65 protein-coding genes and 1 other RNA gene (2 of these 66 only partly in view) are annotated in these 56,962 nt (G+C 32.8%); 38 read left to right on the forward strand and 28 right to left on the reverse strand.

The genetic code is table 11. The annotated features are described in order from the left end of the window. Positions 1-736 carry the 3' portion of a S41 family peptidase gene (locus O5633_RS00560; protein ID WP_269610060.1) on the forward strand. 569 nt of this gene lie to the left of the window's left edge, so 736 of the gene's 1,305 nt are visible here — the last part of the coding sequence; its start codon lies off the left edge, out of view; its stop codon occupies positions 734-736. On the opposite strand, the gene O5633_RS00565 is transcribed toward O5633_RS00560, so the two are convergent. Further along, positions 737-1,291 carry a DUF1543 domain-containing protein gene (locus O5633_RS00565; protein ID WP_269610061.1) on the reverse strand — a complete coding sequence of 185 codons (555 nt, stop codon included), beginning with the start codon at positions 1,289-1,291 and terminating at the stop codon, positions 737-739. A 9-nt stretch (positions 1,292-1,300) separates the two neighbouring features. Then, the gene (nadA, locus tag O5633_RS00570; protein WP_420063640.1) at positions 1,301-2,242 is read right to left on the reverse strand and encodes a quinolinate synthase NadA; all 942 of its coding nucleotides are present in this window, start codon (positions 2,240-2,242) and stop codon (positions 1,301-1,303) included. Between the two features lie 92 nt (positions 2,243-2,334). Here nadA and O5633_RS00575 point away from each other — a divergent pair, with 92 nt between their 5' ends. Further along, positions 2,335-3,177, forward strand: a complete 843-nt coding sequence (locus tag O5633_RS00575; RefSeq protein WP_269611371.1) for a TIGR04168 family protein — start codon at positions 2,335-2,337, stop codon at positions 3,175-3,177. Between the two features lie 39 nt (positions 3,178-3,216). Here O5633_RS00575 and O5633_RS00580 read toward each other — a convergent pair whose 3' ends face one another. Then, on the reverse strand, positions 3,217-3,966 hold the full coding sequence (locus O5633_RS00580; RefSeq protein ID WP_269611372.1) for a TPM domain-containing protein: 750 nt from the start codon (positions 3,964-3,966) through the stop codon (positions 3,217-3,219). 86 nt (positions 3,967-4,052) lie between these two features. Here O5633_RS00580 and O5633_RS00585 point away from each other — a divergent pair, with 86 nt between their 5' ends. Beyond that, complete coding sequence (locus O5633_RS00585) at positions 4,053-5,255, forward strand: class I SAM-dependent methyltransferase (RefSeq protein WP_269610062.1); 1,203 nt, start codon at positions 4,053-4,055, stop codon at positions 5,253-5,255. Here the strand turns inward: O5633_RS00585 and aroB are convergent. Then, a complete protein-coding gene (aroB, locus tag O5633_RS00590; protein WP_269610064.1) occupies positions 5,248-6,354 on the reverse strand; it encodes a 3-dehydroquinate synthase in 1,107 nt (368 codons plus the stop codon). The two genes, O5633_RS00585 and aroB, sit on opposite strands and share 8 nt — an antisense overlap. Positions 6,355-6,640: 286 nt before the next feature. On the opposite strand from aroB, the gene O5633_RS00595 reads away from it, so the two are divergent. From O5633_RS00595 to O5633_RS00620, 6 genes are all read left to right on the forward strand, one after another. After that, positions 6,641-7,786, forward strand: coding sequence for a 5-(carboxyamino)imidazole ribonucleotide synthase (locus O5633_RS00595; RefSeq protein ID WP_269610066.1), 1,146 nt, complete (start codon positions 6,641-6,643; stop codon positions 7,784-7,786). Positions 7,787-7,807: 21 nt separating this feature from the next. Then, positions 7,808-7,990: non-coding RNA, 6S RNA (gene ssrS / locus O5633_RS00600), on the forward strand. Between the two features lie 749 nt (positions 7,991-8,739). Then, positions 8,740-8,988 carry a DUF2997 domain-containing protein gene (locus tag O5633_RS00605; RefSeq protein ID WP_269610067.1) on the forward strand — a complete coding sequence of 83 codons (249 nt, stop codon included), beginning with the start codon at positions 8,740-8,742 and terminating at the stop codon, positions 8,986-8,988. Between the two features lie 785 nt (positions 8,989-9,773). Further along, the gene (locus O5633_RS00610; protein ID WP_269610068.1) at positions 9,774-10,064 is read left to right on the forward strand and encodes a DUF2811 domain-containing protein; all 291 of its coding nucleotides are present in this window, start codon (positions 9,774-9,776) and stop codon (positions 10,062-10,064) included. Next, positions 10,061-10,255 carry a DUF2811 domain-containing protein gene (locus tag O5633_RS00615; protein ID WP_269610070.1) on the forward strand — a complete coding sequence of 65 codons (195 nt, stop codon included), beginning with the start codon at positions 10,061-10,063 and terminating at the stop codon, positions 10,253-10,255. The genes O5633_RS00610 and O5633_RS00615 overlap by 4 nt, the downstream gene beginning before the upstream one ends. A 1,081-nt stretch (positions 10,256-11,336) precedes the next feature. Next, positions 11,337-11,618, forward strand: coding sequence for a hypothetical protein (locus O5633_RS00620; protein ID WP_269610071.1), 282 nt, complete (start codon positions 11,337-11,339; stop codon positions 11,616-11,618). Between the two features lie 190 nt (positions 11,619-11,808). Here the strand turns inward: O5633_RS00620 and O5633_RS00625 are convergent, their stop codons facing one another. Beyond that, positions 11,809-12,159, reverse strand: coding sequence for a hypothetical protein (locus O5633_RS00625; protein ID WP_269610072.1), 351 nt, complete (start codon positions 12,157-12,159; stop codon positions 11,809-11,811). 1,593 nt (positions 12,160-13,752) lie between these two features. Here O5633_RS00625 and O5633_RS00630 point away from each other — a divergent pair. From O5633_RS00630 to O5633_RS00640, 3 genes are all read left to right on the forward strand, one after another. Then, a complete protein-coding gene (locus O5633_RS00630) occupies positions 13,753-13,932 on the forward strand; it encodes a hypothetical protein (protein ID WP_269610073.1) in 180 nt (59 codons plus the stop codon). A gap of 88 nt (positions 13,933-14,020) precedes the next feature. Then, positions 14,021-14,167 (forward strand): hypothetical protein, encoded by a 147-nt coding sequence (locus O5633_RS00635; RefSeq protein ID WP_269610074.1) that lies wholly within the window; start codon positions 14,021-14,023, stop codon positions 14,165-14,167. A 195-nt stretch (positions 14,168-14,362) separates the two neighbouring features. Then, complete coding sequence (locus O5633_RS00640; protein ID WP_269610076.1) at positions 14,363-14,521, forward strand: hypothetical protein; 159 nt, start codon at positions 14,363-14,365, stop codon at positions 14,519-14,521. A gap of 147 nt (positions 14,522-14,668) precedes the next feature. Here O5633_RS00640 and O5633_RS00645 read toward each other — a convergent pair whose 3' ends face one another. From O5633_RS00645 to O5633_RS00660, 4 genes are all read right to left on the reverse strand, one after another. Next, positions 14,669-14,845, reverse strand: a complete 177-nt coding sequence (locus O5633_RS00645) for a hypothetical protein (RefSeq protein ID WP_269610077.1) — start codon at positions 14,843-14,845, stop codon at positions 14,669-14,671. Between the two features lie 722 nt (positions 14,846-15,567). Continuing rightward, positions 15,568-15,975: a hypothetical protein gene (locus O5633_RS00650; protein WP_269610078.1), complete on the reverse strand. Its 408-nt coding sequence runs from the start codon at positions 15,973-15,975 to the stop codon at positions 15,568-15,570. A 237-nt stretch (positions 15,976-16,212) separates the two neighbouring features. After that, positions 16,213-16,614 (reverse strand): DUF1824 family protein, encoded by a 402-nt coding sequence (locus O5633_RS00655; RefSeq protein WP_269610079.1) that lies wholly within the window; start codon positions 16,612-16,614, stop codon positions 16,213-16,215. Between the two features lie 252 nt (positions 16,615-16,866). Beyond that, positions 16,867-17,058 carry a hypothetical protein gene (locus tag O5633_RS00660; protein WP_269610080.1) on the reverse strand — a complete coding sequence of 64 codons (192 nt, stop codon included), beginning with the start codon at positions 17,056-17,058 and terminating at the stop codon, positions 16,867-16,869. Positions 17,059-17,497: 439 nt separating this feature from the next. Here O5633_RS00660 and O5633_RS00665 point away from each other — a divergent pair, with 439 nt between their 5' ends. The 4 genes from O5633_RS00665 to O5633_RS00680 all read left to right on the forward strand — a co-directional run bounded on the left by O5633_RS00665 (position 17,498) and on the right by O5633_RS00680 (position 19,578). After that, a complete protein-coding gene (locus O5633_RS00665) occupies positions 17,498-17,767 on the forward strand; it encodes a DUF1651 domain-containing protein (protein ID WP_269610082.1) in 270 nt (89 codons plus the stop codon). A 183-nt stretch (positions 17,768-17,950) separates the two neighbouring features. Further along, entirely contained in the window at positions 17,951-18,148 is a 198-nt protein-coding gene (locus O5633_RS00670; protein ID WP_269610083.1) for a hypothetical protein, read from the forward strand. Positions 18,149-18,207: 59 nt separating this feature from the next. Next, positions 18,208-18,678: a nucleoside 2-deoxyribosyltransferase gene (locus O5633_RS00675; RefSeq protein WP_269610084.1), complete on the forward strand. Its 471-nt coding sequence runs from the start codon at positions 18,208-18,210 to the stop codon at positions 18,676-18,678. 54 nt (positions 18,679-18,732) lie between these two features. Further along, positions 18,733-19,578, forward strand: a complete 846-nt coding sequence (locus tag O5633_RS00680; protein ID WP_269610085.1) for a hypothetical protein — start codon at positions 18,733-18,735, stop codon at positions 19,576-19,578. A 694-nt stretch (positions 19,579-20,272) separates the two neighbouring features. Here O5633_RS00680 and O5633_RS00685 read toward each other — a convergent pair. After that, a complete protein-coding gene (locus O5633_RS00685) occupies positions 20,273-20,422 on the reverse strand; it encodes a hypothetical protein (protein ID WP_269610086.1) in 150 nt (49 codons plus the stop codon). Between the two features lie 147 nt (positions 20,423-20,569). Here O5633_RS00685 and O5633_RS00690 point away from each other — a divergent pair, with 147 nt between their 5' ends. Continuing rightward, positions 20,570-20,905 carry a hypothetical protein gene (locus O5633_RS00690; RefSeq protein WP_269610087.1) on the forward strand — a complete coding sequence of 112 codons (336 nt, stop codon included), beginning with the start codon at positions 20,570-20,572 and terminating at the stop codon, positions 20,903-20,905. A gap of 43 nt (positions 20,906-20,948) precedes the next feature. Here O5633_RS00690 and O5633_RS00695 read toward each other — a convergent pair whose 3' ends face one another. The 4 genes from O5633_RS00695 to O5633_RS00710 all read right to left on the reverse strand — a co-directional run bounded on the left by O5633_RS00695 (position 20,949) and on the right by O5633_RS00710 (position 22,408). Further along, positions 20,949-21,215, reverse strand: coding sequence for a hypothetical protein (locus O5633_RS00695; protein WP_269610088.1), 267 nt, complete (start codon positions 21,213-21,215; stop codon positions 20,949-20,951). 151 nt (positions 21,216-21,366) lie between these two features. Then, on the reverse strand, positions 21,367-21,765 hold the full coding sequence (locus O5633_RS00700) for a hypothetical protein (protein WP_269610089.1): 399 nt from the start codon (positions 21,763-21,765) through the stop codon (positions 21,367-21,369). 85 nt (positions 21,766-21,850) lie between these two features. Beyond that, positions 21,851-22,027: a hypothetical protein gene (locus tag O5633_RS00705; protein ID WP_269610090.1), complete on the reverse strand. Its 177-nt coding sequence runs from the start codon at positions 22,025-22,027 to the stop codon at positions 21,851-21,853. Positions 22,028-22,192: 165 nt separating this feature from the next. Beyond that, entirely contained in the window at positions 22,193-22,408 is a 216-nt protein-coding gene (locus tag O5633_RS00710) for a hypothetical protein (RefSeq protein ID WP_269610091.1), read from the reverse strand. 231 nt (positions 22,409-22,639) lie between these two features. On the opposite strand from O5633_RS00710, the gene O5633_RS00715 reads away from it, so the two are divergent. Next, complete coding sequence (locus O5633_RS00715; protein ID WP_269610092.1) at positions 22,640-23,872, forward strand: NAD(P)/FAD-dependent oxidoreductase; 1,233 nt, start codon at positions 22,640-22,642, stop codon at positions 23,870-23,872. Positions 23,873-24,328: 456 nt separating this feature from the next. Next, positions 24,329-24,886: a DoxX family protein gene (locus O5633_RS00720; RefSeq protein WP_269610093.1), complete on the forward strand. Its 558-nt coding sequence runs from the start codon at positions 24,329-24,331 to the stop codon at positions 24,884-24,886. Between the two features lie 11 nt (positions 24,887-24,897). Here the strand turns inward: O5633_RS00720 and O5633_RS00725 are convergent, their stop codons facing one another. Continuing rightward, a complete protein-coding gene (locus O5633_RS00725; RefSeq protein WP_269610094.1) occupies positions 24,898-25,194 on the reverse strand; it encodes a hypothetical protein in 297 nt (98 codons plus the stop codon). A gap of 288 nt (positions 25,195-25,482) precedes the next feature. On the opposite strand from O5633_RS00725, the gene O5633_RS00730 reads away from it, so the two are divergent. Together O5633_RS00730 and O5633_RS00735 are read left to right on the forward strand one after the other, a co-directional pair. Next, complete coding sequence (locus O5633_RS00730) at positions 25,483-25,686, forward strand: hypothetical protein (RefSeq protein WP_011293667.1); 204 nt, start codon at positions 25,483-25,485, stop codon at positions 25,684-25,686. Positions 25,687-25,831: 145 nt separating this feature from the next. After that, on the forward strand, positions 25,832-26,041 hold the full coding sequence (locus O5633_RS00735) for a hypothetical protein (RefSeq protein ID WP_269610095.1): 210 nt from the start codon (positions 25,832-25,834) through the stop codon (positions 26,039-26,041). Between the two features lie 24 nt (positions 26,042-26,065). Here the strand turns inward: O5633_RS00735 and O5633_RS00740 are convergent, their stop codons facing one another. From O5633_RS00740 to mnmH, 3 genes are read right to left on the reverse strand one after another with little or no spacing between them, the layout of a single operon-like run. After that, positions 26,066-27,142 (reverse strand): AI-2E family transporter, encoded by a 1,077-nt coding sequence (locus tag O5633_RS00740; RefSeq protein ID WP_269610096.1) that lies wholly within the window; start codon positions 27,140-27,142, stop codon positions 26,066-26,068. A 9-nt stretch (positions 27,143-27,151) separates the two neighbouring features. Further along, positions 27,152-27,511, reverse strand: a complete 360-nt coding sequence (psb28, locus tag O5633_RS00745; protein WP_269610097.1) for a photosystem II reaction center protein Psb28 — start codon at positions 27,509-27,511, stop codon at positions 27,152-27,154. A gap of 23 nt (positions 27,512-27,534) precedes the next feature. Next, positions 27,535-28,587, reverse strand: a complete 1,053-nt coding sequence (gene mnmH, locus O5633_RS00750; protein WP_269610098.1) for a tRNA 2-selenouridine(34) synthase MnmH — start codon at positions 28,585-28,587, stop codon at positions 27,535-27,537. Between the two features lie 39 nt (positions 28,588-28,626). On the opposite strand from mnmH, the gene O5633_RS00755 reads away from it, so the two are divergent. Both O5633_RS00755 and O5633_RS00760 read left to right on the forward strand, forming a co-directional pair. Continuing rightward, positions 28,627-29,343 carry a GUN4 domain-containing protein gene (locus O5633_RS00755; protein WP_269610099.1) on the forward strand — a complete coding sequence of 239 codons (717 nt, stop codon included), beginning with the start codon at positions 28,627-28,629 and terminating at the stop codon, positions 29,341-29,343. A gap of 126 nt (positions 29,344-29,469) precedes the next feature. Then, on the forward strand, positions 29,470-29,862 hold the full coding sequence (locus O5633_RS00760) for an ATP-binding protein (RefSeq protein WP_269610100.1): 393 nt from the start codon (positions 29,470-29,472) through the stop codon (positions 29,860-29,862). A gap of 4 nt (positions 29,863-29,866) precedes the next feature. On the opposite strand, the gene O5633_RS00765 is transcribed toward O5633_RS00760, so the two are convergent. The 3 genes from O5633_RS00765 to glnA all read right to left on the reverse strand — a co-directional run bounded on the left by O5633_RS00765 (position 29,867) and on the right by glnA (position 32,795). Beyond that, the gene (locus tag O5633_RS00765; RefSeq protein ID WP_269610101.1) at positions 29,867-30,127 is read right to left on the reverse strand and encodes a DUF6439 family protein; all 261 of its coding nucleotides are present in this window, start codon (positions 30,125-30,127) and stop codon (positions 29,867-29,869) included. 47 nt (positions 30,128-30,174) lie between these two features. After that, the gene (locus O5633_RS00770) at positions 30,175-31,236 is read right to left on the reverse strand and encodes a class I SAM-dependent methyltransferase (protein WP_269610102.1); all 1,062 of its coding nucleotides are present in this window, start codon (positions 31,234-31,236) and stop codon (positions 30,175-30,177) included. Positions 31,237-31,373: 137 nt separating this feature from the next. After that, positions 31,374-32,795 (reverse strand): type I glutamate--ammonia ligase, encoded by a 1,422-nt coding sequence (glnA, locus tag O5633_RS00775; RefSeq protein WP_269610104.1) that lies wholly within the window; start codon positions 32,793-32,795, stop codon positions 31,374-31,376. Positions 32,796-33,002: 207 nt separating this feature from the next. Between glnA and O5633_RS00780 the strand changes: the two genes are divergently transcribed. Beyond that, positions 33,003-34,181: a pyridoxal-phosphate-dependent aminotransferase family protein gene (locus O5633_RS00780; protein WP_269611284.1), complete on the forward strand. Its 1,179-nt coding sequence runs from the start codon at positions 33,003-33,005 to the stop codon at positions 34,179-34,181. On the opposite strand, the gene O5633_RS00785 is transcribed toward O5633_RS00780, so the two are convergent. Continuing rightward, entirely contained in the window at positions 34,174-34,632 is a 459-nt protein-coding gene (locus O5633_RS00785; RefSeq protein WP_269611285.1) for a nucleoside deaminase, read from the reverse strand. The genes O5633_RS00780 and O5633_RS00785 overlap by 8 nt on opposite strands. A gap of 154 nt (positions 34,633-34,786) precedes the next feature. On the opposite strand from O5633_RS00785, the gene O5633_RS00790 reads away from it, so the two are divergent. Next, the gene (locus O5633_RS00790) at positions 34,787-36,157 is read left to right on the forward strand and encodes a pyridoxal phosphate-dependent decarboxylase family protein (protein ID WP_269610105.1); all 1,371 of its coding nucleotides are present in this window, start codon (positions 34,787-34,789) and stop codon (positions 36,155-36,157) included. A 113-nt stretch (positions 36,158-36,270) separates the two neighbouring features. Here the strand turns inward: O5633_RS00790 and O5633_RS00795 are convergent, their stop codons facing one another. From O5633_RS00795 to O5633_RS00805, 3 genes are read right to left on the reverse strand one after another with little or no spacing between them, the layout of a single operon-like run. After that, positions 36,271-37,824 (reverse strand): DUF697 domain-containing protein, encoded by a 1,554-nt coding sequence (locus tag O5633_RS00795; protein WP_269610107.1) that lies wholly within the window; start codon positions 37,822-37,824, stop codon positions 36,271-36,273. 18 nt (positions 37,825-37,842) lie between these two features. Continuing rightward, positions 37,843-38,325, reverse strand: coding sequence for a signal peptidase II (gene lspA, locus O5633_RS00800; protein ID WP_269610108.1), 483 nt, complete (start codon positions 38,323-38,325; stop codon positions 37,843-37,845). Beyond that, positions 38,322-38,831, reverse strand: coding sequence for a biotin transporter BioY (locus O5633_RS00805; protein WP_269610109.1), 510 nt, complete (start codon positions 38,829-38,831; stop codon positions 38,322-38,324). The genes lspA and O5633_RS00805 overlap by 4 nt, the downstream gene beginning before the upstream one ends. Positions 38,832-38,978: 147 nt before the next feature. Between O5633_RS00805 and O5633_RS00810 the strand changes: the two genes are divergently transcribed. Further along, a complete protein-coding gene (locus tag O5633_RS00810) occupies positions 38,979-39,200 on the forward strand; it encodes an NAD(P)H dehydrogenase assembly family protein (protein ID WP_269610110.1) in 222 nt (73 codons plus the stop codon). 18 nt (positions 39,201-39,218) lie between these two features. Here the strand turns inward: O5633_RS00810 and O5633_RS00815 are convergent, their stop codons facing one another. Both O5633_RS00815 and O5633_RS00820 read right to left on the reverse strand, forming a co-directional pair. Further along, positions 39,219-40,466: a M16 family metallopeptidase gene (locus O5633_RS00815; RefSeq protein WP_269610111.1), complete on the reverse strand. Its 1,248-nt coding sequence runs from the start codon at positions 40,464-40,466 to the stop codon at positions 39,219-39,221. Positions 40,467-40,468: 2 nt separating this feature from the next. Beyond that, a complete protein-coding gene (locus O5633_RS00820; RefSeq protein ID WP_269610113.1) occupies positions 40,469-41,701 on the reverse strand; it encodes a M16 family metallopeptidase in 1,233 nt (410 codons plus the stop codon). Between the two features lie 367 nt (positions 41,702-42,068). On the opposite strand from O5633_RS00820, the gene O5633_RS00825 reads away from it, so the two are divergent. The 11 genes from O5633_RS00825 to O5633_RS00875 all read left to right on the forward strand — a co-directional run bounded on the left by O5633_RS00825 (position 42,069) and on the right by O5633_RS00875 (position 52,947). Then, the gene (locus O5633_RS00825; RefSeq protein WP_269610115.1) at positions 42,069-42,794 is read left to right on the forward strand and encodes a phycocyanobilin:ferredoxin oxidoreductase; all 726 of its coding nucleotides are present in this window, start codon (positions 42,069-42,071) and stop codon (positions 42,792-42,794) included. Further along, positions 42,788-43,705, forward strand: a complete 918-nt coding sequence (locus O5633_RS00830) for an efflux RND transporter periplasmic adaptor subunit (protein WP_420063618.1) — start codon at positions 42,788-42,790, stop codon at positions 43,703-43,705. Before O5633_RS00825 ends, O5633_RS00830 begins: the two co-directional genes overlap by 7 nt. Beyond that, positions 43,705-44,880, forward strand: coding sequence for an ABC transporter permease DevC (devC, locus tag O5633_RS00835; RefSeq protein WP_269610118.1), 1,176 nt, complete (start codon positions 43,705-43,707; stop codon positions 44,878-44,880). The genes O5633_RS00830 and devC overlap by 1 nt, the downstream gene beginning before the upstream one ends. Before the next feature lie 35 nt (positions 44,881-44,915). Further along, positions 44,916-45,608 carry a DevA family ABC transporter ATP-binding protein gene (locus O5633_RS00840; protein ID WP_269610119.1) on the forward strand — a complete coding sequence of 231 codons (693 nt, stop codon included), beginning with the start codon at positions 44,916-44,918 and terminating at the stop codon, positions 45,606-45,608. A 36-nt stretch (positions 45,609-45,644) separates the two neighbouring features. Then, positions 45,645-45,800 (forward strand): hypothetical protein, encoded by a 156-nt coding sequence (locus tag O5633_RS00845; protein ID WP_011293689.1) that lies wholly within the window; start codon positions 45,645-45,647, stop codon positions 45,798-45,800. 91 nt (positions 45,801-45,891) lie between these two features. Further along, entirely contained in the window at positions 45,892-46,824 is a 933-nt protein-coding gene (locus tag O5633_RS00850; protein ID WP_269610120.1) for a glycosyltransferase family 2 protein, read from the forward strand. A 140-nt stretch (positions 46,825-46,964) separates the two neighbouring features. After that, positions 46,965-47,657 (forward strand): 30S ribosomal protein S2, encoded by a 693-nt coding sequence (gene rpsB / locus O5633_RS00855; RefSeq protein WP_011293691.1) that lies wholly within the window; start codon positions 46,965-46,967, stop codon positions 47,655-47,657. A gap of 59 nt (positions 47,658-47,716) precedes the next feature. After that, complete coding sequence (gene tsf / locus O5633_RS00860) at positions 47,717-48,373, forward strand: translation elongation factor Ts (protein WP_269610121.1); 657 nt, start codon at positions 47,717-47,719, stop codon at positions 48,371-48,373. A gap of 2 nt (positions 48,374-48,375) precedes the next feature. Then, positions 48,376-49,575: an adenylate cyclase gene (locus tag O5633_RS00865; protein ID WP_269610122.1), complete on the forward strand. Its 1,200-nt coding sequence runs from the start codon at positions 48,376-48,378 to the stop codon at positions 49,573-49,575. Then, positions 49,548-52,088: an ATP-dependent DNA helicase RecG gene (gene recG, locus O5633_RS00870; protein WP_269610123.1), complete on the forward strand. Its 2,541-nt coding sequence runs from the start codon at positions 49,548-49,550 to the stop codon at positions 52,086-52,088. The genes O5633_RS00865 and recG overlap by 28 nt, the downstream gene beginning before the upstream one ends. A 103-nt stretch (positions 52,089-52,191) precedes the next feature. Next, positions 52,192-52,947: a M15 family metallopeptidase gene (locus O5633_RS00875; RefSeq protein WP_269611286.1), complete on the forward strand. Its 756-nt coding sequence runs from the start codon at positions 52,192-52,194 to the stop codon at positions 52,945-52,947. Here the strand turns inward: O5633_RS00875 and O5633_RS00880 are convergent. After that, on the reverse strand, positions 52,884-54,689 hold the full coding sequence (locus O5633_RS00880; protein WP_269611287.1) for an NADPH-dependent assimilatory sulfite reductase hemoprotein subunit: 1,806 nt from the start codon (positions 54,687-54,689) through the stop codon (positions 52,884-52,886). The genes O5633_RS00875 and O5633_RS00880 overlap by 64 nt on opposite strands. Positions 54,690-55,209: 520 nt before the next feature. Here O5633_RS00880 and glyS point away from each other — a divergent pair. Beyond that, a protein-coding gene (gene glyS, locus O5633_RS00885; RefSeq protein WP_269610124.1) for a glycine--tRNA ligase subunit beta crosses the window boundary here: on the forward strand, positions 55,210-56,962 show its 5' portion. Its footprint extends 413 nt past the window's final position; the window shows 1,753 of its 2,166 coding nt (coding positions 1-1,753); its start codon is at positions 55,210-55,212; its stop codon lies off the right edge, out of view.

Here is a 56,962-nt window from a genome sequence, read left to right on the forward strand (position 1 = left end):
ATTTAATGTCACATTAATACGAGATAGAATTGAAATTAATGTGGTTGATAGTCGAATAAATAATACGGTTTCAGGGGCGAAAATTGGTTATCTAAGGTTAAAACAATTCAATGCAAAATCTCCAAAAGAGATGAGTTTATCGATTAATAAATTAGAACAACAACAACCTTTTGGTTATGTATTAGACCTTAGAAGTAATCCTGGTGGGTTGCTTGAAGCAAGCATTGAAATAGCAAGACAATGGTTAAATACAGGTATTATTGTTAGTACTAAAACAAAAGATGGTATTACTGATACTAGGAAAGCAAAAAGCAGAGCCTTAACCAACAGACCAGTAGTAGTTTTAATCAATGAAGGATCTGCTAGTGCTAGCGAGATTCTCTCTGGAGCAATTAAAGATAATAAAAGAGGAGTATTGGTTGGGAAAAAGACTTTTGGTAAAGGACTAGTTCAGTCTGTAAGATCACTTTCTGATGGATCAGGTCTAACAGTTACTGTCGCTAAATATTTAACACCAAGTGGTAAAGATATTAATAAAAATGGTATAGAGCCTGACATTAGAGCAGAGCTTGTGTTAAATGATAAAAATATATTAACAAATTCTGATTTAGGAACTTTAAAAGATAGTCAATATGTAGCGGCTGAAAATATATTACTTAAAAAGTTTAGAGTTGAAAGTAATCAAAAATCTTATGACCCCTTAAATTCTAATTTATTCTACGCCCTGAAGAAATAGCTATAAATTGTCAATTCTTCTATATCCGTACCAGTCAGGAATAATTTTTTCACTTCTTTTTTCAGGATCAGGTATGAGACTTATTTCCCAATTCTTTATTTTAATAGGGTGCATATCTTCAACTTTTTCCAAATAATTTATACCTGAACAGTCATCATTATGTTTATTCTTTAAATTTGTTTCCCAATCTTTTTTTGCTTTTTTCTTTGCCTCAATAGCTTTTTTTGCGACAATTAGATTGAAGTCGTGTTCTTCATACATCTTTTTTGGATTGTATCCCCCTAAATTAACAAACCAAAGTGATAAATCTTCTATTTTTGGACTAATTAAACTATCTTTACTGGATTTAGATAGGACTATTTCATATCCATCAACATATTTAATACACTTATAACTATCAATGTGAAGACCACTTTTCTTCCCTATCCATTGTTTTCTAAGCTCAGGAAATGTATCCTCTATTGATTCACCTAAAACCCATCTAACATCGTGTATTTCTATATTGCTTTTTAAGCTTCTTCCCCCTAATACAACAATAAAAAGGGATAAATCCATAAGATTGATTTAATTACTCATATCTAACATCTTTTTCATTGGTTTATAGGCCATTGCTCGAATATGTTCGTCCATTTTTAATTCTGGGCTCATTTCTTTTAAACACTTATATACTTTTTCTAAGGTATTCATTCTCATATATGGACATTCATTGCAACTACATCCATCTAAACCAGGGACTTCAATATATGTTTTAAGAGGGTCTTTTAATCTCATTTGGTGGATTATTCCTGGTTCAGTAAGCACTATGAATTTATCGTTTTTACTTTTTTGAGAGTAATTCAGCAATTTGCTTGTTGAGCCAATGAAATCTGCCAAATCTAATAGATTTTGTTGGCACTCTGGGTGGGCAAGTACTTCAGCTGTTGGGTTCTTGATTCTTAACTTTATTAGAGATTCTTCATTAAAAGTCTCATGAACAAGGCATCTTCCAGGCCACAAAGTTAATTTTCGACCACTCTGACGTTCAACCCATCTACCAAGATTCCTGTCTGGCGAAAATAAAATTGGTAAATCTTTGGGTAATTGTTTTACAAGATCAACGGCATTACTACTTGTACAAATTAGATCGCTTTTTGCTTTTACCGCTGCGCTGCAATTGATATAGCTGATAGCAAAATGATCGGGATGTTTGTCTAAGAATTCTTGAAAGTCATCTGGCTGGCAGTCGTCTGCCAGTGTGCACCCAGCATCAAAATCAGGAAGAAGAACAGTTTTATCTGGACATAGGATCTTTGCTGTCTCAGCCATGAAATGAACGCCACAAAAAACAATGACGTCAGCATTTGTCTCCGAGGCTTTTCTGGATAACTCAAGTGAATCTCCAATGAAATCGGCGATATCTTGTATTGCAGGCTCTTGATAGTAATGAGCAAGAATTATTGCATTTCTTTTTTTGCGCAAAGAATTGATCTCATCAGTGAGATTAATTCTTTTATTTGAGACTGATATATCAGTCTTGTAATAGGAAACAGTGGTAATTAGTTTCCAAATGAACGTGTTGGGGCAGTATAGAGGTTAATTTCCTAAATAATCTGTCAGATATCCGAATCGCTATCGCTGGGGATTTGCATGGGTCATGGAGTCAGGATGATCTGGATTTGCTTTTGGAACTGAATCCAGATGGGGTTTTATTTGTTGGTGACTTATCAGATGGTGATTTAAGAATTGTTCGGGCAATAAATAAAATCTCTATTCCTACATCAGTAATACTTGGAAATCATGATAGAGGGAAAGACTGGTCAGGCGACATTTTGAAAGCCCAATTGGATTTGTTAGGTGAAAAGAATTGTGCCTGGAATTTGTCCAAATGGAAATTAAATGAGCTTTCTGTAGTTGGAGCTAGACCTTGCAGCGGTGGGGGAGGATTTTTCTTGACTCAAGAGGTTAAGGCGGTTTTCGGTGAGGTCAGCCTTGATGAATCTGTGCTTAGGATTGTTTCAGCGGCTAAGTCTGCACCATTAGATTTTCCTCTATTAATACTTGCTCATTCAGGACCAGTTGGTCTTGGATCAGAATCTTCTAGTCTTTGTGGAAGAGATTGGAAATTGCCATCAATGGATTGGGGAGATAAAGATCTTGGTATTGCAATTGATCAAATTCGTAAATTTAGGATTCCAGAATTAGTGGTTTTTGGTCACACTCATCATCAATTAAGAATTGGGGGTAATCGAACTAGAAAAACTTTTGCTAAAGATCTATGGGGGACTTCATATTTAAATGCAGCTTGTGTTCCTAGAAGAGGTATTGATTCGGCAGGGGAGAATTTATGTCATTTTTCTTGGGTTGAGTTCTCTAATGGCAAGCTGATTCATGCATCGCATAGATGGTTTAGGAATGATGCCTCAATAGCTTATAAAGAGATTTTATTGGATCAAAACAATTAGGATTGTTATAACTTAACTTGTCTACAAAGTTATTTGATTTTATGTTTGCTTATCTAAATCAGGGTCCTTAAATTTTCTTTCCGCAATCAAATAAGCACCAATCGCAGAGCCTATAAATCCCAAAATATTTCTCATTAAGGGCAAAATATCATTAGTTCTTGTTACTACAGGAGCAATGCCAAAAATACCAAATAGCATTACCCAAAGAGGTGAGAGAAGCAATAACCATCCTATTGAAAATGATTCATTACCTTTTCTTGGTGATGCTGCGAAACCTGCAATAATCCCCCCCAATAATGAGGTTAATAATGTCCATTGCCATTGTTCCTGAGGCAACCCAGGTACCACTTCGCAACCACCACGATCTAAACAGCTTTCTACGGCTTTTATTGAGGCTAAAATTGCTCCGTCCTCACCGTTATCTCTTACATAAAATTGGTTTCCAAATCTTGTTTGTAATTCCACCCAAAAGATTCTGGGCATTAATGCAAAATATGCATCTCCAACGTTAAAACTAAGTAAATTCCCCCCTCTCGGGTCGGCAACAATAAGTAAACTTGTTTCGTCTAGATTCCAATAGTCCTTAACGGCTAAACCAGGGGTTTTTTCAAATTGCGACAATACCCTTATTTTCCAACCAGTTTCTTCTTCATAAGAATTTAGTGAGGTTTCCAAATCTAACCTTTGTTTTTCGCTTAATGCTTTCGCAAGATCAATTATTGGTGTTTGTTCTTTTGGTAAGAGATCAGGATTATCGTAAGCAAATGTGGTTCCTTCCATAGAAAACATTATTACGATGCCCAGACAAAAAATTATGATTTTCTTAAATGATTTTTTGAACATGTAAATGATTTTCTCTGAACGTATTCTCCATCATGATTGACCCGACTGCGAGATGTCCTAAATGGTTAGTTGATCACATGAGCAATTGTGGCGGATCAATTAGCTTTTACAAATATATGAATCTAGTTTTAAACGACCCTAAAAATGGATTTTATTCAACTGGAAGATTGAATATTGGAAAGAAAGGAGATTTTTGCACCTCACCATCTTTGGGAAACGATTTTGCACGTTTATTAGCTATTCAGGTTGTTGATTGGTTTCTCGATCTAAAAAAATCAGGAATTGAATCCGAATTGTTTTCTCTTGTTGAAATTGGACCAGGAGAAGGTTCTTTATCAAGAGATTTGATAGTGGCAATTGCTGAGATTGCACCTGCTTTAATCAGAAAAATGGAGCTTATTTTAATTGAATTAAATGTAGGAATGAGAGAACGACAAGAAAAAGTAGTTAATAACTTGGAGGGCATTAATTGTCGCTGGAGCAACATCGAAGATCTTATTTCAAAGCCAGTAACAGGTGTAGTTATTGCGAATGAAGTTTTAGATGCTTTCCCAGTAGAAAGATTAGTTTTTACTAAAAATAAAGTTTTTAGACAAGGAGTTTCTTTGAAGAAAATAAATAATGAATATTTTTTGGAGTTAGTTGACCTCAGGCCTACTCAAGCGATTATGAGATTTCTGCAAGATTCGAAAAGTCTTTTAAATATTGAGTTTCCACCAAAGGATATTTGTGATAGATGGATTACAGAATGGCATTGTGATGTGCCGATTTTGTTTGATAAGTTGTCTAAGATTTTAATCAATGGCTCATTATTAGTTGTCGACTATGCGATGGAATCGAAACGGTATTACAACGCAATTAGAAAGGACGGTACTCTTATTTCTTACAGGAATCAAAAAGCAAATTCAAATATTTTGAAAGATCCTGGCTTGAGTGATTTAACAGCACATTTATGTATTGAATCAACTATTAATTATGCCTTGTCCAACGGATGGAAGTTTATGGGTGAGACTAGGCAGGGACAAGCTTTATTAGCATTAGGACTTTCAAGCTTTCTATATTCTCTTCAAAATACAAGTAGTCAAGATTTGTCGGCCGCCTTAAATCGAAGAGAATCATTATTGAGGCTGGTTGATCCAATGGGACTGGGGGAATTTAGGTGGTTAGCTTTCCAGAAGGATAATAATTATGATTTAGTTTTTAACAATCGTTTTCTCGAGGAACCAATCAACTAAGCTTTTGCAAGCATTCATCTATCTCTTTATTTGAGACATTATTGAATAATTTTACAGCCCCAATTTTTAAGGGCATAACAAAACTTACTTTGCCATTCATAACTTTTTTGTCTCCTTGAATTGAGCTTAGAACACTTTCTAGCTCAAGCTCTGGCCACTTAGTGGGTAAACCTGCTTTCTCTATTAATTGTTTTTGCCTTTTTGCATCAATCTCTTTCCAGAGTCCCCTTTGCAATGCTAGCTGACCAACTGCAACCATACCCATTGCGACTGCCTCACCATGTAGCCATTTCCCATACCCACAAAGATTTTCTATTACGTGGCCAAATGTATGTCCATAATTTAAAAATGCTCTTACTCCACTTTCCTTCTCATCTTTCATAACAATTTCTGCTTTAGACATAGCAGAACGCTGGATTATTTCTACTAACAGATTCTCTTTTATTGTGGATAGCTCAGAAATATTATCTTGACTCTCCAGAAGTTCGAATAGGTCTAGGTCTGATATAACTCCATATTTTATTATTTCAGCCATACCTGCTTTGAACTCTCTAGCTGGAAGCGTCGCTAACGTTTTAGGGTCTATCAAAACTAATTTAGGTTGATGAAAAGCACCAATAAGATTTTTTCCTTTCGAATGATTTATACCTGTTTTACCTCCAATAGAGGCATCAACCATTGCGAGTAACGTCGTAGGGATTTGGACTACATGAATTCCACGCAACCAAGTAGCAGCAGCAAAACCAGTCATATCTCCAATCACGCCACCTCCGAGGGCAATCATTAAAGATCCTCTCTCTAGCCTGGCTTCATAAGCTGCATCGTGAATTAAATCTATAGAAGATTGATTTTTCTGTTCTTCTCCTGCTTTTAATGTTAAAAGCCTTGGGTTGTACTTACTTTTATTCAGACTGTTAATTATGCAATTACCATAATGATCAGAGACTTCTTTGTTGGATACAACTAATACTTTTAGTCCTTCCTTGAAACCAATTTTACGTAGCTCATCTCCTATACATTCAAGACTACTTTTACCTATAACTATTTCGTATGGGTTGCTAGTTAAAGAAACTTGAATATGGAGGTTGTCTTTATTCACAGTTGTGATAAATAAGATCTTTCATGATTTATTAGATTAAATCATGAAAACATGAAAGTAATTATATGGTTGACTAACATATTTAATCAACCAATGATATGTGTTCGTATACGATCAGTATTTATTAAGGGATCAAAATAATCACATAGTGGAATATTCTTTAGGTTGTGAATAAAGGATGTATTATTAAAGCCAACTTTGTACAGTATATTTATTTGTTTGTTTTACGAATTCTGAGTTGTTTGCCTTCTAGTGTGCAAAGCTCTAAAAATGAGGACTTGAACCAATGATTGGGGTTGTGGGCGGAGGTCAGCTTGCAATGCTTCTTGTTGAAGCTGGAAAAAAAAGAGATATTGATGTTGTTGTTCAGACGACATCTAAAAATGATCCTGCTGCGAAAAAAACTAAGCAGGTTATTTTGCATGATCCTACTAATGCATCTGGTACAAAACTTCTTGCCGAAAAGTCTCGCTTGATTACATTTGAGAATGAGTGGATTGATATACCAAGTTTACTTTCGCTACAAAATAATGGAGTTTCTTTTGTTCCAAGACTTCAATCCATAAGACCTTTGATTAATAAAATAACTCAAAGAGAGTTATTAAATAGACTTGATATCCCTTGCCCTAAATGGCTACCTATTCCTTTAGAAAAATCATCAGAAATTGATCTTCCTGTTGATTGGGGATTCCCAATGATGGCAAAAGCTGCTACAGGTGGATATGACGGTAAAGGTACAAAAATTATTAAAAATTTAGATCAATTGGAAAAATTTCTTGAAGTTGAGAAAGAGGAACAATGGATGCTGGAGAAATGGGTTTCTTTTGAAAAAGAATTATCTATTGTTTCAAGTCGGGATTCAAAAGGTATAGTTCGCAGTCTACCTATTGTAGAGACTTATCAATCTAAACAAGTATGTGACTGGGTCCTTGCTCCAGCTGAAATTAATCATGACGTTAATCTTATGGTGAAAAATATCGTATCTTCGTTGCTTGCTGAGTTGGACTATGTTGGGGTTATTGCTATTGAATTTTTCTATGGATTTGAAGGATTACTTGTAAATGAAATAGCTCCAAGAACTCATAACTCAGGTCATTTCTCTATAGATGCATGTAGCAGTAGTCAGTTTGATCAACAAATATGTATCACATCCGATATTGATGTACCTATGCCTGAAATGCTTGTTAATGGTGCTTTGATGGCAAACTTGCTTGGCTTACAAAGCAACTATCCAATTTCACTTGCTCAGAGGTTGAAAAAATTAAGGGGTATTCCTGGCTTGAACGTTCATTGGTATGAAAAAGAAGAAGAAAAAAAAGGTAGAAAGCTTGGTCATGTTACTTATATCTTGAAAAATAAAGATGCTTTTTGTAGAAAAAAAGAAGCTTTAGATATTTTAAAAACTATACGTTCAATTTGGCCTACCTCTTGATGGTATTTTGTTTAGATTGTTCTAGTACTACTTTGTTGGTCTAGGCCTTTTCAAGTGCTCTGATCTGACTCTCTTTCGATATGGGGAGGCTGTCGTGAAAGTGACGTATACCAGCTTTGTTCTGGAAACGAAGCTTCACTTTGAATCCCCCTCTGGTTCTACCAGGTCGATGCTTCTTGGGTCTTACGGCAAAGCGGTACTAACCCTTTAGCTTGTTGGTATAACTGGCTTAAGCAATAGATAACAACCTCTTTCTTTTTGGTGGTCCTACCAAGTGGTCCTACCGAATTGTCCTACCAGTGGTCCTACCATTTTTTGGATTCATACTATTATCTTTAATTCATTACAAAAACAAGCCAAACAGATCTTTTTTTTTCAAATATTTATCAAAAAATAAGCTCTATTCTTTTTGATTAGGGTTCTTTCAGTTAGGTCTATTCAATACGGTCCTACCAGATCAACCTCTTCAAGGCTTTGCAAATAAAAGTCTCCTAACAACCTGCTGGTAGGACCGTTGTTTGTACAGCTTAGAAGCTTGGAAGACCTGCTCTCCCCTCCTAAGAGTTTCTCCCTGCTTGCCTAGTAGCTGTTTAGGTCGAATCCTGACTCAGATGCTTGATTTGTATTACCTGTTAAAGAATCATCCCCTTCTGACGCTTGAAATAGCAGCTGCCCCACCTATAAGTAATGTTGCGAACATGATTGCATGATATGGAGTAAACATAAACCAATACTTAGTTTTTAAAAATCTAACTACCTAATGCGATGGAGTGTTGTAGTGCAAAGCAAATATCTCTAGGGTATTCCTACCCATGCGGGCGTGATCTTCCTAGGCTAGAACTGAAATATTAAGGAAACATTAAGCTGCCTTCTCTTTTCAGTATCGGTCGGTCTGGTATCTCAGATCTTTCTTAAAGAGAACGAGGAGTTGTTTCTATGAAATATCACTTGTCATGTCACTCACTACTATTAAGTACACAATCAAACCTGACGGAAATGTAGAAGAAGAAGTTCAAGGAGTAGTAGGTCACGCTTGTCAACGAATTACTAAGTCAATTGAGGATGAGGTAGGAGATGTTGTTAGTCGTGATCATTTGGCATCATTCTTTGTGACGGATTCAAATCCAACTGAAACAAACATACAAAACCTTGAAGAGGAAGACTGGCGTGGATGCTGTAATTCTTGGGAGTGTGCTATTTAATTCCGTTCATCATAGAAACTCTTTGCATGCCAATAGGGGGGTTGAAAGTTCTTATCTCATTAAGTGGTTTTGGCGATTAGTTGGTCTTCAGACTTGATTTAAAAGTGTTTACATTCCATCATTATTCTTAGTATAATTAGATACTTTTCCACAATTGAAGGTTTTTGATCTCAACTTTTAAATAAATCAAAAACAAGAAAAAATCCATTAGAAACTTGCAGAATAAAATTTGAAAGGTCAATTGCTTAAAGCCATTTTTTAGTTTTTTGATTTAAATTTTACAAGAAGAAAATTCAAGCTTATGAGTGGAGCTGATTTCTTGAAATTAAGTGACTCAGGCTGGTTTAATGAAAGAATATTCAATAGCAGATCCTTTTGCTGGGCGTATATATTCCTAAAAGATTGAATAACGAATAAGTCAGCTAATGTTTATTTGTCCTTATCAATCTCTTTGATGAGTCTTAAAAAAAATCTAATATCATTCATAAGATAATCTAATCAATCAATCTTTAAGCCCTTTCTTAAGAGTAAATCATTTGTTTTCAACATGTTTTCCACAGGATAAAAACAATAATTCCTTTGCTGGTGTACTTCAGTGGAAAATCCTAAAAAAAGTACTTTTTATTGTCATTTTATATACAAGCTACTATTTGTATTTATTTTTCTATTGACACCCTTCCCTCCAAAGGGGTCTCATCATGAGACAAGGTTAGATTAGATTTTTCATGCTCCTTGACTTGCGATTGGAAAAACTGATAGATGGGGGTTCACAAGGAAATTATTTAATGCAAAGTTCAACGGTAGAAGCGATTCAATCAAAAAAAATAGATCAGCAAAACAGTATTTCTATTAATGATCAAAATGAGTCAATAGTTAGTTTCATAGAAGATGTACCTGTCTATCTAAATGACGCAATGAGAAAATATCTAGATGAGCATCCAAACTGGGATCAACATCGATTAATGCAAGCAGCGATCTCTGGTTACCTTTTGGAAAAAGGTGTTACATCACTAGAAATGAGACGTTTTTACACTCAAAGTATGTTGTCCAAAAAAACCATGAGAGGAAACATATGAGCTTAGAGACAGAGATCCCTGAGATTCTTTTTACAGAGATGAAAGATTTTATTGAATTAAGTTCTGACCTTGATAGAAAAAAATTTATAAATTCTGCTTTAACAGATTTTTTATTTCAGAATGGATGTCAAGTTAAACATCTTAGAGAAAGCTATTTGAAATATCTTCTTAATCATTCTCCTAAACTTTAATTTTTAAATTCAATTTTTTACTTTCGTAGCTCATATCAAAAACTCAATCAGTTTTCAAACCTAAACAAATACAGAAAACGTCACATATACCTCTTGAATCAGCAAAATAACTACTTCAGTAGAGACTTAATTATTTTTCTTATTTAGTATTTTCCTCTTCAACAGGCTTCGCCTCTTCAGCGGAATTAATTTCTTTTAGAAACTCAGAGAGTTTTGAAAAATCCCCTTTAGGAATTCAATGATTTTCTGTAGTAAGTCTTTCATATGAAAATTCCCTATCGAATATCGAGGGAAATAAAGCTTCATACAAATAAAAACATTTATAAATTACTTGGTCTCTCGCAACTAATACTCAAAAATTGGAGGAAATGAATAAGCCTTTTAACTCTAGAGGAAATACCCGGGCGTTAAGACGGATTTACATCACCTATAAAGATCACTTAAAACAAACTTAAGACGAACAACTTTGAGACTAATTACTTCCAAAGTAATTAAACCTTGTATATGAGAGCGAATTACAAATCTCTCAGCAAAACTCCTAAAAAAAACAATGAAAAAACAAAAGTCATCTCCAAAAGATTTTTTTACATCCAATATCACGAACAAAAGGGTACTAACTCAAAACAATAAGGAAATAACTGCGACTATAGCGAGAAGAGAACATCTTCTCAGGGAATTAAAAGAAACCAATTTAATATTGCATCACTTAATGAGTCAACTTAAATTAGATGAAGAATTCAAGAAGCTATACAAGGCTTATTAGCTACTTCTTTATTTACCACCTGCGATATTCCTGTTGGATCTATTCTAGATGGTCCTACCACATTTTCGTCTTAGATCACCTATAAAGCATCCTTCTATGCAGTCTGCTTGGTAGCCTCTTTGTCGCTTTGAGTGGTTTGTGATCCGTCCTGGCACCCTCTCAGATACTCATGCTTGCCTCTCACTCTTTTGGTTAGCCCCTATGGGGGTGATTTGTCTTTGGTCTATATGTAAAAAGGCCAAATAAATTTCTGGAAAAATTCTATAGACATTTATTTGATAACCAAGAGAATTAATCCAAACTTAGGAAACAACTCTCATGTGCCTTGAAGAAGAATCCTTTGAGATGGTTCTTAGCGAATATAGAAGCATGGATAGAGAGGAGCTAAAGGCCAATATCGATTATTGGGAAGAAGCAGCAGAGTGGTCTCATCAATTGCAAATTTTAGATATCGCGAAACAGGAACTAGAGCGAAGGAATAAAGAAAGGGAGGAACAAATAGAACTTCTAACTAAATCTCTTTCATCATCATCAAGACTTGGAAGATGGATCTCTAGTGGAAAAGCAGTTGTTCAGAAATTTGTTGAGTTGAAGTTTTGATTCATGTTTCTATCTTGCTAAATAAAAGCGACAAAGTACTTTAAATTCAGATGCATTGAGTTTTGCCAATGTATTTATTGAGGATTATGTCCATCAATAATTTTTTGAATAGTTTCTAAACGATTTTTAAAAAGCTTGTTGTCCGATCTCAATATTTCCAATTCAGCTTTGGACTTTATATAAAACTAGATTAAAGTGTTAAACCTTTAGCTTTACGGACTTTTCGTAGAAGCTCGTGATCTTCTCTTGCTCTTTGATCAAGAATTGCTATGTCTCTTCTTGCTTTTTGATCAACTTTTTGAATATCTTCCCTTGCTCTCTGATCAAGAAGTGCTATGTCTTTTCTTGCCCTTTGATCGATGTTCTCAAGATCGGCTCTAGCTCGTTGATCAACATTCTCTAAATCGATCTTTGCTCTTTCTACCATGCTCGCCATTGAGTCAACCATCATTGATAAAGCTGCGGGGACCTGCTTCCCAGAAGTTGAAAAAGGGGACTTTTCATTAAGACTAATACCAGTGTTTGCTTTATTCGAAGCCATAGGTTTGATTAAATAGGCTCCTTCAAATAGAAGCCATCTTCTTTATTTTTCTATTATCTCTTTTTATTAGCCCAACAAATAAAAATCTTCAGAAGGAAAACGAGATGTAATAGAAAATTTGATAATTTTACCTGAAAAGCCAATTTTTTCATGTTTTAGCTCTGTCTATCTTTCATGAATTCTTGATTTTTAGGGCCATTTATGAGGTAATGATATTCCTATTTATTAGGTGAATTGAGACTTTTCAAATCCTTATATATATTATGATAAGTTCAACATATGATTTCTAATGTAATTTATTTGTATTAATAATATTTTCCTTTGGGATATAGTCTCGCTATTCTTTTCTTTTGAGTTTCTTTCTCTAACTGTTTTCGTTTTTTATCCTTATAGGAATCATTACCTTGATTAAGTCTGAAAAAGACAAAATAGAACATAATCCCTGTGAAAATTAATCCTATAAATAAAACCCAAAAGCCAATTAACCCTGTAGGAGATAAGTAATGAAAATCGAAAGAAGTATTTCTCATTTTTATTCTATGAAAACCAATTCACCTATCTTATCTAAAAAGATTATAAAATAATTGAATTGCATTGTTTGATTCAGTCCTGTAAATTATGCTTTAAATCTAAATGGCTTTAGTCTATGAATGAGAATTTTTACGCATTAACACATGAATAAAATTAATTAGAATTAGTTTTATTATTTTAATTTGAAATGGAAGAGACACATAACTATGCAATGAATCTTGTCGTCCCAATAATGGGAATTGCTCCATTGCTAATGCTTTTTATATTGAAAGGAGAGAAAAAATCAAAGATTACAAAAAACTGGACTAGATCGACGAACTAGAATTAAGATAAGTAAAATTAAAATATTTTTTCAAATTATTTCTAGAAATATTTACCAATAAAACTTCGTTTTTTATAATAGTTTCATTTTTAATTACTATTTATTAGTAGTTATTTATGCAACCTTAAAATAAACTTTTAGGTATTTCTCACTTTTAAGATGGTTTATTTTCATAAGAGCACGTCATACAATAAAAATGAATTTGACCAAAAAATTAAACTTGAAGGAATGATTGTTCGGTAATTACACACGATATTCGTTTGTTTTCGCTATATTGTTACTTATTAACTTAAGAATTTAGATTTTTTTAAGTTTTAACAACTAATTTAACAATACCCTCAAATGCAAAAAAACAAAACACAGCAATTTTCAAAATTTTTTTTAAAAGATACAAAATCTAAACCACAAGAAAATCATAGCGAAAAAACTGATCTTAAATGAATTATCCCTTTCATTGTTCGATTAAATTCTCTATCAATACTTATACTCATATTTTTATATCTTTCTTAAGGTTCACATAGTTGAAAACTTATTATTTCTAGATTTAATTTTTCTTATTAGATGATTTAAATGCATGTCAATTTTCTCTTGATAATTTGAGGCGGTAAAAATTAGCCTCAAAAAGTAGTAATTATTTAATGTAATTAATACCTATACAATATTCAAAAGTAAAAATAATATTAAAAATATCTTTTCTGATTAAAACCATGCTAAACGTAGCATAGTTTTATTGGAGGGACATGAACAAACCCATTCAACGAAAAACTACATTAAAGTGGAGTTCCGATGGGGAGCTATCTTCAATTGATATGGCTAGGATTCTTGAACTCCTATCACATAAGGAATTAACACAATGTGTGTTAGCTTGTGATGCAAATAAAAAATCTTCAGAGATACTATTTCATTTAAAAGATCGATAATAAGTGCATTTACCTAAAAAAGTTTTGTTAATTCATCAAGAAATATAGAGTGTTTAATAGTATGTTTAGTTACTAATAAATTAAAAATATGAAAACAGCACAAGATAGATATTTTGAATGTTTAGAAGTTTGTATAGAGGATGAGCAGGGAAAGTCCTGTCGCCAGGTATGTGCACCTATATTAAACGATGATCCCTCTGATCATCCTACAGTGCCAATAATGAGTAATAAGTAATATTTAATTTTAAAATTGAGAATCTTCTTTCAATAATGATATAGATTAATATTATTTTTATTTTGTAGGATAAAATTTAATAATACATTTTTTAATTTTCAAACCAATCATTTAATATGTTAATAGTCACTTTTTTGATTGGGACTCCTAATCAAGTTTAAAATTAGTTAAGATTAAATCAAATATTTATGAATCATGGATACCCCTATCAATCATATTAATTTATTCAATGCTATCCTCGCTCTATACGTAATAGGCTATCAACTTTCGATTTGCTTGGACTGGAGTTGGATCCCAATGAATAAAGAGGATTATCAACTTCCATATCAAGACAAGTGGAGCAAAGTTAGTTAGGAAATATTTAATTAATAAGCATTTCTATTAGTAAATACACAAAAGCCTTGATTCTGTAGTTAATTGAAATTATCTAAATTTATTGGTTAAATATTTTATAATTTTGATTATATTACATTTCTGAAGAGTTACATACTCTTTCAAATCTCATATGTTCTGAACTACATGAAACAAACCAAATGAATATCCGCCAATAAGTATCCATCCAAGAATTGCTGAAATTATCGTAGATCTTCTGTTGTGCCTTCTAATTGCATTCTCTATCATTTCATTTACATCATCTCTATTAATTAGATTTGTTGATTTTGGATTGGTAGAAGTCATTTGTTTTATGTAAATTTGATGCTTTGAGACTCTGTTACTAAATCTCTTGTTGAACAAATTCCTTTCGAATTGAATTTGTTTGAAAAAGCAGTGGGAGCCATGTTTATTAGGTGTCGTTGATCAAAACTAATAATCGATGGCAGAGAGGAGGATAAGTCTTGTATGTAAATATTTGTTAAGACTATAATGGATTTTTCCTGAAGTTGTGTAGGTAAAATCACTTTAATTTGTTTTTGTCAGCTTCTTGAGTCTCTACTTTTAGATTTTGAACGTTCCAATAATTTCTTTTGTTTCGCACAAAGAGTCTTAATTGTTTTTGTTTTTTGAAGGCTGTTATAAATTAGATTAGATATTTAATTTTATTTTCTTCTGTATTTTATTCTCTTTTGTTTAATATCTTCGTTCCTAACTAGTTTTTCTATCTACAAACTGGACTGGCTAATCTAATCTCCTTTTGTATCAGCTTAAAAAATGTATTAATATAAGTAGAACTATATATATTAAAAGTCTTTAATAGAAATATCACAAGTTCTAAAAGATATAAGTTATTAAACAATTTCTCAACATATAAGAGATTAAATTAGATCCAATAAGATCTAGGATAAATAGAAATGGTATTATTTATATAAAAAAAGAAATGTAAAAATCAATTATTCATCTCTTAAATCACCTTTTTTTATTTGTTTTCGTTATTATCTTTTTCATTCTTTTCTAAGAGTTTTCTAGTTAGAAAAGAATATGAAGCTTGATGTCTTTCCTTCCATTCTTTGTGTTCTTGTATCTGTTTTTTTCAACTTTTCAAGACTTTCTTTCTCTTCTGGGTAAAACCTCTCTAAGTATTCAGGGCTTAAATTTATATTACCTTCAAATTCATAAACCATCTCCTCGAATGACTCGCATATTCCTAGTATATCTGCCATGAAATCCTCAAATTCATCAATATTTATTTCTTGAAGGACTTTTCTTAATTTACTTTGACTGGATTCTTCTGGTTCCCATTCTTTTTTTAATACATGAAGCAGATTGAGTTGGCCAATCCTATCTAGATGATCCCACTTGGAGGCATCATCGGCTGAGTAAAAATACGAGCCATCCCCTGATTGATAGAATTTGGCTCTTTCTTTATCCATTGATATTCAAAGGGAAATGTATTAAATCATCTTTATCAGGCTTACTGTGGTAAAACATTCGATTAACTCTATTTATCAAAAAAATTGAATTTTAGTAAGGTATCAACACTTTGTTATGTTTTGTCAGTATTAGGATAGCATTTGTTTTGACAACTTTCTATTTTTTTGATTATTTTTAGATTTAATATTTATTTTCTGGAAATATTTATATTACATTCAGAAGTATAAATTATATTTTTAATCAAAGAAATCTAATGGAAAAGGACCAATAGTTTTCGAAGTCAATGAATTATCATAATTTTGACAACTGATTAATATCCCTTCACCTAAACCGTATTCAATTCTAGCGTGTATTTCTCCAGTTTTTTGATTCGCTTTTAAGAATATTGGACCATCGGAGCTCGGGGTTGTACAACATTTCATCTTATTGTATTCAAACTTTTTTTCTATTCTTCTAATCGCTTTGATTCCTTTTATTAATGAAGGGGCCATAACTCCTATAGTCAACCAATCTGAATTATTAATAATATTTGTAAGTTCATATAAAAGCAATTTTGACTGTTCTTTACTTAGTTTAGGAGCAGATCTAAACTTATCAAGATCTTTCAATTTAGATATATCATTAACGTTTATTGACATATAAATAAAAATTTTATATATATTATCAGGATGAGCAATTCTTTTTGTGGTTATTAAAAAAAAATATTTTTAATTAATATTTTAGATAAGCATTATTATTTGATCTCTAACTATCTTAGAATTTAGTAAAAAAGAATTTATATTATTTATTTCGTTAATAGGCAATTTGCTAATCTAAAAGCCAAGTATTTTAGTGATTATATTAAGAATTTGCTTTTGTTAGCTCTAATCTGAATTTCATTGTGTTGCTGTCTAATTAAGATTATTCGATTCTTTTATCCTCCTGGATTCATGTAGTTGCTCCAATTCGTTGTAAACGTCTCGTAATACTTTCATAATGTGATCTGAATTCTCGATTGCTCCAAGCGAATTCATTGCTTTTATAAGGCTTTCTTTTGCTTCTATCAAACCTCTACATTGAGTACTACCAGCTTCAGAAGACATCTTTGTTTGGCAATTGGTATAAAATTATTATATCTATTCTTCATAATTGATTAATTTTCTCTCAACTTTTTTAAATAATTATTATTGCTGCAGGAAAACAAAAATTGATTCTTAACTTTTTCTTTCATAGGAATTATTTATAGTTTTTTTCATTTTACTATTTTACTTCTCTAATAATTACTGTATTTATTCATATCTATTCTAGAGATAATTACTTCCTTAAATTCAAAAGTGATCTAAAAATATCTTCTAGTTGAATTAAAATATAATTTTTTTAAATATAAATATTCTTAAGAATTTTCCTATCTTAAATTATTTATTCCGTATAAGGCCTTCCATTTTCGTTCATTAACATAATTTCTTTAACTTCACTTTAGATTTTTAGACTTGACGAAGCACCGTTTTTTAATTAAAAACAAAACTAACACTTTGTTTTTTGATGACAAACGTAGAAAACTTAGATAGCCCTATTGGTTGGCTTATTGATCCTCATAATAAATGGGTTATTCATTTTGACATTAAAAAGGAATCTACTAACCATGCTAAGACAGATTTTAATATTGATACGTGGGGAGTCGTTCCAAACGGTAAACCTATGGTCTTTAAAAGTAGAAGAAAGGTCACAAAAAAAGATTCACTTAAGATCTGGACTCAATTGATTTCAACCAATTGGGTTGAATTTGATATTGAAAAGTTTAAGGCTGCGTGAAATGTACTTTTATTTTAAAATGAAGTTTTTAAAGTAATGTTATTGATTTTACATTTCGAATTTTACTAGTTATTATCAAATTGAGTATTTAAGATTTACAAATTGATTAATACTATCCAAAAATTTTTCAAGTTATTACTTATATTTTCTGCAGTAATAACGGGATGGACCTCAATTATTTTGTTGTCTAATACAACTTTTAATTTAGAGATTAAGGAACTTATAACTAAAATGTATTTAAATCAAAAACAATTTATTTTAAATGTTAAGGATTTATCACTTTTATTATTAAAAGATGCTAATCACCGTTTCTCTGAAAATAGTCAAAGTATGACTCAATTAAAGAATGTAAAAAATCAGATTAATAAAATTCAACCTTAAAGTTTGTTTATCATTTATAGTTTCGTTTATTAATTTGAATTATCTGGAGATTAAAAAAATTGTCAAATAAAACGCTTTATCTTGCTTCTCCATATGGCTTCTCTGAGCATTCTCGATTGAAACTTTTACCTGAATTTATTACTGAACTTGAGAGCTTAGGAGCGAGGGTTTTGGAACCGTTTGAACGGAATGGCAATATCGACCCATCTATTTCTGGCTGGGCTAGTAAAGTCGCTTGTTCAAACTTAAGAGACTTGAGACAATCGGATGGTTTATTTGCAATAGTTAATGGAGCCCCTCCTGATGAAGGCGTGATGATTGAACTTGGTGTGGCTATTGCTTTAGGTAAGCCTACTTTTTTATTTAGAGATGATTTTCGTAAATGCACTGATTCTGATGAATATCCCCTTAACCTAATGATTTTCTTGGGGATACCTTCTAATTCATGGAATGATTACTACTATCGATCTCTAAATGAGATTGGTAGCAAAAAGAAAGCTATTTATAAATGGTTATGTAATTCAATTTAATTCTAATACTTACGTCTTTATTTAGATGAAATTTATCTTCTTTTTTATATTTAAATGAAGAATACTTTATTTGATTTGAATGATATAAGGTTAGAAATATCTTTTAAATCATTTGATGAACTTCGCTTGATTTTAGCTTTTTATCAGCGACATCATCTTTATAAAATTAATTTACCTTGTAAAAACAGCATAAAAAAAGATTTTCTATTAAATGCGATAAAAATTTCAAGAGAAGAGTTCTCAGATATAGAGATTATTCCACATTTTAGTATTCTCCATGAATTCAAAAAAAATAGGTGTAATACTCAGAATTCTTTTATTGAATATCTTAAGCTAGTAAAATATCTAGGCTGCAAGGAAGTTCTTCTTGTTTCAGGTTCTCAAAGAAGATTAACATTAGATTCCGTTTCATCTTTATCTTTGCTCAAAGATAATCCTTTATTTAAAAATGATGATATTTCGATTGGCGTAGCATTTAATCCTTATCTGCCCAGCGTATTATTTGATGAAGAGATTTTAAGATTAGAAAAGAAACTTCAATCAGGTATAGTAAGTTCTATCTGGATTCAATTTGGTACAGATTATAAACTTTTCGAGGATAGAATTCAAATACTTAAAAGTATAATAGTATCGACAATAAAAAATAATTATAAAATATCAAACATCAATTTATATGGTAGTATTTTAATTCCCTCTAGGCAGTTTTTAGCTAGATTTAAATTTAGACCATGGAAAGGTGTTTATTGTTCTGATGAATTTTTAGAATCAGTAGAAAATGCTAATAACTTGGTTAAAAAATTATTAAAAACATATAAGGAATATAAAGTTTTCCCAATAATTGAAACTAATACTTCTACTAATGATTATTTAAATTCATTAAAAATAATTTTAAGAGAATAAACTTGACTAACTAAACTTTTAGGTGCTGTAAAAAGGTAAAATTTTGATTTTAAATATAATGTAAATAACTCTATTTATGTTTCAATGTGATTTAAATTTTCTTTGGTTAAGCTAATGTTTAAGTAAGGTTTGCTTATTGAAATTTTAATAGAAATTTTTTGTTCATAAACACCTCACAAAACTGAACTAAAGGTTTAAAAGGATTCATTTCCATTTTATTAAGTGTTGAAAATTTGGAATGGTTCTAGGTTGGGAGTGAATTTACTAACTGATAGCTTAGATAGCTAAAATTAAATCACTTGCTGCTGCAACAGAGATCGGATTCAAATATTTAATATCGTAAAGCTTCTGTTGACTTCTGTAAATCTTTTTTTCCTGCCTTAGCTGAGGTTGTTTTAGTAGCCTGGGTTTAATGCCCTGAATTATATATGCTGCTTAGTAATAGCAATAGCTTTTTAACTTTTACATGATTATTTACTCAAGCAACTTTTTTGGGCCCTTTCCTTTTGATAAGCCTTAAGGCCCTACCGTTTGTGACACTTGGTGTCGCACCTTTTCTTATTTTTTGCCTCGATGGGATTTACTTTGTTTTTTGATCTTTCGCAGTCCATTGAAATTTCCATTAATTTACAAGATATATTTTTTTAATTTAAATGTTTTCATCAAGGAAAAAAACTTCTCCAAAAAGTGTTCCTCAATCAAATTCTTTTGCTGCTGAAACCTTTCTGCTAAGGAGAGGGTCTGAGGGTTCAAGGTATAAGTACGCTGCACTGATGATGTTTATTGCTGGCTTTGCTCTGCTGACTTTAGGGACTTGGGTTCTTAATGATTTTAACTTTCTCACTTTCACAAATTAATAGTTTGTTAACTTCAGTTATCAATAATTTTTTAAAAGATTTTTAACCTTAATTTATTAGTAAATTCTGTCTTTTATATTTTTTTACTGGAAGATTTCTCTTTATACTTAAAGTTAGAAAATATCTTATTTTAAATGCCAAACTCCTGGGACAAGTATTTCTCTATATATTCTGATTGGGACGAAGCTCACAGTTTCAACGTCAGATTGGAATTAAAATACGAGGAGGAATTAAAAAATCTAGGCTATATTGAATTTGTCAACTCTGAGGATGCTTTTTTATTAGATAATAGTATTTCTAATAAAACACACCCTAAAAGTAAAACATATACAAAAAATAAAAATGAAATTATATTGTCTTTTGACGTACCTTACGATTGGTCGATTGATACAGACTGGGAAGATAAAGCTCTTATCCTTCTTGGAATATCTGATGAGTGGGTAATAGACTCGTCTGTTGAGGACAAATAATAAAATCTTAGTCTTAAATTTTGGTTTGAAGTATATTTATTTTTTAGGAGTAAAAAATAAGTGCAAGCCCTTTTTGCGTTAAATAAAATTCTTTTTCTTCTCGGCTTAAATCCATTGATAATTCTTCTCCTTCTTTGATTGCTTGCTCATAGGGAGGCTTTGACGGAGAAATTCCTTTATAAATTGCTGCAATGCCTAATGGTGTTGCGTTCCATGCAAAATTAGCTGTTTCTCCAATAATAGGCTGATTTAGGGCTTCTTCAAGAAGATTAGATGAGTTTGATTTTGGACGACTTGTTGTTGATGTCATGTTTATATTTAAAATTTTCTTATAAAAATTTTTGAGTGATCCTTAAAAGAACTAAACACTTTCTAGTACATTGATTTGTTTAATGCGTGATTTTTGTTGATCTCTGCATTCTTTTGAAAAAGTGTCTATATAAGTTGTTTTTTAGACATTCTTATAATTTTTCCTTTATTGTCTTTTGAAAGAGCATGAATTGTTTAAAATGTTCAAATAATTCCTCGTTATTTATTTCTCTGGACTCAGATAAATTATGTTCAGTTTTATCCTTGTGATTTTTTCTAATGTAGACTATACCTTCATCAGATATTAATTCATCAATCTCATTATAAGTTAAAGTTGAATTGTCAATATTATTTTTTTTTCTTTGAAGGCTTTTTCTAATTAATATATTTGTATTGTTGGGATCGATTTCCCCTCTGCCTATTAATGCTTCTTGAACCAATATTCCTACCACTTTTGATTGGCTTAGTTTCTCTTTATTTGCAATTTTGGTTATCTTCTCTTGAGCATCAACTGAAGGAAGATAGCCAATCCTTTTTCTTATGGAAGGCATACATACCTATTTTGATTAAAATTTAATTTACTTTACTTTTTGATTTAATTCAAAATATTTTATTTATTTCTTGACCTTAGTTTCTCTAAAAAATCCATTCAGCTAAAATTATTTGAGCTTTCTCCAATTCGTTATTGGCTTTCAGCTCATTTATTTTTTTTAGAGCTGAGTATGCCATTTCTCCTTTTTCCCAAAAACAAATGTGATTTATAGGATTTAGAAGATTCGATTCACCATTAGAGTTAGTAAGGTTTTTAGGCATTAGGTTATTAAAAGGAGGTATTACTTAATTTGAATTAAGTTTTTTATATTCAATTCCAGAATAGACTATGAACTTGCTCTTCTAAAAAAACTAAGTTAAATAAAATTTACTTAGGTTTAGTATTTATATAAGTCGGTTTTTAATATTTAACCTTGTTAAAGACTTTTAATGTTTTTTGTCTTCAGGGAATTCTGGTTTATCTTTCTTTTTTCTTCTGCCGTCTGATAGCTCTAGTAAAGTTGAGAGTTGTTCATATACTGATCTGAGTGATGATAATTCTGGTAGTAAACCATCGTTTCTGAGATCTTCATCCATATATCTAAGCTCTTGCCTTACGTAGGAGAGAATAGATTTAGCTTCATCTCTTTTTGGCCCAGCCATATTTTATTTTTATTTTTTAGAAAGATACAACAAAAAAGTACTGAATTAAGATTTCAACTGGGTATCAAGACAATGTGTTTTCACGTAAAATTTTTTTTAGTTTATATCAAATTAAATCTCATCATTCAATGATTCATTTGAATTTATCTTTAACTCAATAAATAAAAGTAATAAATAAATAAATTATATACTATTTCACTAAAGTACAAAATATTATAAGTTTATTATTTGATGATTTCAGATCTAGTCATTATTGGTGGAGGTGCTTCAGGTTTTATGGGAGCAATCACAGCCGTTGGAAGTGGACTTAGATCTGTTGTGATACTTGAAAGCACATCTAAAGTATTAGAAAAAGTTAGAATTAGTGGTGGTGGTAGATGTAATTTAACCAACTCTTGTTGTGAAATCTCTAATTTAGTAAATAATTATCCTAGAGGCGAAAAGCAACTAATAAGCTTGTTTAATAGATTTTCTACTACCGAAGCTTTTGATTGGTTTCAAAAGAAAGGTGTTAATCTTAAAATAGAGAAAGATGGACGAGTCTTTCCTTGTTCAGATTCTTCTGATGAAGTAATAAAATGTTTGACATCTGTTGCGAAAAAATCTGGTGTAAAGGTATTCACTAATTCTCATGTAAAGCATGTAAGTTTAACAAAAGAAGGTTTTGATGTTTTAGTTAAAGGGAATATTCACTTAGAAGCAAAAAATATTTTGATTTGTACTGGTGGCCATCCAAGTGGAAGGCGATTAGCAAAAAGTCTTGGGCACTCAATCATTCAACCTGTACCATCTCTTTTTTCTTTTACGACTTATGAAAACTCTTTGAAATCATGCTCTGGTATAACTTTAGATGTGCAAATTAAACTTACTGTTGACAAGAAAAAATATTCTGAAACGGGATCTATTTTGATAACTCATAGAGGTTTTAGTGGCCCTGCTATATTACGTTTATCTGCTTTTAGTGCTAGAAATTTGCACGCTAATAAATACATTGGTGAATTGATAATAAATTGGCTTTGCATGAGTGAGAAAGAAGTTCGCTCGGAAATTGATTTATATAAATTGGAGAATGGTAAGAAGTTTTTATTAAATAATAAACCTTTTAATCAGTTACCTCGAAGTTTATGGAATGCACTTCTCAAAAGTGAAAAAATTGATAGTAAATTAAAATGGGCTGATTTATCTAAAAAAGACAAGGAGTCTTTAGTAAAATGTTTAATAATGAAAAGTTATTCAATAAAAAATCGTGGTCCTTTTGGTGAAGAATTCGTATCCGCTGGTGGAATATCACTTAAGGAGATTAATTTTAAAACTATGGAAAGTAAGATTTGTAAGGGTTTATTTTTCGCAGGTGAGGTAATAGATATTGATGGTATTACGGGTGGTTTTAATTTTCAGCACTGCTGGACTAGTGGTTGGGTTGCAGGGAATGCAGTGGTTTTGAAAAATAATAACTCTAATTGATTTGTCAAAATTTCTGATAGTTAAAATAGTAGAAAAAATATGGATAAATTGAATTAAAGATCTTATCCAAGTGATGCAATTAATGCTGGTATAGCAACTATTATTAGACCCACAGCAGCGGTTGCAGCAAGTAAAGAAGTACTCACGCTTTAATAAAAATTAGGTATATTTTTACATATAGTTTTCAATAGTATTGTGGATTTTTATACTATTTGTCGTTATGAATCATATTTTCTTTGAATTGGTTACAAATTATCCGATCAATTAATATATAATTCTTTTTTTCTAGCCCACTCCAGCCCTCAATTTATATAAAAACCTTCTTGAACAGTTCTCGTGCCAAACCTGGACAAACTCTTAAGATAGGTATTAATACTTATCTTAAGAGTTTGTCCTTTGTTTTCCACGCTTTATGCTCTGGCATATCTAAAGTTCATTCAAATAACGGTAAATTAATTGCTCAACTCGATCTTCTATAAAACAATATTTAAAGATTTAGCTTTCCTGGTTTTGAGAGTATTTACGGGAGCCCTTTTAATTCATCATGGTTTTGAAAAGCTGAATGATATTAATAACTTTGCTGATGCTTTTGTTCGCCCATTGCATCTGCCTTTCCCGGTCACTCTCTCATACGTAGCTGCTGGTTCTGAAATTGGTGGTAGTTGGTTATTGATTCTTGGTCTTGGTACGAGATTAGGGGCGTCTGCAATACTTGGAACCATGAGCGTTGCTATTTATCATGCAATTGCTACTTCTGGTTTTAATATATATTTATTAGAGCTTTTAGCTCTTTACTTTGCTTCTGCATTTTCAATAATTTTGTTAGGTCCAGGTATGTTTTCTGCAGATTATTTAATTAAACATATTATCAATTCTAATTATGATTTCCTTATTTCCATTGTTAACCGACAATCTCTATCTAATACTAACTCCTCCTCTAAAAGTAAACTTTCAAAACCTAACACGCAAAAGAAATCATTTGACTTCCCTTTTACTAGCTTTTTATCTTCATAAGCAATCATTAATCACTTCTGGCTAATTTCTTTTTTTTTCATTGACAAGTAGAACCACATCCAAGTTGGTAAAGTAATAAAAAAACCTATTAAAATAATATAACTTTTTGTTGTGTCCCAAGCTGCATCATCACATTTAGATTTGATTTGATTAGTGTCACTTAGTTTACTGCTAAGATTCCTGCAAATATTTAGTCCATGAATACTAAGGGTTCCATATGTTATCGCTGTTGGAACGGTAGCAAGAAATATTGCGAGTATTAAATTTCCTAGCCTCAGGTTGAGGTCTTTTCTTTTTTGTTGATCCATATATATATTTTTATCCAAATCTAAGATATGGCACACTATATTTCTTATTTTTTTACAAACCAGCAAGCTTGTTTGGGATTGGCTCTTAAAGTGTTTGCTCTTCAATTTTTTAACTCAAAATCTCGCTACTATATTTTTGAAATTATTAGATTTATATAATTTATTAAATTAACTAGCTTGAAAGTGTGGTGACAACTTGTTGGTTTATAAATTTTTTAAATCTGAAGATGCTTAATATACTTATCTTAGGTTAAAGTTAATGCTTAGCAGCAATTAATTTATTTTATAATGTCAACCAGTAAGAGAGAGGAAGTAAGTTCGCATTTGCGTTATATCAGACAAGAACTTCGAGACTTGGATCAGATGCTTGGCCAATATGGCTTATTGCCCGAGTTGTCTGAATTGAAAGAGGTCTATAATTCTTTAGATGCTCTACATCAATTACTTTCTGGTAAAGTTAAAAAGAAACCTAAGCCCGAGTTTGATGATTGATATCGTTAATTAATATCTGAACAGAATTTAAAAACCAATAGACGAATAAATTTATTTTTAATATTTTGTATAGATCAATATTTTTGGGACTTGCGAAGAAAAAAAAACTAATAACAATATATATATAAGCCAATTAATTGAACAAATGGTTGAAGAAACTTGGAAAACTCAGTATAAGCAATGGAAAAAGTTAAAACCTTATCAAATTAAATTGATTGATGATGGCCCTAAAAGTCAATCTCAGGCTTGGCTCTTAAACTCAATGTGGTGTGAATGGGTAGAGTTGAAAAAGAAAAATGTCTCAGAAATCTCTACCAATGACATTCTTTGTTGGTCTGATCCTTGGTCAACCTAATGCCTGTCCCCTGCTGATTGTTATTTATGTTTTACTAGAAAAGTATTGTTTTTCTAATATGTCATGAACAATTATTTCTTTAACGAATACTTGAATTACTACAGCCATTGGAATGGCTAACAATAAACCAAGTGGTCCAAAAAGAATAGTGAATATAAATTGAGCAGTAATTGTTAATCCTGGAAGTAATTTAACTTGTTTGTGCATTATTGAAGGAGTTATTACGTAGCTTTCAATATTTTGAATTACTATATATAAACCTAGTACAGCAAGTGATTTCCATGGAGTATCAAGCAATGCAACAGAAAGAGGAAAAATAGTACTTATTGTTGGACCTACATTTGGTATGACATTTAAAATACCTGCGATTAAAGCATTAGCAATTACTAATTTTATTCCTAATAAATATAGTCCTATAGAGGCAAGTATTGCTACACATATAGAGCTAAGTACAACTCCAGCCATCCAACTACTAAGAGCATCACCGCATTTTAATAAAATGCTTCTTGCTCGCCTTCTATAAAAAGATGGGACTAATAGTATTGCAACTTCTCTGTATGAATTTGGCTGTAAAGTTATCATTAAACCAACAGAAATTATAAAAAATAATTGAATAATACCAATCCCAACATTACTTGCTAAGCTGATCAATTTTGTAATACTATCTGTTACCCCATTTGCTAGAGTAGAACCATCTGGGAATATACTAAGCTTATTTGTCAATATTGTTCTATCGGCTAAGTTGGGAATATTATCTTTATATATAATCTCTGCAAAATTAAAAAAAGTATTTACTGAGAGGTCCCATAGCTTGCTTGCTGCTGAGGGTATTTGATTAATTAGCTCTTGAAACTCACTGGTAAATTGTGGTATTATTATTACTATTGATAAACTTGAAATTAGTATAATTGTTATTATAGTGATTCCTAATGAAATCCACCTGGGGATATGAAAAAAATCTCGGATTTTACCGGTTATAGTGCAAATAGCCATTGCTATAATTATTGATGCGAAAAAAAGTATAATTATTTCTTTTAAACCCCATAAGATCAATATAGAAATAATTAAAGCTGTAATTGATAGCAAGCTTGTTGGTTTCAAATAAATTATTTAATTGTTATTCAGAGAGTTTGCATACCTTGTAGCAAAACGCATAAATCTCTCAAATTCTTTTTCTGAATTCCAATTATAAGTAGATTTTACGTCCTTAATATAATTTTCTGAAATAGACAAATCAATTTTTCTTGTTGATATTTCTCCTTCTTGGTCAATTAGATACATTTTTTGGATTGATTTGAAATTCTCTAGTGTTATTGTTTTAGGCTTATAAAATGTATATTCTACATAACCTTTTTTGCTATCTACATTTCTAAATAAACGTATTTCAGGTTGATCTATTTCTGTTTCCCCTTTGATAAATTGAATTGAAACTTTCTCATTGATTTTCGTCATTTCTCCTTTAGCTTCCATTAATAGATCTATCCTTGTAAGAACTATAAAGGATTGAGCTTCTCATTTAAGATTTTAATTAATGATAATTCTAGGGTTAGACCACTGATATTAATTGAATTTATATTTTTTGTTTTATTTAGTTCGTAGTCATAGCATTTATCGTAATAATCCAACATCGCTTCACAAGCTTTAGACCATTCTTTTCTTTCAATCGAATTCAAGGCATCTTTTGTTCTTTGTGGCCCTAATCTTTTGCTTATTCTATTTACAGCATCTTTTAATTCATTTTGAGAATTTTGACTGTATATATTGACTAAATTTTTCACACGCTCATTCTTCGTTTTAATTATTTCTATGATCGGAGCTTTTTGCATTTTTGTATACAAACTATTTGGTATGCGACATTTTCCTAGATTAGAACTTTCGGCTTCTATCCATATCTCATTAGCGTTATTTTTATGAAACTCATTAAGTGATTCTGCTAGTATATTTTCAAATTGTTGAGTAGTGGGTTGATTCTCCATACCTAATGAACCAAAACTGCTTCCTCTATGATTAGCAATTCCTTCTAAATCAATTACAAATATATCTTCTCTATTTATGTGATTTAGTAGGTCTGTTTTTCTTGTACCTGTTTTACCTCCGATAAGTCTTAAAGGTAGATCAGCCTCGAATTGATTTAAAACCCATTTCCGATAGCTTTTATATCCACCTTTTAATAAAAAAGTATTAATTCCAATTGTCCTTACAAGCCATGCAAAAGCACTAGATCTCATGCCTCCCCTCCAGCAATAGATTCTCAATGATTTATTTCCTTTCGCTTTAGCCATAGTCGTTTCTAAGATTATTTCCAAGAGTTTTTTGGTGTTAGGAAGGGTAACTTTTAAACCATTGAATATTGCTTTTATGCGACTTTCTTTTTTATAGCTTTTACCTATAATCTCTCTTTCAGAATCAGAAAATAAAGGGATATTAATTGCGCCTGGCCAATGACCTTGGCAAAATTCGCTAGGACTTCTTACATCAACAATTTGACAAGTTAAATTCCGAAAATCCGTTACGGGAAAGGCTAAATTGGTAGGTTTCTCTGACATAGTGTTAGTGATCAGGTCATTTTAGGCCGGCAGTAGATCATGACTGTAGAAAAACCACATCCAAACAAAGAAAGCATAAAGGAGTATTTGGAGTCTTTTAATATGGCTTCAGAAAGGAAGCGTATTGGTTCGTTAACTGGTTTAGAAGAACGCGTTGATGATCTACTGAGTCTGGGCTCTTCTTTAATGTCAGGATTTGATCCTGGCATTTATGACTGGCCTTCTGGTTTTATTTTGCAACTCATTCATAAAAATGATGATAGTTTCATAAAAAATAATCTCAATTGTGATGATCTCTGTTGGTTTAAGGCCCCATCTGAGGTTGGGTTTGATTATTCACCTCTTCAGCGATATTTATTAAATGAAAATTATGAGGATGCTGACCGTTTTACTAGCGCAAAACTTAGAGAGCTTGCGGGCGCAAAGGCAGTAAAGAGAGGGTATGTTTATTTTTCCGAAGTTGAAAAAATACCTTCTATTGATTTGTCAACTTTGGATAATCTATGGATCGTCTATTCCAGAGGGAAATTCGGCTTCACAGTTCAAGCAAAAATATTAGATTCAGTAGGGGGAAGATATGACAAACTTTGGCCTCGAATCGGTTGGAAAAAAGATGGAATATGGACTAGATATCCAAAAGCTTTTAATTGGTCAATTGAAGCACCAAATGGTCATATGCCATTGGTTAATCAGCTTAGAGGAGTTCGATTAATGGATGCCTTGCTAAACCATCAAGCATTAACAACTAAAAGCTAACAATTTAATGATTAATGTTTAATTTTTTCTCTAAGTACACTATTTATGACTTAAGTTAAAAATATGTTTTTATATCTATACTAAATTCTTTGATCAAAAGATTAATTTACAAAGAAAGTTTTAATTGTGGAGATTTCTAAAAAATGGGCTGTTTTTATTCATCCCTCTACTTTAAAACTAGGATCATTTGTTGAAACTCTTTTAGAACCTGTGATCTGTAGAGAAACTGCAAAAAAAATAGAATTAGGCTTGCATGAGGCGCTTGTTAACGCTGTAGTGCATGGCAACTTATCCAACCCCAATAAAATTATTCGTGTTAGAAGAATTCTTACTCCAAACTGGTTTGTATGGCAAATTCAGGATGAGGGGATAGGCATAGTTAAAAATAAAAGATTAACCTCTTTGCCTCTTGAAATTGATGCTAATAGTGGAAGAGGAATATATCTGATTCACAAGTGTTTTGATGATGTTAGATGGAGCAGAAAAGGCAATAGACTCCAGCTATCAATAAAGAAATAAGTCTTTAATGACTTTTGCAGCCTGTATCTTTTATTTCTTCTCTTATCCATAATATTGCTTGCTTAAGAAGGTCTTCTATTTCTGCTTCATCTCCATCATTAATTAATTGTGAGATCGCGGAAATAATTAATTCAGCGCTTCTTCTTTGTTTGTTCCCCCTAAATTCATGCCAGTTGTAATTATTCAGACTTATTTCATTGTGAAGCTCTTGTGTAAGTAAAATTGCTTTTTCAGACCAAATTTTTTTATGTTTTTTTATTATCATTTTTGAGTTGTGGAAATTTATTTTTCGACATTTTTTTTATGTCATAATTAAATTGGCTTGTTTGCTTTCCATACTTTAGTCATAAAGTGAGATTCAGATGTTATGGCGGAAAATCCACTTTCTTTTAATCTTAAATTTATATCGTCAATTATATAGTCTCTATAATATGGCTCATGAAAAATTTTGTGAAAGTTTTCCATTATTGGAGTGAATTTTGGAGAATCTTCTATTTGAATGGAGTCCGCAAGGACAAGTGTTCCACCAGGTTCTAGCAATCTAAAGCATTCATTCAATACATTTTGTCTTGCCTCTCTAGGTAGTTCGTGAAATAGAAAAACACAAGTTAATGCCTGAAAACTTTCTGATAAATAGGGCATGTTTTCTGCATTCCCTTTTGTCAGTTGAACAAGATCACCACTTCTGGAACTTAGATATTTACTTGCCTGCTTTAAGTATGAACCTGACAAATCAATACCATAAAGTTCAACTTGTGGTAATGCACTTTGTATTTGTTGGAGAGTTCTTCCAGTACCTGTAGCGACATCTAAAACTTTTACTTTCTTTGAGTCTTCCGTTAAATATTTTTTTAGACCTGTCTTCAAAGGAGATAAAATTCTTCTTCTCATGGAGTCGGCTGTTCCATTGAAAAGAATCTCAACTTGTAAGTCATAAATTTCAGCAGAATGCTCACTTAGGTAACCATCTGTTTGATGATGAAAATTCTGCAAATAATAATCAGGATATTCTTGCTCATTTACATTTCTTGGGATTTCTCTTGTTTTATTTTTGGTTTTCCTCTGCCAAATTTGAGGCATATCTAGCCAAACCAAAGGATATTTCTTTGCCCATTCGAACCATGGAGCTTCGAATAGTTGTGATTTAGGATAAATTCCTGCCTCTGCTTCTTTCCAATCAACACTCTCTAGATTTTCCATTGATCTTCTAACTTCTTTTACTAGATCTTGATTGATTGGAAATTTCCCTGGAGCTGCTTCAGGCGCAAACACTTCCATTAACTTTGTACTTAACTCTTTATGAGCTATCCCAGCAAGTGTTTTTCCTTGTTGAAGCGTGTGATATGCAATTTTTCTAAGGCTGGGCGCTGCCATGAACCGTTTATTAATTTCTTTATTATCTAACAGATTTGATTGATTAGTGACGACTTAACTAAAAAAAAATTAAGGTCTATGCATATTTCTACATAGACCTTAATTATGTATTCTAAAAACTTATAAAAGAATTTAAATTAGGCGTCATAGTACATCGTGAATTCATGAGGATGAGGTCTTTGTCTTAGCTGTTGAACTTCTTCGTATTTAAGTTCTATCCAGTTATTGATGAAATCTTCGGTAAATACGCCTCCTTCCGTTAAATATTTATTGTCACTGTTTAATGCTTCTAATGCATCGTTCAATGAAGAGGGAACAGTGTCTATTTTTGATAATTCCTCAGAAGGGAGCTCAAAAAGGTCAACGTCAACTCCATCTCCAGGATCAATTTGATTTTTGATTCCATCGATACCTGCCATCATCATTGCGGAAAAAGCAATATATGGATTGGCTAATGCATCACCCGATCTGAATTCAAGCCTTTTTGCTTTTGGACTAGGTCCAGTCAAAGGAATTCTTACAGCAGCTGATCTATTACCCTGTGAATAAACTAAATTAACTGGTGCCTCGAAACCTGGTACTAATCTTTTGTAGCTGTTTGTAGTTGGATTAGTAAAAGCAAGGAATGATGGTGCATGTTTTAGTATTCCACCTATATACCATTTAGCCGTTTGAGATAAATTGGCATAGGTACCTTCGCCATAGAATAAAGGTTGACCGCCTTTCCATAAACTTTGATGAACATGCATTCCTGTTCCATTGTCATTGAAAACTGGCTTGGGCATGAAAGTGGCAGTCTTTCCATATTTCTTTGCTACGTTCCTGACGATGTATTTGTAGATCATTACATTGTCGGCTGCGTTGATTAGGGGAGCAAATTTCATCCCTAATTCGTGTTGGCCAGCTCCTGCTACTTCATGATGGTGCTTTTCAATGGGGATACCCAATTCACCCATAAGTAGTAGCATCTCAGACCTCATGTCTTGAGCTGTGTCGTTAGGTGAAACTGGGAAATACCCTTCTTTTAGTTGAATTTTGTATCCAAGGTTTCCTCCCTCTTCCACTCTCCCCGTATTCCACGGAGCTTCTATTGTATCAACGCTATAAAAACTTCCACCTTCCCCTGAGTTATATCGGACATCATCAAAAATAAAGAATTCTGGTTCAGGACCAAAGAATGCAGCATCTGCAACACTAGTGCTCCCTAAATAATCCAATGCTTTTTGTGCTAAAGCTCTTGGACATCTGGCATATGGTTCTCCACTTCTGGGCTCCTGAATTGAACAAATCAGGCTAAGAGTTTTGTGATGGTAAAAAGGGTCTATCCAGCTCGTTGATGGATCTGGAACCATTGCCATATCTGATTCGTTTATGGCTTTCCAACCTCGAATAGAGGAACCATCAAAAGCAAGCCCTTCTGAAAAAGAGCTTTCTTCAATGAGATCTGAAGCTACAGTTAAATGTTGCCACTTGCCATGTAAGTCCGCGAACTTTAAATCTATTAGTTCAATGCCCTCATCTTTAATTTGACGAAGAACATCTTGAGAGGTCTTGCTCATGATGAATTTGATTCACAATAGATATATCTAATTATGAACGTAATAAGCGATTGAATCACTTTTTGTATTAAGAAGCACTTTTTTTAGACTTTTAACAGAAAACTACGATTATTTTTTGTCTTCTTAGGCAAATCTAGCAAATTCCTATTGCAATCCCTAAAAAAAACACCCCGACTTTGCCTATCGCCTTTTAGGCTCGGTAGATATATAAACCGATCTGTTTTCTTGGCCACTCAAATTCTTCCTTCTGTTGATAATCAACATCGTAAAGATTTTGGTCCAACTGTTTCTCCTGAAAGGTTATTGCTTGGGCCAGGCCCATCAAACGCAGATCCTGCTGTTTTAAAAGCACTCTCTCAGCCTCCCATTGGTCATTTGGATCCTTTTTATGTGGACCTGATGAGTGAGGTTCAAGAGTTGCTTAGATATGCGTGGCAAACCAGCAATCGATTAACACTCCCAATGAGTGGTACTGGAAGTGCAGCAATGGAGGCAACATTGGCAAATGTTGTTGAGCCAGAAGATACGGTTTTAGTTGCTATCAAAGGATATTTTGGACATCGACTTGCGGATATGGCAGGTAGGTACAAAGCAAATGTAGAAACCATTCAGAAAGATTGGGGAAATGCATTCTCACTTGAGGAAATAGAAGATGCATTGAAAAAACATAACCCAGCTGTTTTGGCAATTGTTCATGCCGAAACTTCAACAGGTGTTTGTCAACCTATGGATGGAATTGGTGATTTATGCAGAAAATATAATTGTTTACTTCTTGTAGACACAGTAACTTCTTTGGGAGGCGTTCCTCTTTATTTGGATGAATGGAAAATTGATCTAGCATACAGTTGCAGCCAAAAAGGATTAAGTTGCCCTCCAGGATTAGGTCCTTTTTCAATGAATAAGAGAGCGGAAGATAAAATGTCTAATAGAAAAGATAAAGTTCCTAACTGGTATCTAGATGTCTCTTTGCTTAATAAATACTGGGGTAGTGATCGTGTATATCATCACACCGCTCCTGTAAACATGAATTTTGGCATTCGAGAAGCGCTTAGATTGTTAGCTGAAGAAGGATTAGAGATTTCATGGGATAGACACAAGAAAAATGCTAAATCGCTTTGGATTTCTTTAGAGAATATAGGTTTGGAATTACATGTGAAAGAAGAATTGCGCTTACCTACGCTAACAACAGTGAAAATACCTGAGGGTGTTGATGGTAAGGCATTTACTAAGCATTTACTAAATAATTTTGGAGTTGAGATAGGAGGTGGTTTAGGTGACCTGGCTGGAAAAGTATGGAGAATTGGTTTGATGGGATATAATTCAACTTCTAAGAATGTAGAAAAAATAATAAATATCTTTGAAACTGAATTACCTAAGTTTAGATAATGAATTTTTCTTTAGCTAAAACTCTTTTATCTTTAAACCAATCCACGATAACCTTTCTAGATTCTTCTTTCATTATTCCTCTTTCAATCAACATTCTGTGATGGGCACTTTTGTGCTCAGCTAGATTAATACTTCCACCTAGTGCTCCTCTTTTTGGGTCTTCAGATCCATAGATAATCCTCCCCATTCTTGCTTGTATTATTGCGCCCGCGCACATTGGACATGGCTCCAAATTTACTATCAATGTACAGTCATTAAATCTCCAATCATTATTTATCCAAGAAGCTTGTCGGAGTGCAACTAATTCCGCATGACCTAAAGGATCTTTCATTGCTTCTCTTCTATTCCCCCCATAACCAATACATCTACCTCTTTTGTCGAGAATAACTGCAGCAATGGGAACTTCCCCTCTCTCGCCTACAAGTTTTGCCTTGGTTAGCAATCTTGTCATCCACTTTATTTTTTCTTCCTGACTCAGTGAGATTGGTTTTGACAATTTTTTAGATGATTGGAGAATTATCAAATAAAATGTTTATCTGGAGATTAATCATTTTTTTTTTGTTTGAACTGGATCATCCAATACTACAAATAGAGACTTATTTTCTTTGGACCCTTTCGCATCACCACACAATTTAGATAGAGAATTGCATTCTTTACTTGCTCAAGCCTCAAGTAATCTTTGTGATTGGTTTGCTGAATCAGGCAGTCAAGCTCCAATCCCTGATTTATTTGATTTACCAGAGGTCTTTCCAGCAAAGGAAGGTGTATCTAATAATGTTTTATTGAGCGAACTTCAATTATTAATGAATGGTTCCTACCGACCCTCCCATCCAGGATCCCTTGCTCATTTGGACCCACCTCCTCTATCAGCTTCAATTGTAGGAGAACTAATTTGTGCTGGTTTAAATAACAATCTTTTAGCTGAAGAATTATCACCTAGCTTGTCATCCTTGGAAAGAAAACTATGTAAATGGTTTTGTCATAGGTTGGGTCTTGGTGATTTATCTGGAGGTGTAGCAGCAAGCGGGGGAAGTTTAAGTAATTTAATGGCTTTAGTAATGGCAAGAAATATTGCTGGCCTAGAAAATGATCCTAGTGCTGTGTTTTTTGCAAGTGAAGATTGTCATGTCTCATTCTCAAAAGCTCTTAAGATTATGGGTCTTAAAAAGGAATCTTTACAAAAAGTTCCTACGGATGAAAACGGTAAATTAGATATTTCTTATTTGTCTTCTAATTTAAAAAAAATACAATCTGAGGGAAAGAAATGTTTCGCCATCGTAGCGACAGCAGGTACTACTGTAAGGGGAGCTATTGATCCACTCTCTGGGATCGCTCAATTTTGCCAAAAAGAAAATATTTGGCTTCATGTTGATGGAGCAATTGGTGGGATTTACGGCCTCTCAAAAATCACTTCGGAAATTGTTAATGGTTTAGGTTCCGCTGACTCCATAACTATTAATCCACAGAAATTATTGGGCATCGCAAAAACTTCATCTTTACTACTTGTAGCAGACAAAGATCATCTTTCTTCTACTTTTTCAACTGGATTACCTTATGCCGAACCAATTACAGGGAATGACTTTCATCGAGGAGAGCTTGGAATTCAGGGTACTAGATCTGCTGAGTCATTGAAATTATGGATTGGCTTAAGACAATTGGGTGAAGAGGGTATTGAAAAAATACTTTTAGAGTCTATTCAAAGAAGATGCTATTTAGAATCAATAATTGATTTATCAAAATTTAAAATAATATCAGGACCTCTTCATCTTTTAGCTATAACACCCATCAATTTCACTGCTTCTCAAGCGTCCGATTGGTCTGTAAAAACGAGAAAAACTTTGTTAGCTAATAAGTTTATGCTTTCTAGACCAATGTATGGAGATAGATATTATTTAAAAGCTGTTATGGGAAACCCTAATACTAAATCTAATCATTTGAAAACCTTAGCTAATCTTATTAATCATTCAATTATTTGATTTTTAAATGAATAAGGATCTTTTTAATAAGAAAAATATATTGGCATTAATAACAGCTTTTATATCAATTTTGATTGGCCTAATATACTTGGCATTTGTTTTTGTTTTGGATTTTAGAGGTCCGATGAGTCCTCCCCCCTCGGAGGCCTTGATCTCGGCGGTAGTTTTTTGACTTTTTTTTCAACTAAAGGATCAATAACCCTTTCATAAGCTCTTCTAATAAAACTTTTGAAGTACTCATCCCTTTTGTTTAAGTTATAATGATATTCAACAACTTCTTGGATTCCACCGTCTCCCCAATTTTGGTCTTGTTGGAAATAGGTTATAAAACTTGCTCCAGCAATCCTAGTTAGCCAGGATACACTTACACCTTGAATTACTTTGCTAACAACTAATGTTGGAAGTGACAAACTTAATGTTGAGCTTATTAGTGAAACTCCCCCATTAACTAAACCCATAGTTGCCAGTATTTTTCCTACTGAAAAAGCTAACTTTTTTGCTCTCTCTTTTGTGATTTCAATACCATAGATTTTTGCGATTTCAATTACCATTTGTGCATTCACAGCCGCAGCAGCGATCATATCTATAACTGGTAATGGTGTTAGTATTAATACTCCGCTACTTAGCCAACCATACTTGTCAATACATTTTTTGGCTGATTGACTTCTTTGCTTAACTAATAATCTCTTCCCTTCTTTACCAAGATTACTACATTGAAGCAATATATTATCTGCGATCAACTCTTCACCTTCTTCATGTAAAATATTTGCTAATCTTCTAATTAAACTATTGATTTCAGGGTCTGGTTGATAAGGCTTTTTGCCAGGTATTGAAATTGTCTGAGGAGATGCTGATGTACAAATAATATCTTTTGGCTCAATAAAATCAAAACATTTTGAATTGAGAATTTGAATTAATCTTTTCTCTTCATTTTCTCCTCTTAAATCTATTTTATTAAGAACAAGTAATAGCCTTTTGCCTGATTTAGATAAACTTCTGATTGTTTTTGTTTCTTCAGAACGTAAATCACCTTCTATTACTACTAACATTAAATCAGATTTACGTGCTTCGAGTAAGGCGCTTTTTTCCCTCTCACGGCCTTCTTCCCCTGCTTCTAATATTCCTGGAGTATCAATAATTTTTATTCCTCTCGAAAGTCCTTTAAGTTTCAGCCGGAAGGTCTCTTTTACTCTTGTTGATCCCATTTCAGGGCTAACTTTGCCAACTATTCTTTTTAAAAGAGCTCTTATTAGTGAGGTTTTACCGCTTGAGCCAATTCCAAATACTACTAAAATGATATCTCCTCTATCTAACTCTAATGAAACTCTATCCTTTTCATCCTTTAGTGCCTGAGCCTTGACTTTGTCATTAATTAATGTGATTAATTGATCAATACTTCTTAATGATTTGCCTGCGGCTTGCTTTTTGCTTGTTAATGACAGATTTATTGAATTACTATCACTTTTAATCTTGAATATTGATTTTAGATTTATTTTCAACCAATCTATCTTTTTTGAGTAACTTAAACCACCTATTATGATCACTGTTATTAATATAGCAGGGATATTTATTAATCTAATTATTGCTCCAATTAAGCCTACAAATGTCAGGCTAATGAAAATTATCAATATATAAAATAATATTTTTTTTGTATTATATGTTTTCATGTGATAAAAACCATTCTTTTAATACTTTATTCTTGATTTATCTTTGGAAATAATTATATCAATTATAAAACATATAATAGCAATATTTATTGATAAATCTGCTACATTGAAAATAGGAAAATTAATTGGAACTAGATCTAAAAAATCAAGAACATAGCCTCTAAATAATCTATCAATTCCATTACCTACAGTCCCACCTAGAAGGTATGCAAGCCCCCTTAAATTCCAAAAAGATTTTGGTGGAAATTTTAATATAATAGTAATTAATATTAATGAGGCTAGAATACTTGTAATAGTGAGTAAGTTTGTAGAATTGCTAAAAAGACTAAATGCAGCTCCTTTGTTTTTTACTAATGTGAGATTTAATAAATTAGGAATAATATTTTTAGATCTTTCAAAACCTATGGTATTTAATATTAAAAACTTACTGAATTGATCTAAAAAAATAATATAAAAAGAGGTAGATATTATTTTCATGCGTCTATTCTTAAATGAAGTCATTTTAGTATTAATATACGTTTTAGTATTATTGATAATAAACTTATTGATATGCATAGTAATAATTGAGTTGGAAAAGGTATGAAAGAATTTATTAAAATAAGATCGGATAAATTATCTAACCAATTTCCAAATATTTTACCAAGAATTAGATAAGTAATACCTATAAGATGCACAATCCCTAATGATAAGGCTGTATAAAATGTATAATTAATTAGATTAGCTTTTGAATTTTGTTTGGCTAAAAAACCACATGTCCAAGCAGCAGGAATAAGTCCTAATAAATATCCAAATTCATGAGTTAAGATATAACCAACACTACCTCCTCCATGAAAAACAGGTAAATAGAATAAGCCTATAATAAGATAGGAAAGTGCAGAAATTGTTCCGATTTGAGGTCCGCAAAGCAATGAAGTCAAAAAAAGCCCCTGGATTTGCCAATTGCTATTAAGTGGGATAGTTGAGAGAGATAGGTCTTCTTTAGGAAAAATTATAGATGATGGTAACATCGCGCAAACTATGATTAACATTACGCCTGTTATTGCTTTTATTCCGCTACTAAATTTTTGCAATGAATTTATTTAGCAACTCTTATACATTATTATTTACAAATTGATTGATATGTCAATAAGATCATTTAATGCTATTTATTCATAATGAAATTTTCAGTTGGAGAAAAAGTGTCCTTACAAGTTCCTTTGCCATACTTGAAGACTGCAGATTCTATATCAATCTTAAGACCGCCAGACCTAGTATCTCTTGATGAGGTTGGTATAATTATTGGAATAAGGCAAAATGATTTGTTAGAGGTGAAATTTAGAAGGGGCAATTTCTTGATTCCTTCTGAAAGACTTAAGACTTTGGATGAAGATGGCTGACAATTAAATGAAACTTGATTAAATTTTCCAGTCATTACTTATTTTTTGAATAACTTCTTTGTTGCTACAAACGCTTAGCAATGGGTTCTTTAAATATTTATTTGCAGCTTCCTTGACTTCTTTACTAGTTATATTTTCGAGTCTTAGTAGAATTTCTTTATCGTGATCCTTTGTTAGACCAATTCCTAAAAGATGAGCTTTATGCTCAGCTCTCTGACTAATACTCTGTAAAGAATGTGCCATTTGACCTCGATATTTTATCTTTGCAAGATCTAATTCTTCAGCCGATATTTCACTTTCAATAATTTTCTCCCAACTCTCTTTTAGTAACTGAAGAGTAAAGATTGCTTTCTCTTCAGTTGTAGAAGCGTGCATAATAAATGGTGTTTGATTCTCTCTTATAGGGTGATAAATTCCAGCCTCATAAACTACTCCATACTTTTCTCTGAGAACCTTAAATAATAAACTTGTCATTCCATAACCTAAGTAGCATGATAACAGTCTAAGCAAAATATCTGATTCATTATCATATCTAATTGTTGCTTTACCTAGAAGCAGAATGACTTGTTTAGTATTTATTGATCGTGTATAAATACTGGTTTTTTGTTTAGAAAGAATTTCATTTTCAACATTATTTTTATATGTTTGATTTTTATTAGTAAAATTATTATTAAAACCCTTAAATGCGATTGTATTTTCTATAAAATTGTCTATATCAATTGGAAACTTGCCTGAAATTACTAAGTTCTTTTTTCTATGAATTAATAATTTTGAGATTGGCAATATATGTTCTTTATTAATTTTTTTTATATCAACGATTGATCCCAGTGGATCATGACCATATGGTCCATTACCATATACCATTTTTCTCCAACCATCAAAAGCTAATTGATATGTACTCTCTTTTTGTCTTTTAATGGCTTTTATTGTTAGATCTTTTTCTAATTCAATCTGATCTGTTTGAAGTAAAGGTTTTGTAATCATCCAACCAATTAAAGGAAGAAGTTTATAAGCATCACTTTCGACACATTTAAGACTTATTAGAAGACCATCTTCGTATGTGTCACAATTTAAACTTGATCCAGAACTTTCTACGATTTCAGCAATTTGCTTATTATTATATGGTCCACAACCTCTAAGCATTGTTGCACTTAGAAGTTGATGAATTCCTTTTTTATCTTTTGGATCATTTCTACTACCATCTTCTATCCAGAGTTTTGCACACATTATATTTTTGCTATTGAGTTTGTCTAGAATTATATTCATATTTATTTCTCAGGTTCAGCAATTAATGTAAATGCATTTTCTGGATCAAATAATGGAAAAATTAATTCATTTAAGCGTGAAGTAGTCCAATATGAAATATCATCTATAGATTTTAATATTGACTGGTGTCGACCCCATAAGGCCTGATTACCTAATGCTGAGGCAATTTGAGTACTCAACTCTAAGCCAAAGTAAATATTATTTATGACTAATTTTTTTGCACGTTCCAAATCTTTATGAGTAATTAAACCTCTATTTAATTCTTTTAGTATTTTATTGATTTCACTTTCGGCAATTTTAAGATTTTCTTGCGGACAGCTGATGTCAAGAAGAATTAATCCACCCTCCTCAAGTATTTGTAAATCAATATCTATTGATTCGATAATACGTTTTTCTTCTCTTAAGTCCTTAACAATAAGACTACTTTTACCGTCGCATAACATTGTGGCTGCAATTTCTGCCCCTAAAATTAAGACCTGCTCTTTTGCAGGATGAAGCTTCCAGGCTTTTAATATTCTTCCTCCCTCAAGCCTAGGAATTTTTTCTTTTTTATAACCTTTATTAAAAGTCGTCTTGCTACTTATATTTGTTTCTTCTGCAATTGTTTTTAATTCTTTAAGTTTACTGTTATTAATTATCGAATAAATATCTTTTGGCAATTCTCCAGCTATACAAAGTGTACAGTTTTTACCTACATAATGATTTTTATGGAATAGTTTCATTTGTTTAGAGTTTATACTTTTTACAGTCTTTTCATCACCCAGTATTGGTTTAGAATATCTATGAGGTGTTAAACATTCTTTTAATAACTTCATATAAATAATTTCATCTGGTTGCTCAATATTCTGAGCGATTTCCTCTAAAACTACTTCTTTCTCCATTTCAAAGGCGTCTTGTTCGATTTTCGGAAATAATAATAATTCTAATATCAGTTTTAGTCCTTCTTCCATCTTTTCTGGTGGTACAAGAACGTGATAGTGAACATCGTCTAAACCAGTTGCAGCGTTACTACTTCCACCAAGAGATTCAATCCTTAAATCAAATTCACCTTCTTTAAGGTTCTTACTGCCTTTAAATATCATATGCTCTAAGAAATGTGCCATCCCTTCTTGATCTTTCATTTCATAAAGACTTCCTCCTTTGCACCAAAAGTCTATACAAGTCAATGTTGATTGTTCTATATCTGCTACAACACATGTAGCACCATTAGGTAAAGACCAATGATTTACTTTCATTCTATATATCTTAAAGGACGCTAAATCTTTATGCTATATGAATCTAGCGAATGAGATTTATAATTTTAAAATCCGATAGGTTTGAATTTCTTAAATTGTAAAAGATTAATTTGATATTTATATAATTTTTATATCTATATTTTATTTTGTATTTAAATTATCCTTTTTTACTTACTTTACTTTAGTATCCTATATTTTTCAAAATATAACCTTTGAACTCTTTGTGCTTATTCACTTGTCTTTGCAAAAAAAATCTCTTTTTTAGTTCTTTTTAGCCTTAATAATCATATAATATTCTATAAGTATATTTATATATAAACAGTTTCTATGAATCTTATTCAAACCCTTTTAGCCTTGAGTTCTGGTTTTGAAGTCAGTTTTTAGCACTCAAAGTAAATTGAATCCTCTTTTGCTTGAGGCTTTCGAACTTATCAAAAATAGAATCAATTCGTTGACTGATGTTGAACCTTTAAACATTGACCCCAAGTCCAGCAAAATTTATAGCAACCTAAATAAGGAGGAATTATTTATTACCAACGAGTTTTATCAAGCAAAAGGATTTAGGAAAATTCATTTGGAAGTCGCAATGCTTGGAAAATCATTGCAAATACTGCATTGTGTTTTTTTCCCTGATCCATGCTACGAACTACCCATATATGGTGCTGATTTGGTAGTTAATTCAAATAACATATCTGCCGCAATTGTTGATTTGTCCCCTGTTGGGAAACATTTGCCTGATTCCCTGATTGCTCAATTGAGATCAATAAAATTCCCTAAATTCAATGAACCTGGAAAGATTCCACAATGGGGATGTATCTTTTCTCCGTATGTATGCTTTATTCGTCCAGTTGATTTTCTCGAAGAAAAATTATTTTTAAAACTCATTGATCAATATTTATCACTATTATTATCTTTACTGGCTAGAGTAGAACCTGACGATATTAATTCGTTGGATACAATGGATAGACTTAGTTATCAAAAACGATATTGCTCAAATCAGAAACTTAATGATAAGACCAGGGGTATCTTAACTAAATTCTTTGGTTCGTCTTGGGCTGATAAATATATCAATAAAATCCTTTTTGAATGTTAGTTATGTTTAAATATTTATCTTATAAATTCCTTTTTTCTCTAGGCATTACTCCCTTGTTTTTGATTTCAATTAGTGGATGTAATAATAAAGATTTAGATGCAAATCAATCTATCAATAATACTGAAGTTGTTGATAGGATTGAAGGTGTAGCAGCTTTAGGACAATTGAATCCTCTTGGCGAAGTAAGAAAATTAGCAGCTCCAAGTAGTGCTAAGGGTGGCACGCCAAGACTATCTAAATTATTAATTCGTGAGGGTGAATCTATTATCAAGGGTCAAATCTTAGCTATTTTTGATAACCGTCCTAAACTTGAAGCTAATTTAAAATCTGCACAGGCTAATTTAAATATATTAATGAGTCAAATCAGTATAAAAAAAAGGGAAATCAATAGATATCAAACTCTTGTTGATAAAGGTGCAGTTGCGCTAATTGTTTTAGACAAGATGAAAGATGATTTGCTTATTTCTGAGACTAGTATTTTAAAGCTTAAATCTACCATCGATGCTATTAATGTTGATTTAGAACAAACACAATTAAAAAGTCCAATTGATGGTATTGTTCTGCAAATTTTAGTTCGTGAAGGTGAGAGACCAAATTCGTCTGGTGTAATCAATGTTGGCGCTAACCAATTAATGGAAGCGCTTATTGAAGTGTATGAATCCGATATAGATAGAGTTAAATTAGGTCAAGATGTTGATTTGATAAGTGAGAATGGTGGATTTAAAGGGTCTTTAAGAGGTCAAGTGAGTTTGATTAGTCCACAAGTCAGGCAAAGAAGAGTGCTTTCAACGGATCCAACTGGCGATGCTGATTCAAGAGTTGTTGAGGTTAGAGTAAAACTTGATAATGTATCAGCTAAAAAGGTCTCTCATCTAACTGGAATGAAAGTGATTGCTCGTTTTCTGCCGTAGTGGGTTTAAATAATCTTTTAAAACAAAGAAAAATACCTCTTGCTTGGCTTTTGCTGACAAGACAACCTTTGAGAATATTGGTAGCTATCGCAGGAATTGCATTCGCAGGAATTTTGATGTTTATGCAATTAGGTTTTAGAGATGGGTTGTTTGACGCAAGTGTTACTGTTCATAAGCTGTTTGACGCAGATCTGGTTTTAATTAGTCCTCGCTCAAAAAGTTCAATAAGCATGAGTGGGTTCCCTCGAAGAAGATTAGTTCAAGCCATGGCACATAAGGACGTTTTAGGAACAACAGCTGTTAATTGGAATTTTTTACTTTGGCGAAATCCTGAAAATTTATCAACAAGATCTATTCTTGCTTTAGGTTTTGAGCCAAGTAATCCATTATTAATTGATTCTGATTTCGAAAGAAAGGCTGAAACTCTAAAAAATAAAGGAAGAGTTTTGTTTGATGATCTTTCCAGAGATGAATTTGGGCCTATATCTTTATGGTTTAAATCAGGGCGTTTAGTTGAAACTGAAGTTGCAGGTAAAAGGGTAAGAGTTTCTGGAATAGTTAGTTTAGGTCCTTCCTTTGGAGCTGATGGAAATTTAATAACTAGCAGTGAGACATATTTAGATTTATCTCCAGGGAATCCTAAAGGAAGTATTGAAATTGGTTTAGTAAGGTTAAAGAAGGGATCTGATGTTGAGAAGGTTGTTCGTTCTTTGAATTTAAGTTTGCCTAGTGACGTTAAAGTTATGTCTTTGAAATCATTTATAGATTTTGAAAAGAATTATTGGAAAAGTAGTACATCGATTGGATTTATTTTTACCTTGGGTGCTGCAATGGGATTTATTGTTGGTTGTGTAATTGTTTATCAGATTCTCTATAGTGATGTAAGTGATCATTTGCCTGAATATGCAACCCTAATGGCTATGGGATATAACTTAAGGAGCCTATTAGGAGTTGTAGCTAGAGAAGGATTCATTTTATCAATTATGGGATATATTCCTGCCTATATTTCAGGGCAAGCTTTATATGCTTTGGTTAGATCATCAACTAAATTACCTGTTGAAATGAGTTTTAGTAGAGCATCAATTATATTTTGTTTGATACTTTTTATGTGCATGGGCTCAGCTTTAGCTGCTATGAAAAAATTGGCTGATGCAGATCCTGCTGAGATATTTTGATGAACAAATCGTATGTTTTTATATTTAAATAATTTATGACAAATATGAATAATAATACTTTAAATATTGCTTCTTTGAATCACTGGTATGGTCATGGAGATATGAGAAGGCATGTTCTTCAGTCCATATCAATGGAAATTTCTCCTGGGGAGGTTGTTTTACTTACGGGACCTTCGGGATGTGGAAAAACTACTCTTTTAACCTTAATTGGAGCTCTTCGTAAAGTTCAAGATGGTGACCTTAAAGTATTTGGTAAACAACTTTTTGGAGCCAGCAGAAAAACTAGACAGAATCTTAGAAAAAATATTGGAATGATTTTTCAAGGGCACAATCTTTTGAGATGTCTTACCGCTGAACAAAATGTGCAAATGGGTGCTGACCTTTTAGATGGATTTTCATACAAGGCTCGAAGGGCGCAGTCTAGAGAATGGTTAAGATCTGTTGGATTAGAAGACCACTTATCTAAGCTGCCGCAAGATTTATCAGGTGGCCAAAAGCAGCGAGTTGCCATTGCCAGAGCTCTTGCCGCTAGACCCAAATTACTATTAGCAGATGAACCAACATCTGCATTAGATAGTTCAACTGGTAGAGAAATTGTTGATTTGTTAAAAAAACTAGCTTTAGAACAATCCTGTTCAGTGTTGATGGTTACTCATGATCCGAGAATTTTGGATGTAGCAGATCGTCTCTTGAGAATGGAAGATGGCCAAATATTGCCCTCTGTTTAGTAAATTAGATAGATATAAAATTTGTTGGAACTGAGCATGTCCAAAAGACGAAATCTTAAGAAAGAGAAGCAAGAGAGAAATAGGGCTTATGCAAGGAAATTTAAGAAGCGTAAGCTTCGCAATGATGGTAGGGGAGAAGGAGCAGGTAACGGTGTTACAGGTACTGCAAATAACGGTGGAGCAGCTGATTAATAATTTCTATTCAAATCAGAAAATATTCTTTTTAAATCTTTTAATTTAAAGAGTTTGAACAAAAACCTTGAATTCTATTTTTTAATTTGGGATGTTAATTAGCGTTGTTATACCGACTTACAATAGACTTCCTATACTAAGAAAGTGTCTAATTGCATTAGAAAATCAAATCTGGAATGAAGAAATCTACAATTACGAGATTGTAATTGTAGATGATGGATCAACTGATGGGACTATTGATTGGCTAAGAAATAATATCGAGACTTTTCCCCACCTAAGATTTTTTGAACAAGACCATGGGGGGCCAGCTCTAGGAAGAAATCTTGGAGTAAACAAGTCAAAAGGTGACTTAATTGTTTTTATTGATAGTGATCTGGTTGTTGACAAGTATTTCCTTAGGAGCCATGTTGAATCCTTACTAAAGGCTTGGAAAAAAATTGGTAATAGAAAATGCTTTACCTATGGATCTGTAATTAACACTTCTAATTTTACTTACCCAAATTCTGAACCTTTTAAACTACAAGACTTGTCTTGGGCTTACTTTGCTACTGGAAATGTTGCTATTGATAAAAGGGTATTAGAATTATCTGGGCTTTTTGACCCTTCTTTTCGACTGTATGGTTGGGAAGATTTGGAATTAGGAGAAAGGCTAAGAAATATGGGAGTAAAGCTTATTAAATGTCCAAAAGCTATTGGATATCATTGGCACCCAGCATTAGCTCTTGATCAAATTCCTGATTTGATTCGAATTGAAAAAGAGAGAGCAAAGATGGGATTGGTTTTTTATCGCAAGCACCCAACTTTGAGAGTAAAGTTTATTATTCAATATACTTTTATTCATCGTTGTCTTTGGGAATTTTTAACTCTTGGTGGACTTATTAATACAAAAACTCTTAAACCTCTCTTGGCTGTTTTAATCAGGAATGGTCAGTCTGGTTTGGCTATGGAATTGTTAAGACTTCCTCTTAATTTGATTGGAGTGAGACAAATTTTTAGAGAAGCATCATTAATTGGACTTCGGTGAGCCATGATTTGTTAGATTAGTAGTGCAATTTAAAACCGCACACCTGATTGTTTCGGGTGATAAATTAAATTTTGATTGTTTAACCAAGATTTAATTTATCCCTGTCGGGTGGAGGCGAACCCGGAACCCACAAAAAAAACATGGCTGTAGTTTCTCTCTCAGAGATGATGGAAGCTGGTGCTCACTTTGGGCATCAGACAAGAAGGTGGAACCCTAAGATGTCCCGTTACATCTATTCTGCTCGTAATGGAGTACACATTATTGATTTGGTAAAAACCGCTGTTTGTATGAACAGTGCTTATAAATGGACAAGAGGAGCAGCAAGAAGCGGTAAAAGATTTCTTTTTGTTGGCACTAAAAAACAAGCTTCCGAAGTTGTTGCTCAAGAAGCTATCAGGTGCGGCGCGTCCTACGTTAATCAAAGATGGTTAGGAGGTATGCTTACCAATTGGACAACCATGAAAGCGAGAATTGATCGACTTAAAGATCTTGAAAGAATGGAATCAAGTGGTGCTATCGCAATGCGCCCCAAGAAAGAGGGAGCCGTATTGCGTAGAGAATTAGAACGACTGCAAAAATATTTAGGCGGTCTAAAAGGAATGAGACGGTTGCCCGATGTTGTCGTTTTAGTTGATCAAAGGAGAGAAACAAATGCTGTTCTAGAGGCTAGAAAACTAGATATCCCCCTGGTATCAATGCTTGATACTAATTGCGACCCAGATCTTTGTGAAATTCCGATACCATGCAATGATGATGCTGTCCGATCTGTTCAACTTGTTTTGGGTAGATTAGCTGATGCTATTAATGAAGGGAGACATGGCCCGAATGAGTAGTTAAAATAAATTTATTTGATAGATTCTTATTACCTTATTTCTCGTTACCCCAAATTAAAATGCCGGATATAACAGCTAAACTCGTCAAAGAACTGCGAGATAAGACATCCGCAGGAATGATGGATTGCAAAAAAGCCCTAATTGAAAATAAGGGTGATATGGAAAAGTCTATTGAGTGGTTAAGACAAAAAGGCATTGCTAGTGCAGAAAAAAAATCAGGCAGAGTAGCTGCTGAGGGTGCTGTTGGAAGTTACATACATACAGGTTCTCGAGTTGGAGTCCTTCTTGAATTGAACTGCGAGACTGACTTTGTTGCGAGAGGAGATTTATTCCAAGGTTTATTGAGAGATCTGTCTATGCAAGTCGCTGCTTGTCCTAATGTTGAATATGTAAGTGTTGATCAAATTCCAGAATCAATTGCTAATAAAGAGAAAGAAATAGAAATGGGCAGAGATGATCTTTCAGGCAAGCCTGATCAAATAAAAGCTAAAATTGTTGATGGAAGAATTGGAAAGAGATTAAAAGAAATGGCTCTCTTGGAACAGCCATTTATAAAAGATAGTTCATTAAATGTTGAAGAATTGGTAAAACAAGTTGCTGGTAAAATAGGGGAAAATATAAAAGTTCGTAGATTTACTAGATATACTCTTGGTGAGGGGATTGAGGTACAAGGACCTGACTTTGCAGAAGAGGTTGCATCTATGACTTCAGGTTAATCTTGTCTGGAAATAAGCATTTATTTGATCCCGATTTTGACCCTTTAGATCAAATAAGTCTATTAAAAGAAAAATGTAAGAATATATCTCCTTATCTATATAGGGTTAATTCTTTTTATCTTGAGGAGCTAAGAAATTTTCTTCCTCAAACCATAAGAACTTCATTATTCTCTCTTATTACTGATAGGCTTGGAGATGATTTTGGCTTTTCAACAGTAAGATCAAGAAAAAAATTTCAGTTTATAATTGATAAGTTAGTTTCGGAAAATATCTCTCTTATAACAATTGAACATTTAAATGAATTGTCAAAGAAAATTGAGGAAGAAAATATTCGTAATTTCAATAATGCTAAAGATGAAATATCAAATAACCCTAATATGAAAGATAATTCGGGAAAATCCGAATCATTTAACGAACTTAATTCAATTGATATAAGCTTAATTCCGCCACTGGAGAACTTATCAATTACTGAAGGATGGAATGGAGAAATAAAAGCTCCATATTCAATAGATGATAAAGAATCTTATGTGAAAAGTGAAATATCAAATAGTGAGTATCTACTTGATAATACAAGTAAGGATTATCATTCATTAAAAGATGATGACAAGAATTCTGATACTTTTAATTTAAAAAGGAAAGATATTGAAATTTTACAGTCAATATTTGCTTTGACTGATGAATCTAATTCAAGTGACTCAGATTCAAAAATACAAGCTTCATCTAATGAGTCTAATCTTTATGAAGATGTGAAAAATAATCGATTTCTACCACAATCACCAATTGGCTTATATGAGTGGATGATTTCTATAGATACAGCTTTAGTTCGAAGATTGCGTGATCTTTCACATTCCATTAATACTGAACTTTTAAAATCAGGCTTGGTAAATACACTTGTCCCAATTAATATTTTAGATGCGGCTTTATCAGGCCAATTAATTTCTTCTAAATCTATATCTAATATTCTTACTTTTAAATTACCAACAAATAATCCATTAGGTTCTGGAGGATTAGATATCGATTGCTTGCTAATCACCCCCTCGGATATGGAATTTGATAATCCAAGACTTAGGAAAAATAGAATTAATATTAAACATTATCAAAATGTACTTTTGGGTATGATTAAACAACAACGTTATTGGCAAGGTCGTTCCTTAGCAGATGAGATTAATAAAGAATGGTGGAAGGATACAACAAAAATATAAGTAGTAATGATTTAAAAGCTATTCCTGATAGTAAATCGGGTGAACTAAAAACCTGGATTCGATCTTTACAACAAGCTTTAACAGTTGAAGTTGATCACGGGTTTACTAATATTCAAGGGAGAACAAGTAAATTCTCTTATTTTGTAAGTGGGTATTTATTAAGTATCCCTTCCATAGCTTTTAGTGAGAATGATCTTTCTAAATTAAAGAAATTAGCTTTGGATTATGAAAGATATTCAAATATGTCTATAGATGAGAGACGTAGAATAATAGCTAAGTCCAGACATGTTTTACATGATCTATACAAATATCAAGAAGCTGAAAAGAAAGTAGATTCAAAAAAATTAAAGATAAGAAGATCTCATGAGTCTATTTTATATAAGAAAAGTTCTTCGACAGATTCATTAAGTTTAGGGTGTTCGATTTCTGCTATTAGAGGTGTGGGCCCAAAGCAAGCTGAGAGATTATCTTCATTGGGTCTTATTTTAATTCGTGATCTCATAAATTATCTTCCTCGTGATTATGTTGATTACACTTCATTGAAAACTATTGATAAAAGCCATGCAGGTCAGAATGTAACTATTGTCGCAAAAATTAGACGATGTAGTTCATTTAAAAGTCCTAAGAATCCAAATCTTTCAATTCTTGAGTTGTTTATAAAAGATAAGACAGGAGGTATGAAAGTTACTAGATTTTTTGCAGGACGTCGTAATAGTAGTATTTCGTATGTAAAATCTCAGCAAAGTTTGTACGCTGTTGGCGCAACTGTTGCGGTAAGTGGGCTCGTTAAGGAAAGTAGATATGGTAAATCATTAAATGATCCTTTAATAGAAATTATCGATAGTCCTAATAATTATTTGAAATCTAGAACTATTGGTCAGATATTTCCTGTTTATTCTTTAACTGAAGGAATTACTTCTGATAAATTCAGAGATCTAGTCCAATCGATTCTTTATTTGACATCTGAAATAGAGGAGCCACTCCCTAAAGATACATTAAAAAGATTAGACCTACCTTCGAAGCAAGAAGCTTTTTTCCGTATTCATAATCCTGAGAATTCAATAACTTTAGCTAAAGCAAAAAGAAGAATTGTATTCGAAGAGTTTTTATTGTTGCAGCTTAGTCTTCTTTTAAGACGTGATTTACATAAGAAATCTAATTCTCCTAAATTAAGTATTGAGCTAAGTAGTAATAGCCTGGTTGGTAAGTTTTTAAATATTCTTCCTTTCTCCCTCACAGATGCTCAAAAAAGGGTTTTGAAGGAAATTGAATTAGACATAGTCAAAGCCGAACCAATGTCGCGACTATTACAAGGCGATGTTGGAAGTGGTAAAACAGTTGTCGCTATTTCAGCACTCCTCACTGCAGTTCAATCAGGATGGCAGGGTGCTTTTATGGCACCAACTGAAGTGCTTGCAACACAACACTATCAAACACTTAGCAAATGGATTCCTCAGCTTGAATTAAACGTAGATCTGTTAACTGGTTCTACTCCCAAGTCTCGTCGTAAAGAAATTCTTACTGATTTAGTAAATGGCTCTACAAAAATTCTTGTAGGAACTCATGCATTATTTGAAGATCCAGTTGTTTTTGAACGACTTGGTCTTGTAGTTGTAGATGAACAACATCGCTTTGGTGTTAAGCAAAGGAACAAACTTTTGAATAAAGGCTTACAACCTCATTTGCTAACGATGACTGCTACACCCATCCCTAGGACCCTCGCACTTACTCTTCATGGTGATCTTGATATTAGTCAATTAGATGAACTCCCTCCTGGTCGAACTCCCATCAATACCCAGCTGATATCACCTAAAGATAAAAAGTATGCATATGATTTAATAAGGAGTGAAATCAATAAAGGACATCAAATTTATGTTGTTCTACCTTTAATTGAAGAATCCGAAAAACTTGAACTCAGCTCAGCTATTGACGTACATCATCAATTGTCTACTGAAATCTTTTCAGATTTTACTGTTGAATTACTTCATGGAAAAATGAAAGGTATAGAAAAGCAAGAGGTCATTCGGAACTTTCTTAACAAAAAAAGTGACATACTAGTTTCTACTACGGTTATAGAAGTAGGTGTTGATGTTCCAAATGCCAGTGTAATGCTAATAGAAGATTCTGATCGTTTTGGACTTGCTCAATTGCATCAATTAAGGGGACGTGTTGGGAGGGGGGCCTCTAAGTCATATTGTCTGTTGAGTCATCAAAATAAAAACAAACTATCTCGACAAAGATTGGAAGTTTTGGTTAATTCCAATGACGGATTTGAAATTTCTGAAATTGACTTGCGTTTTCGTGGACCAGGACAAGTCTTAGGTACTAAACAATCGGGGTTGCCTGATTTCGCCCTGGCATCATTAGCTGACGATGCTGATGTTCTTGAACTTGCAAGGAATGAGGCTCGAAAAATTTTAGATTCTGACCCTGTTCTTTCAAATAACTCTATTCTTCGTTCGCTAATAAAACAACAGTGGGAGAAACTGAGAATTGGTAATAAATTAAACTAACTTTTTGAAAAGTCCTTACTATTGAACTCACTTGATTTTTGGGTAGACTTTAATAAATAATTTTTAAGCGATTAAAATTTTATACTTATACCTTCTACAAATGATAAAGTTGAGACCTTGGAATAATATCAAAATAGATGAATGTAATGAGCCTTTAATTTCTATTCCAAAATCCATATTTCGTTTAACACCTCATCCTTATATGTCGTTAGGTGCTCCATATTTAACTGGAGCAGATCCATGGGTTTTACGTAGAAGTGTTTTAAATAGATTGATTCGTGCGCAACAACATCTTTCTGAGATTAATCCACAAGTACAGTTGGCTTTGTTTGATGCTTGGAGACCTATATCTGTCCAAAAATTCATGTTTAATCACACTATCCAAGAAACTTGCAAGTCGAAGGGGATTGATATTAATAATCTTTCTGTTAATGAAGAGATTAATGATGTAATTGAGGAGGTTGGCCGTTTCTGGGCAAAACCATCTTCTGATCCTCTTACGCCGCCTCCCCACAGTACAGGTGCTGCTATTGATCTGACACTTGCTGATATGACTAATAAACCATTAGATCTAGGTGGAGAAATAGATTTTATCGGACCTGAATCTTGGCCTGACTTTTATAAGAAAGACTCTTTTAAGTTGCTTTTATCAAAGTATCAGGTTTTTCAGGATAGAAGATCTCTTTTGTTTTCAGTTATGGAACAGGCTGGTTTTGTTCAACACCCAAACGAATGGTGGCATTTTAGCTATGGAGATCAGTTATGGTCTTGGTTAACTAAGAAAGGTAATGCTATTTATGGAGCTGCACTTGAGGTAAGTAAAGACATTACACTTTTAGATCCAAGTTTAGTCACATGATCTCCAAGACTAGATGAATTTCCAGTATCTTTCCAGCTAAGGAATAAAGGCTCTAATGTCTTCTCTAATTCATTGATAGGCATTTTTTGTAGATATGGAGTTGCCAACCTTTTTAAATTAGTGCTACCACCAAGCCATAGTTGGTATTGATTTAGACCACTACCAACTAGCGCTAACTCTGCCATATACGGTCGAGCACAACCGTTTGGACAGCCTGTAACTCTTACCAATATAGATTTATTAATCTCTAGTTTTTTTAATTGAGTGTTTATTCGCTTCAAGAGCTCTGGTAAAAATCTTTCTGCCTCTGTCATCGCTAGTCCACATAACGGCAGAGCTGGACAAGCCATTGCATGTCTAGCTATTGGCTCGGGGCTTCCTGGATTATTAAAACCAATATTAATCAGAGCATTCTTTATACTGGCTTTTTGATAATTACCAATATTACACAAAAGTAAATCTTGGTTGGGAGTTAAACGCACATCCAAAGCGAATTTTTCAACTATATTTCTAAGCTCTTTCTTCACCTCTCCATTAAGCCTGCCTGATAATAGTGGTAGTCCAACAAACCATAGTTTCTCAGATTGTTGATGCCAGCCTAAATAGTCTTCAAGTATTGTATTCCCTTCGTTCCTTAAGGTGCCAATCTTTTTCGTAAAATATTTCGTTGTTAACTGTTTCTTAAACCAATCGACACCCATGTCATGCAAAACATATTTAAGTCTTGAGTGTCTTCGAGTTTTTCTATCTCCATAATCTCTTTGAAGAGCGAGAATAGATTGTACAAGCTCTAATATGTATTTTCCTTCTACAAAACCGATGGGATCTGCTGTCCTCGCAAATGTCGTATCTAAGTTGTGTGTTCTACCCATACCTCCTCCTACATAGACATTACATCCAACTATAGCTCCTTTTGCATTAGTGAACGTCACTAGACCTATGTCATGAGTTAGAATATCCACAGAGTTATCTCCCGGCACTGTTGTTGCACATTTGAATTTTCTTGGTAAGTAGGTTGCACCATATAAAGGTTCATTTTTGTCACCACTAAAAACACCAGGATTTCGTTGAAGCTTTCTGTTCTTTTTGACTTCAGAGGTTGGCTTGATAGCATATTTCATCTCGCCATCAACCCATAAATCAATGTAGGTTTTCTCTGCTTTTTGGGGTGATAAAACATCGGCAATATCATTAGCTAATTTTCTAGCGGCAGGATAAGATCCTTTTTCGTAGGGGGCCGCTGGAGCCATTACATTTCTATTGACGTCTCCACAAGCCGCGAGGGTAGATCCCATTGATTTCACAATTGTTCCTATTACTTCTTTAATATTCTCTTTTTTGATTCCATGCATTTGGAAGCATTGACGAGTCGTCGCTCTAAGCGTTTTATTCCCTAGTCGGTCAGAGAGATCATCTAATGCCACAAATAGGGGACCAGGGACCAAACCAGCTGGATTTCTTAGCCTCAGCATCATTTGCCAATCTTTACCTGTGCCGCCTCTTTTTCTATGTTCTCGATCATCTTGTTGATAACTACCATGGAATTTTAAAAGTTGTACTGCGTCGTTTGTAAAGTGATCGCTGTCGTTTAATAATTCACTTTGTAGGGGTTCATTTAAGTAATTACTATCAGCTTTAAATTGTTCAAATTTCGATTTAGGAGAATTATTAGCTATGCAAGGCGATGGAATAGTCTTTTCTATTTCTTCAACATTTGGACTTCTATTTTCCTCGAAATTCATCAGAGCTTCTATAGCTGCATTACTAAATCCAGCATCTTTCAAGTCTTTTTCAATGTTTTTTGGAGATTCTTTTGAATTACTATTTTTAATAGCCTCTATTCTTATTCCCTTTGGTAAGGATTTGTTGATCTGTTTGGTCTCTTCTTCTCTGAGCTTTTCATCGAACTTTTGTTGAATAGCTATTTCTGCTGAGCTTATGTTTTCTTCTGCTTCTTCTTTAGTATTGCCTATTTTTTTTACTACATCACATGTTCCAAAAGCATCCCTTAATTTACCCCTCGGTACAGCAACCCTGAGGTAAAAACCCGATCTTCCTGGTATTTTTATGATCTTAGGCACTGGTACCTACACTGGTACCTACACTGTATCATTTTTCGTGTTGCTTAGTGCCTAATTGTTCAAATGAAACCATGAGTGAACAAATATCCATTCATTGAATATAAAATTTTTCCTAGGACACAGAATGTGGAAGTAATTCAAATTAAGATCTAATCTTATTTAAGAACATAAGGAAATCTTTTTGTCTACTTACCTTTTAGAAATCGGCACTGAGGAACTACCAGCTGATTTGGCTGAATCTGTTATTTCGCAGCTTGAGTTAAATGTAAATAACGACTTGAATTCTTCTCAAATAAAATTTAGTGAAATAAGAGTTACTACTACTCCTAGAAGAATTGCATTAACGATTGAAGGGATTGCTCCTTTTTCTGAAGATAATATTTTAGAACGAAAAGGTCCTCCTGTTTCTCAAGCTTTTCATGATGGAGAACCTACAAAAGCAGCAATTGGTTTTGCTAGAAGATATGACGTTCCTCCTGAAAAATTAGAGGTTCGAGAAACGCCAAAGGGTTCATTTGTTTTCGCTAAATTAATTGAGAAAGGCAAGCCCGTTGCGAGTTTGTTGGCTGACTATTTACCTGGATGGATCAGCAAAATTCAAGGAAGAAGGTTTATGAGATGGGGCAAAGGTGATTTTCGCTTTTCTAGACCTATCCGTTGGATTGTTTCTTTGATTGATTCAGAGGTTTTACCTTTTAGAATTTTAGGGTGCGATCCAGAAATTAAAATTGGTAATATCTCAAGACCACATAGGTTGCATGGCTCAACATTAGAGATAAAGAATGCGAAAACTTATTTTGATCAATTGGAGGAGGTCGGAGTAATAGTTGACAGAAATAGTCGCCTTTTAAATATCAATGATTTAGTTCTTAATCACGAAACAAATAAAAAAGTTAAGCCTGATCTGACGCAACCCCTTTTAAATGAGCTGACGGATTTAGTTGAGTCTCCTTTACTTGTGACTGGGAGTTTTGATGAATCTTTCCTAGATTTACCTCCAGAGGTGTTGTCCACAGTGATGAAGGTTCATCAAAGGTACATACCTTTATATAACAAATTAAATATTGAGTTTGATCCATTATCACTAGACTCAAGAAATATTTTACTTCCTAGTTTTTTGTGTATTAGTAATGGATTATCTTTGGCAAAAGAAAATATTATTTTAGGTAATGAAAAAGTATTAAAGGCAAGGTTTTCTGATGCATCATTTTTCATAAAGTCAGATCTATTAATTAATAGCTCTTCACGTATTAATAAATTAAAAGATGTAACTTTTGCTGAAGGATTAGGTTCTTTATATGAGCGAGTAAATAGGATAGAATGGCTTACTAAATTATTGACATCAAAACTTAAATTTGATAAAGAGGATATTGAGAAATCTGTGAGAGTTGCACATTTTTCCAAGCATGATTTAGTTAGCAATATGGTTGGCGAGTTTCCAGAATTACAAGGAACTATTGGATCTAAATACTTACTTCATGAGGGTGAATCCAGAGATGTATGCCTGGGTGTTTTGGAACATTACAAACCCAAAGGAACTTCTGACTCTCTCCCATCAAACGACCTTGGTAATGCGGTATCATTAGCTGAACGTTTTGAGTTGCTTTTCAGTATCTATGCTAAGGGAGAAAGACCTTCTGGCTCGTCTGATCCATATGCCCTGCGAAGAGCTGCTAATGGAATATTATTGATTTTATGGAATAAAGATTGGCAATTAAATATTAATGAAATACAAAATGATTCACTAAGTTTTTGGCAGCAACTTTTCCCTTCTCTCCCTTTTGAAATAAGTTGTCTTTCTAGTGAGTTAAAGGAATTCTTTCGTCAAAGAATTATTAGTTTATTAGAAGAGAAAAATATTGACTTTGATATTATTCAGGCAATTGCAGGAGATACAACTTCAACATCAAAATTATTGGATGATCCAACTGACG

Origin of the sequence: Prochlorococcus marinus str. MIT 1013 (assembly GCF_027359395.1) — a bacterium.
In the GTDB taxonomy this organism is placed as follows: domain Bacteria; phylum Cyanobacteriota; class Cyanobacteriia; order PCC-6307; family Cyanobiaceae; genus Prochlorococcus_B; species Prochlorococcus_B marinus_E.

What these genes read in the sequence shown, in the direction of transcription:
- O5633_RS00580 (WP_269611372.1), bottom strand. Translation starts at nt 3,966, where the DNA reads ATGTTTTCTATGGAAGGAACCACATTTGCTTACGATAATCCTGATCTC.
- O5633_RS00665 (WP_269610082.1), top strand. Translation starts at nt 17,498, where the DNA reads ATGACAAACGTAGAAAACTTAGATAGCCCTATTGGTTGGCTTATTGAT.
- O5633_RS00805 (WP_269610109.1), bottom strand. Translation starts at nt 38,831, where the DNA reads ATGTTACCATCATCTATAATTTTTCCTAAAGAAGACCTATCTCTCTCA.
- O5633_RS00755 (WP_269610099.1), top strand. Translation starts at nt 28,627, where the DNA reads ATGACTGTAGAAAAACCACATCCAAACAAAGAAAGCATAAAGGAGTAT.
- O5633_RS00625 (WP_269610072.1), bottom strand. Translation starts at nt 12,159, where the DNA reads ATGGCTTCGAATAAAGCAAACACTGGTATTAGTCTTAATGAAAAGTCC.
- O5633_RS00820 (WP_269610113.1), bottom strand. Translation starts at nt 41,701, where the DNA reads ATGAAAGTAAATCATTGGTCTTTACCTAATGGTGCTACATGTGTTGTA.
- psb28 (WP_269610097.1), bottom strand. Translation starts at nt 27,511, where the DNA reads ATGGAAGCTAAAGGAGAAATGACGAAAATCAATGAGAAAGTTTCAATT.
- O5633_RS00690 (WP_269610087.1), top strand. Translation starts at nt 20,570, where the DNA reads ATGCCAAACTCCTGGGACAAGTATTTCTCTATATATTCTGATTGGGAC.
- O5633_RS00645 (WP_269610077.1), bottom strand. Translation starts at nt 14,845, where the DNA reads ATGACTTCTACCAATCCAAAATCAACAAATCTAATTAATAGAGATGAT.
- O5633_RS00795 (WP_269610107.1), bottom strand. Translation starts at nt 37,824, where the DNA reads ATGAAAACATATAATACAAAAAAAATATTATTTTATATATTGATAATT.
- O5633_RS00595 (WP_269610066.1), top strand. Translation starts at nt 6,641, where the DNA reads ATGATTGGGGTTGTGGGCGGAGGTCAGCTTGCAATGCTTCTTGTTGAA.
- O5633_RS00620 (WP_269610071.1), top strand. Translation starts at nt 11,337, where the DNA reads ATGTGCCTTGAAGAAGAATCCTTTGAGATGGTTCTTAGCGAATATAGA.
- O5633_RS00615 (WP_269610070.1), top strand. Translation starts at nt 10,061, where the DNA reads ATGAGCTTAGAGACAGAGATCCCTGAGATTCTTTTTACAGAGATGAAA.
- O5633_RS00565 (WP_269610061.1), bottom strand. Translation starts at nt 1,291, where the DNA reads ATGGATTTATCCCTTTTTATTGTTGTATTAGGGGGAAGAAGCTTAAAA.
- O5633_RS00735 (WP_269610095.1), top strand. Translation starts at nt 25,832, where the DNA reads ATGGTTGAAGAAACTTGGAAAACTCAGTATAAGCAATGGAAAAAGTTA.
- recG (WP_269610123.1), top strand. Translation starts at nt 49,548, where the DNA reads ATGGTGGAAGGATACAACAAAAATATAAGTAGTAATGATTTAAAAGCT.
- O5633_RS00650 (WP_269610078.1), bottom strand. Translation starts at nt 15,975, where the DNA reads ATGGATAAAGAAAGAGCCAAATTCTATCAATCAGGGGATGGCTCGTAT.
- O5633_RS00785 (WP_269611285.1), bottom strand. Translation starts at nt 34,632, where the DNA reads ATGACAAGATTGCTAACCAAGGCAAAACTTGTAGGCGAGAGAGGGGAA.
- O5633_RS00710 (WP_269610091.1), bottom strand. Translation starts at nt 22,408, where the DNA reads ATGGCTGGGCCAAAAAGAGATGAAGCTAAATCTATTCTCTCCTACGTA.
- O5633_RS00640 (WP_269610076.1), top strand. Translation starts at nt 14,363, where the DNA reads ATGGATACCCCTATCAATCATATTAATTTATTCAATGCTATCCTCGCT.
- O5633_RS00845 (WP_011293689.1), top strand. Translation starts at nt 45,645, where the DNA reads ATGTCCAAAAGACGAAATCTTAAGAAAGAGAAGCAAGAGAGAAATAGG.
- rpsB (WP_011293691.1), top strand. Translation starts at nt 46,965, where the DNA reads ATGGCTGTAGTTTCTCTCTCAGAGATGATGGAAGCTGGTGCTCACTTT.
- O5633_RS00730 (WP_011293667.1), top strand. Translation starts at nt 25,483, where the DNA reads ATGTCAACCAGTAAGAGAGAGGAAGTAAGTTCGCATTTGCGTTATATC.
- O5633_RS00810 (WP_269610110.1), top strand. Translation starts at nt 38,979, where the DNA reads ATGAAATTTTCAGTTGGAGAAAAAGTGTCCTTACAAGTTCCTTTGCCA.
- O5633_RS00840 (WP_269610119.1), top strand. Translation starts at nt 44,916, where the DNA reads ATGACAAATATGAATAATAATACTTTAAATATTGCTTCTTTGAATCAC.
- lspA (WP_269610108.1), bottom strand. Translation starts at nt 38,325, where the DNA reads ATGACTTCATTTAAGAATAGACGCATGAAAATAATATCTACCTCTTTT.
- O5633_RS00770 (WP_269610102.1), bottom strand. Translation starts at nt 31,236, where the DNA reads ATGGCAGCGCCCAGCCTTAGAAAAATTGCATATCACACGCTTCAACAA.
- O5633_RS00815 (WP_269610111.1), bottom strand. Translation starts at nt 40,466, where the DNA reads ATGAATATAATTCTAGACAAACTCAATAGCAAAAATATAATGTGTGCA.
- O5633_RS00585 (WP_269610062.1), top strand. Translation starts at nt 4,053, where the DNA reads ATGATTGACCCGACTGCGAGATGTCCTAAATGGTTAGTTGATCACATG.
- O5633_RS00850 (WP_269610120.1), top strand. Translation starts at nt 45,892, where the DNA reads ATGTTAATTAGCGTTGTTATACCGACTTACAATAGACTTCCTATACTA.
- O5633_RS00830 (WP_420063618.1), top strand. Translation starts at nt 42,788, where the DNA reads ATGTTAGTTATGTTTAAATATTTATCTTATAAATTCCTTTTTTCTCTA.
- tsf (WP_269610121.1), top strand. Translation starts at nt 47,717, where the DNA reads ATGCCGGATATAACAGCTAAACTCGTCAAAGAACTGCGAGATAAGACA.
- O5633_RS00655 (WP_269610079.1), bottom strand. Translation starts at nt 16,614, where the DNA reads ATGTCAATAAACGTTAATGATATATCTAAATTGAAAGATCTTGATAAG.
- O5633_RS00635 (WP_269610074.1), top strand. Translation starts at nt 14,021, where the DNA reads ATGAAAACAGCACAAGATAGATATTTTGAATGTTTAGAAGTTTGTATA.
- mnmH (WP_269610098.1), bottom strand. Translation starts at nt 28,587, where the DNA reads ATGTCAGAGAAACCTACCAATTTAGCCTTTCCCGTAACGGATTTTCGG.
- O5633_RS00725 (WP_269610094.1), bottom strand. Translation starts at nt 25,194, where the DNA reads ATGGATCAACAAAAAAGAAAAGACCTCAACCTGAGGCTAGGAAATTTA.
- O5633_RS00715 (WP_269610092.1), top strand. Translation starts at nt 22,640, where the DNA reads ATGATTTCAGATCTAGTCATTATTGGTGGAGGTGCTTCAGGTTTTATG.
- O5633_RS00765 (WP_269610101.1), bottom strand. Translation starts at nt 30,127, where the DNA reads ATGATAATAAAAAAACATAAAAAAATTTGGTCTGAAAAAGCAATTTTA.
- O5633_RS00680 (WP_269610085.1), top strand. Translation starts at nt 18,733, where the DNA reads ATGAAGAATACTTTATTTGATTTGAATGATATAAGGTTAGAAATATCT.
- O5633_RS00605 (WP_269610067.1), top strand. Translation starts at nt 8,740, where the DNA reads ATGTCACTCACTACTATTAAGTACACAATCAAACCTGACGGAAATGTA.
- O5633_RS00610 (WP_269610068.1), top strand. Translation starts at nt 9,774, where the DNA reads ATGCAAAGTTCAACGGTAGAAGCGATTCAATCAAAAAAAATAGATCAG.
- glnA (WP_269610104.1), bottom strand. Translation starts at nt 32,795, where the DNA reads ATGAGCAAGACCTCTCAAGATGTTCTTCGTCAAATTAAAGATGAGGGC.
- O5633_RS00660 (WP_269610080.1), bottom strand. Translation starts at nt 17,058, where the DNA reads ATGTCTTCTGAAGCTGGTAGTACTCAATGTAGAGGTTTGATAGAAGCA.
- O5633_RS00880 (WP_269611287.1), bottom strand. Translation starts at nt 54,689, where the DNA reads ATGAATTTCGAGGAAAATAGAAGTCCAAATGTTGAAGAAATAGAAAAG.
- O5633_RS00630 (WP_269610073.1), top strand. Translation starts at nt 13,753, where the DNA reads ATGAACAAACCCATTCAACGAAAAACTACATTAAAGTGGAGTTCCGAT.
- O5633_RS00700 (WP_269610089.1), bottom strand. Translation starts at nt 21,765, where the DNA reads ATGCCTTCCATAAGAAAAAGGATTGGCTATCTTCCTTCAGTTGATGCT.
- O5633_RS00695 (WP_269610088.1), bottom strand. Translation starts at nt 21,215, where the DNA reads ATGACATCAACAACAAGTCGTCCAAAATCAAACTCATCTAATCTTCTT.
- O5633_RS00705 (WP_269610090.1), bottom strand. Translation starts at nt 22,027, where the DNA reads ATGCCTAAAAACCTTACTAACTCTAATGGTGAATCGAATCTTCTAAAT.